Genomic DNA, 57671 nt, shown 5'->3' with positions numbered 1-57671 from the left:
CCGCTCCGGATATTATCCATGAAAGCGCAGGTCATGCACCCATAATAGCCGATGCCGATTATAACAATTACCTGAGCTACTTCGGATCCATAGGAGCAAAAGCAATGTTTTCGGCAAAAGATTTCGAACTTTACGAAGCAATTCGAAAACTTTCCATACTAAAAGAAGCAAACGATGCCGATGAAATGGAAATTGCTAAAGCCGAAAAAAACCTGCGCTACATAAGTGAAAACATGGGAGAACCATCTGAAATGGCACTTCTTGGGCGACTGCACTGGTGGACAGTCGAGTATGGGTTAATTGGTACACTGGAGGATCCTAAAATTTATGGCGCAGGCTTACTTTCTTCAATTGGCGAAAGTGCCACATGTATGCAGAACGACGTCGAAAAATTATGGTATAGTATCAATGCGATAAACCATCAGTACGACATCACAAAACCGCAACCACGGCTTTTTGTTACACCAACATTTCAAAATTTGATTGATGTACTGGAACAATTTGCCGACACCATGGCGTTTCGTCGCGGCGGATCAGAAAGTGTATTAAAAGCCATCGCATGCAAAAACGTTGCAACAGCAGTTTACTCATCTGGATTGCAGGTTTCCGGGATATTTACTGATATAGGCATCGATACCAATGATGAGCTTACCTTCATTAAAACTACTGGTCCATCTGCATTAGCCTTCGAAAACATACAGCTTAATAACCATGGAAAAAATTACCATACTGATGGGTTCTCATCTCCTGTGGGTCAACTTAAAGGATCAGCTAAACTACTAGAAAATTATACTGACGCGGAAATTGCTGCGTTGAAAACGGGCGACAAAACCGGACTGACTTTCGAAAGCGGAATCAAAGTAACCGGAAAAGTCACCAACCTGTTGAGAAAAAATGGAAAGCTTTTATTAATTACATTCGAAGATTGTACAGTTACCGAGAGCAACAACAATATTCTGTTCAGGGCCGAATGGGGTACCTATGATATGGCCGTAGGAAGTAAAATTATATCTGTCTTTAATGGCGCCGCCGATAAAGATGCTTACGAAGAAATAACCCCCGTTAGCACTGAAAAAACGCATCAGCTACAGTATGATGAAAAAACAAAAAATTTGCATAATCTATACACACATGTTCGTGAGATCAGGGAAAATAATGAATCGCTTGATGAATTAAACGATATTTTCGATAAACTGAAACAACAACACCGGCAAGACTGGCTTTGTGCCCTCGAGATTTTAGAACTGATTGCTCAAAAACCCCGGTACGCCAGGCTCGAAAAGGAACTAATGATATACCTCGAAATAAAAGCGGCCAAAGAACCTGATCATCATAAATTAATTCTAGATGGATTACACGTAATCAAACACCCGGTATCACAGTTGCTATCAAATTAAGTACAAGGTTGTGAAATAACTTCAATAACATTCAGAAAAGGTTTAATAACTTTGTGCCATGTTGCTGCTTTAACCGGCAACATGCCAAAAAACCCAGAAATGAACATTATAATTACAGGAGCAAGCAGTGGAATTGGTTTCGAAGCTGCACTAGAATTTAGCTTACAGAAACAAAATAAAATTGTCGCCATAGCACGTACTGCCGATAAATTACGTAAGCTTTTGGAAATTGCGCGAAGCATTAACCCTGAATGCACATTGCTTCCTGTAGAATTCGATATAGTGAATGATGACTATGCCGCATTACTACCATTCCTCAAAGAGCGCTTAGGCAACATTGATATCCTGATCAATAACGCAGGAAGCTTAATCAATAAGCCATTCCTGGAAACAACGGAAGCCGATTTGGGAGAAATGCTGCAAAGCAATGTTATCGCTCACTTCAGGATGATCCAAAATGTTTTACCATTGATGGGAAGCGGTAGCCACATTGTAAATATTGGTAGTATGGGCGGCTTTCAGGGAAGTGTAAAATTCCCGGGTCTATCGGCATATTCCGCCAGCAAAGCTGCCCTGCATACCTTAACAGAGTGCCTGGCATTTGAACTCGCAGAAACAGGTATAAAAGTGAACTGCCTGGCATTGGGATCAGCTCAAACTGAAATGCTGGAAGCTGCTTTTCCTGGATATCAAAGCCCTGTTATGGCATTCGAGATGGGTAAATACATCGCTGATTTTGCAAAAACCGGACACAAATTTTTTAATGGAAAAATTTTACCGGTTGCAGTAACTACACCATAGCTAAATCTTATCAGGTGTGAATAGGATCTCAAACAAAATCTCAACTTGTTTGTTAAAAAAGCGTTTAGTAAACAATACTGAAAACCAAACCTAAAACCTCTTAAAAATCATCTATGGAAACTAATGCTAATTTCAAAACGCAGGGCGACGGAAAAACTGCTGCAATTGTAAGTTATTTTACTATCGTAGGATGGCTGATTGCCTATTTCGCACTCCACAAAGACAACAAAACAGAATTAGGTAGCTATCAGCTTAGGCAAACATTGCTTTTTGCCATTGTGTCAACAGTTCTAGGCTGGGGATTGGCAATCCTGCTCACCGCAGTAATATTAACTACTGGTGTGGGTTCTTTCGGCTTCCTGGGCTCAGCGGTACAACTGGCCTTGTTTGTACTATGGTTAATTGGGCTAATCGGTGCAATACAGGGCGAAAAAAAGCCCATTCCATTAATAGGAGAAAGAGCTCAAACCTTGTTCCCAGGGATTTAACCTCAAAAAGCTTCAGAATATCTGAAGCTTTTTTTTCACTCATTTTCAACATTTTAATTCACTCTGGATATTTTTTATATCTTTGAGATTAACATATGAAGAAAATAATAATCCCGATTTTGTTTTTCATTTTGTCTGCCACGGCAGGAAAAACCCAAACAATCATCCCATCTCAATACCAGGAGTTGATTAAAAACTTAATATCAAACCTTCCGAAAGAAACTAAGGAATTGGTAAAGGAAAATGAAACCAGCTCCGAATCCTTAATTGACTTTGCGAAAAGCATGCTAGGCATACGATATCGTTATGCCACCAGCAATCCAAAATTAGGATTTGATTGTTCAGGATTTGTAAGCTATGTGTTTAGTAATTTCGGATTTAAAGTACCGCGCTCATCAAGAGAGTTTAGCTATACAGGTAAAGAAACTACCCTTGAAGATGCAAAAGTAGGAGACGTACTCATCTTCACAGGAAGCAATTCCAGAGTAAGAAGAATTGGCCATGTTGGTATCGTATACTCAATAGATGTGGATGGAATTAGATTCATTCATGCCTCGTCAGGAAAGGCACACAGTGTAACCATTACGCCACTGAATGGCCACTATAAAACCCGGTTCATGAAAATCGTGAGTATCCTTTAATTATCGCTTGATAAGAAATGTTAAAGTAAAACTATCTTTAACGCAATGTCTACATTTCCCGTTTGAAGAAAGCTTTTTGCAAGCTCATGTAATTCTCTTTCCCGATTGGTAGGGTCACCAATCGTAGCATCCATAATTTCCTTAACTTCAGGGTTCAACATAACCAGGTCAACTTCGTCCTCACTCGGAAGCTGCTCCACATTTCCCAGCATCCCTAAATCATTTCCCGTTAACACTTTCGATAATCTCACCGCTTTAGGCAACTGGTCAACGCCTATGCCTAATCGGGCAAGCGGCTTAGCAACCTTGAACAAATTTTCAGAAGTGACTCTGCAATACCAGTCCCCTCCCAAACGAGCCACCAGATCTATTTTCTTCTGATCAACTTTTCCATCATGATCCAGAATTGCCTCATTAATATGAATCAGTTTTACTTCCGCTAAAACTAAATTTCCGGCACCGTGCACATCTCCAAGAGAAATAACATCATTAACGACGCACTCAAGCTGAACAGGTGCCTCGGCAACCCGTGGCGGAGCTACCGTTTCTGATTTTAACATGGTAAAACCTGCTTTTTCAAATTCGTTCACATCCTTACCATATTCAGTACTGGCCAAACTCATTTGCTGCACCATGTCGTAATTCACAATATTGATTACACACTCCTTCACCTGAAGCACATTCTCAAGCGTATGCTTCGTTGTATTGTCACGTACTCGCCTTGATGGCGAAAACACACAAATCGGTGGTTTTGTACTAAACATATTGAAGAAACTGAACGGACTTAAATTCACATTGCCCGCCTCACCTACTGTGGAAGCAAAACAAATTGGCCGCGGAGCAATGGCATATTGCAGAAAATGCTGCAGTTCAACAGCCGATAATTCTTCAGTCTTTAATGTTAGCATGTGTAGCAGCCTCTTATTTTTTCAGCCCAAGAATTGAAAAATCAGTGTCAGCCCGGGTAATTGTATTTGTCAGTGCACCTAAACCGGTGATCTCCATTTCCACAACATCTCCAGGCTGCAACCATTGTACCTGATAACCTGGATCATTTAATAGTCCCGTACCGTTAAGCTCTAAAAAACAGCCCGTACCTACAGTTCCGGAGCCAATTACATCACCGGGTAAAATGTCTACCCCATATGCGCAGCGCTCAATAATCTCAGCAAATGTCCAGTCCATATCTGCTGCGTTGCCTTTTGATAGCTCTATACCGTTAACCCGGCAGGTCATTTTCAAATGGTAAGCATTTCCGGTATGTCCTTCTTTACAAGGAACCTTATAAGGCTCAAGCTCATCTGGAGTAACTAACCAGGGTCCTATTGTAGTGGCAAAATCTTTACCTTTCGCCGGGCCAAGGTTTAAAAGCATTTCTTCCATCTGCAATGTCCTGGCACTCATGTCGTTCATCACCATATATCCGGCAATATATTCATCCGCTTCACTTGCCCTTATATTTCTACCCTTTTTGCCAACTACAATAGCAAGTTCAAGTTCAAAATCAAGCTTATCAAAATGATCTGGCATACACTCAATTTCTCCGGTACCTTGTATTGCGTTATGATTGGTGAAATAAAATATAGGATATTCATCAAATTCAGGTATCATTTCAACTTTCCGGTTTCTGCGTGCAGCAGCCACGTGTTGCCTGAAAGCATAGCCATCTCTGCAACTGGTTGGATGAGGAACAGGTGCCAGAAGCTCATAGAAAATTTCTTCTTTTGCACCAATTGAACCATTTTTAATCTCTTCATCTACCTTTTTCGCCCTTTCCATCAGCACCTCTCCACCATTCAAAAACTCACGCATGCTATCAGGAAGCAATTTATCACAGCTATTCAGGTTGTAAATGTGGCCATTTATAAAAACGCCAAGGTGGGCGCTATCTTCGGTTTTGTAAGATACTAGTTTCATATAATTTGGTTAGAATACTGTAAAGCTAAATAATTTTAACAACCAGCCAATACGCAACAATGTTATTTTACAACCGTAAATTGCTTTAAGTTGTCCTTAATCATCGGAAAATCTTTAGCCTGTAATGCTTTATATTTTTTCTTCGTCGAAATTACATTTCCAAGAAATGTTCCTGCTGCAATCCCGGCAGGTACCCCCGCAACAATCAGTACCAGAGATTCAGCAATCTTGTCACTCTTCGCGGCAAAAGCAAAGAACGCAACACCTCCGGCAATGGCAAGTGGCGCAACAAAACCTTTACGCTGAATATGAAGTGCAACAATACTGTCTGCGCTTAATTTAACCGTATCCTGCCGGTTCCTGATCAATGTTAAACCATCATCAGAAGCAGCATAGAAATCTCCTCTTGTCATTTTTCCTCCACGATCTTCCACTTTAATTTTGAAGTGTGGCCGCTGCTGCGAATAACCCGCATAACCGATAGTTACACAAAAAATAACTGTTAAAATAAATCTCATCTTGGGAACGATTGTAATTAGTTAAAGGTAAATTAAAATTTCAATTTTCAAATAATATACTTACCTTGTATTAATAAGAACATGATCTTAAAAGCATTACATATCACCTTAGTTAATGATGCCATTGCTGCACGTCGCTACAAAATGCTATCTAAACTGATCATGGCTCAATATTCTCTTTAGTATCCTTACACTTTTCTATTAATCGAAAACGCATTTGCGCTCCGATTGTTCATCAATTGAGATTTTTTTTCTAACCATAATTTCTTTGTTATGCCTGTTTACCACAAATTAGGGCAAATACCCCCTAAACGCCATACGGTTTTCCGCAAACCCGATGGGAATCTCTATGCCGAAGAACTTGTTTCTACAGAAGGCTTTTCCAGCTTATATTCTTTAGTTTACCATTCCTACCCCCCAACAATTGTGAAGCATTTAGGAGAACCCTACAACGTGGAACCAAATGTTGCGCGAGAAAAGCATTTAAAACACACAAGTCTCATCGGCTTTAAAATTAAACCCGAAGATGATTATTTGAAGAGCCGGAAACCCATACTCGTAAACAGCGATTTACACATTGTACTGGCCGCCCCCAGAAAGTCAATGACTGACTACTTTTACAAAAACAGCCAGGCAGATGAGCTGATTTTCGTTCACGAAGGCACCGGAAAACTCAAAACAGGATTCGGTGAAATCAGCTTCGCTTATGGCGATTACCTGATCATTCCAAGAGGAACAATTTATCAGATGGAATTTAACGACGAAAATAACCGCTTATTCATCGTAGAAAGTTTCAGCCCCTTAAGACCACCTAAACGTTACCTTAACCAGTATGGCCAGCTGATGGAACATGCACCGTATTGTGAGCGGGATTTGAGACTTCCTCAAAATCTGCAAACTTACGATGAGCATGGAGATTTCAATGTATTAATCAAAAAACAAGGTTTAATTTACCCTTATACCTATGGAACACATCCATTTGATTATATCGGATGGGATGGCTATCATTATCCTTATGCCTTATCAATTCATGATTTCGAACCCATAACCGGGCGTTTACATCAGCCTCCACCAGTCCATCAGACTTTTGAAGGGCATAACTTTGTGGTTTGTTCTTTTGTCCCCAGAAAATATGACTACCACCCCGAGTCCATTCCGGCACCATACAACCACAGTAATGTAGATAGCGATGAAGTATTATATTATGTAGATGGAGATTTTATGAGCCGGAAAAGTGTTGTAAAAGGACAAATTACCCTTCATCCAGGTGGTATTCCTCATGGACCTCATCCCGGAACCGTAGAAAAATCCATAGGAAAAGAAAAAACAGATGAGCTTGCAGTAATGATTGATCCCTTCAAGCCTTTAATGCTTACACAAGACGCCCTTGATATCGAAGACGAGAATTATTATCAAAGCTGGAAACAGTAAATTGACCATGAAACAATTAAAATAATAAACGCACACCCAATCAATAAAACAACAAATACAATGGAAACATTAACATTTGCAGAAAAGATAGCTAAAGCACAGGATTTCCTGCCTATTAATGGAACAGACTATATCGAATTTTACGTGGGTAATGCCAAACAGTCTGCACACTACTATAAAACAGCATTTGGATTTCAAAGCCTGGCCTATGCAGGTCCCGAAACGGGCGTCAGAGATCGGGCCTCTTACGTATTGCAGCAGGGTAAAATCCGAATTATCCTCACAACAGCGCTGAAATCTGACCACCCCGTCGCCGAACATGTTAAAAATCATGGGGATGGCGTAAAAGTGCTCGCACTATGGGTCGATGATGCCTACAGTGCGTTTGAAGAAACAACAAAGAGAGGCGCAAAACCTTATCTGGAACCAAAAACAATTACAGATGAAGATGGCGAAGTCAGGATGAGTGGCATTTATACCTACGGGGAAACAATTCACATGTTCATCGAACGCAAAAATTACAATGGTACATTCATGCCTGGATACAGGGAATGGATAAGTGACTACAATCCCTCGGATGCAGGCTTGCTTTACATCGACCACTGCGTAGGCAATGTAGGTTGGAACCGCATGAACGAAGCCGTAAAATGGTATGAGGAGGTAATGGGTTTTGTAAATATCCTCTCTTTTGATGATAAACAAATTAACACCGAATACTCCGCATTAATGAGTAAAGTAATGAGTAATGGTAACGGCTATTCAAAATTTCCGATCAATGAACCGGCCGAGGGTAAAAAGAAATCACAAATCGAAGAATACCTTGAATACTATGAGGGAGAAGGCGTTCAACACATCGCAGTAGCAACAAAAGATATTGTGAAAACAGTAAAAGATTTAAAATCCCGGGGGGTTGAATTCCTAAGTGCGCCTCCGGAAGCTTATTATGATATGATGCCACAGCGTGTGGGTCAGATTGATGAAGAAGTCTCACTGTTAGAAAGTTTAGGAATTTTGGTCGACTGCGACGAAGAAGGCTATCTGCTTCAGATTTTCACTAAACCGGTAGAAGATCGTCCAACATTATTCTTCGAAATTATAGAGAGAAAAGGAGCACAAAGTTTTGGAGCCGGTAATTTCAAAGCATTGTTTGAGTCCCTCGAAAGGGAACAGGAACTACGGGGAAACTTATAATTACTAAATTCGTCATTCCCCTCTACAAGGAATGACGAATACGTACGATTCCTTACAAAACCTCTCCCAGGTGCTTGTAGTTCGATTTAATCGTGTCAAAAACTTCACTCATTTTTCCTCCAAGCATGAGTTTAGTCATTGACTCAGTCATACCCTTAATTTGTTTCCATTCTATTTTCGGAGGCATAGCCAATGCATTTGGATTAGTCATAATATTCAACAGCACCGGACCATCTTCACTTAAAGCATGGGCAATAGCAGTTTCAACATCTTCAGGCTTTGAAACGGTCATCCCTTTAAAACCCATCGCTTGCGCAACCAATGCAAAATCCGGATTGATCATGTCTGTTTCGTTATCAGGTAAGCCATCTACCTCCATCTCTAATTTAACCATTCCCAAAGCCCTGTTATTAAATACAATAAGTTTTACAGGTAGGTTATACTGCTTTATAGTGGCAATGTCCCCCAGAAGCATCGACAAACCTCCGTCCCCACACAATGCAATAACCTGCTTTTCAGGATGAGCTAAAGCCGCACCGATAGCCATTGGCATTGCATTCGCCATGGATCCATGATTAAATGATCCGAGCATTTTACGTTTCCCTGTGCCATCAATAAACCTGGCGCCCCAAACACAGCACATACCTGTATCTACAGTAAAAATGGCATCGCTTGATGCAAGCCGGTTGAGTGTGTCTGCAACAAATTCTGGCTGAATCCTGTTTTCTTCCCCTTGATCTTTAATATAAACCTTTTGGTTTTCCTTTACCTTTTCGTAAAATTCCAATTGTGATTTTAAAAAGCCATCATCAGTCTTCTCTTCCAAAAGGGGTAGCAAAGCCGCAATGGAATCGGCAATATTACCACACAACCCCATAGTTAGTTTTGCCCTTCTGCCTAAACGCTCAGGCCGCTCATCAATTTGAACAATCTTATTTTTTACAGGCATGAAATTGACATAAGGGAAGTCTGTACCTAAAAGTAACACAACATCGGCCTCATGCATGGCATGATAACCCGAAGGCTGTCCCAATAACCCAGTCATCCCTACCTCGTAAGGATTATTGTGCTGTATACTCATTTTCCCCCTGAAAGAAAAAGACACGGGGGATTTTAATCGTGACGCAAGTGCAACAACCTCACCATGAGCCTCAGCAGCGCCAATGCCACAATAAAGCGTAATTTTCTTCTCGGAATTTAACAGCAATGCAAGCTCGCCCAATTCTTCCTCGGAAGGACGAACAACTGGCTTATTACTAAAAAACTGCATAGAGGTTATACTTTCGACTGCGTCCATTTGAGAAACGTCGCCTGGTAATCCGAAAACGGCAACACCTTTTTGATGTATGGCATGTTGTAAAGCAGTTTGAAGCATTCTCGGTGCCTGTTCTGGTGTGGTGGCTATCTGATTGTAAAAGCTACAATCGTCAAAAAGTTTTATAGTATTAGTTTCCTGAAAAAAATCCATTCCAAATTCACCGGTTGGTATAGTGGAGGCAATTGCAATCACCGGTACGTGTGAGCGATGGGCGTCATATAAACCATTAATCAGGTGTACATGCCCCGGACCGCAGCTACCTGCACAACAGGCAATACCGTCTAGTTCCGCTTCAGCCGCAGCGGCAAACGCACCCGCCTCTTCATTACGAACATGGATCCACTTGATCTTTCCGTTTTTCCTAACGGCTTCATTAAAATAATTCAGGCTATCTCCCGTAACGGCATAAACTCTTTTTACACCAGCTTCTACCAGCATTTCTACCAGTTGCTCTGCTACATTTTTACTCATGGCTTATCTTTTAACATCCATAATCCCGATGATCACAGATAATTAATAAATAAAAAAAGAAAAATATTGTTTTGAGGATTCAGGCTTAAAATATCAATCTGACTTGAAAAAGACTTTAAGGATTGATTCGTTGATGCAGAATTCAATTTCTTCACCTAAACTTCATAATTGAACCGCACCTTTGAGATAACAAAACACCAGAAGCGATTTCCGTTTTGTTAAATTCTAAAAACTCATAATTAGTTTTTTAGTTTTCCGGTTACCCTTATCTGATACCTCATGTATTGAAAATACATGAGGTTTTTTATTTCAGAAGGTTTTCACACAAGGTAATGAATTGAAACTACTCAGTACTTTCTTTAAGCATGGCATACAAATCTGTTGCTCCGCCATCGAATTTAGTTCCATTAACGTAAAATGAAGGAGTGCCGTTCACACCACTCCTAATGCCGCTTTCAAAGTCAGATTCGACTTTTTCTTTAACACCTTCTGATGATAAATCTGCAGCAAACTGATCAAGATCCAGGCCCAGTGCTTCTGCAAGTTCATCAAAAAGTCCTTCATCTAACCGGTACTGATTTTCATAAATGGCGTCATGCATCTCCCAGAACTTACCCTGCAAGGCTGCAGCTTCGGCAGCCAGAGAAGCAGCATAAGCAAATTCGTGAGCTTCCCGCAATGGAAAGTTCCTGAAAACCAGTTTGACCTGGTCGCCAAAGGTCTCTTCAATCTCCTTTAAAATGGGATAGGCATTTCCGCAATGCGGACACTGGTAATCACCAAACTCTACAATGGTGATTGATGCATCACTACTTCCCTGTACATGATCTTTTGTACCCACTTCTGGTTTTAATATGCTCATATTCCTATCCTTTTTCAAGTTCTTCTAATACATCCAAAATTCCGTCGGCACCAGGATTAACAGCAGTGGGTGATAAATAACTCCAGGCTATTTTCCCTTCTTTATCAATAACAAATAATGCTCTTTTACTTTCCCCCACTTCATCATCATAAACACCATACGCTTTTGATACAGCGCCTTTCGGCTCAAAATCAGCTAATAAAGGAAAATGGAGTTTGCGGTCATTTGAAAATGCCATATGGCACCAGCCACTGTCAACAGAAATCCCGAAAATCTGTGCATCGTGTTTGGTAAAATATTTCAGCATTTCATTGTATAGTGCCATTTGATCACTACACACCGGACTCCAGTCTGCAGGATAAAATGCCAGAATTACATTTTTACCAAGAAAATCTTTAAGTTTTATTTTTTGATCCGGGGTAGCATTCAATTCAAAATCTGGTGCTACAGTACCTTTTTCTAACATATATCCGGGTTTTAAATTCAAATCATTTTTTAAAATTTAACAGCTCAAAGTGCCAGTTGTTTGTCAGTCTAGCCTAACTTTTGCCGCTTAATTAAATAAGCCTGTAAAATAGGGTAAAACCCTTCATTAATGTCCGCATCAATCAGGTCGATCTTATATTGTGCACACTTCAAGGATATCTGCTGCCGGTAAAGGGAAATGGCCGCAGAATAATATTCCTTCACCTGGTTAGCATGCAACTTAATGGTTTCCCCGGTTTCCATATCTACAAATTGGTAAGGTCGGTTTTCGTAATTAAAATTAACCTCCTTTGATTTATCTGCAACACTAAAAACCACTACTTCATGTTTATTAAATTTCAAATGCTGCAATGCGTCAAAAAATGCATCCGTATTTTCATGGCTCATACCAGTGTTGCAAAGATCGCTAAAAATGATAACTAACGACCGCTTATGAATTAGCTCAGAAACCTGATGCAAGGCCTCGCTCAGGTTTGTTTTTGCATTTACCTTTGGCTTCTGCAACAATTCTTCAAGCTGTGTAAATAAATACTTCTGGTGAACGGTGGTGGATTTTGCAGGAGAGCTGAGCAGAACTTCATCTGTAAACAAGCTCAATCCGAAGGCATCACGCTGTCTTTTGAGTAAATACATCAATGATGCCGCCGCCTGAATAGAAAATGTTAATTTGTTGTTTCCGGGCTTCGGAAAGTACATTGAAGAGGAAACATCAATCACAAACTGAGCACGAAGATTCGTCTCTTCTTCAAAACGCTTGCTATACAGTTTATCAGTTTTTGCAAAAAGCTTCCAGTCTATACTTTTAACATTGTCGCCATTATTATACTGCCTGTGCTCTGCAAATTCCACGGAAAACCCATGAAAAGGACTTTTATGCAAACCCGTAATAAAACCCTCAACCACTTGCTGAGCCAAAATTTCCAGATTCCCAAAGCTGGTTTCATTATCATAATTAACAGACTGCATATTGTAAAGCTAAAAAAAAGCCGGTACAAACCGGCCTCTTTTAGCTCGAATATTTATTTGCTGACGCGAAATATCACGTTATTGTTATGCACTGGTAAGAGGTAGCTTAAGGGAATACCTTCCCCACTTATCCGAACCCTTTTTTCCGGGAGCATGATGATATCGTGCACCAATGATCCCTGCCGGATGAAAGGCTTTGCTATTGAAAATTACTGAACTGGAAGAGTGATTACCCACAAACAAAACTGATGCACTAATGATGACCAGACACCCCGCAGGAAAGTCAAATTCAAAATTTTCTCCTGAAGGCCCATCAACATAACTGATAAAATCGTAGGATGAGAGGTCATTGAATGAATGCGTGCCTTTTTCGAGATTAAAGTAATCCACCCTAATATTTAATTGACTATGAGAAAAACCCAATGGATAACGAATATCCTTTATTAAATACTGCGGAACCATGATGCTGAATTTTCGATCCCCCCAGGTAATTGCCGGAAACTTTAATAAGCTATCCTCAAGTAAACTGCCGGCATTAAAGTTAAACCCGTTTAGCCTGTCAAAACTTTGATTGCTAAAAAGAAAGGTACCATCCGCCTGCCGGTGTTGATACAAAATAGTCGAAATCTGACTGTTCATCCGGTTGGCCATCTTTAAATCGTACCACCGATTGTGGATGGGGGTCAAGGCTGTTCTAACTACTCTGGCAAACGGACTGATATACTTTCCAAATATCGCCGCCGCTCGTTTGGTAGCGGCCGTTTGCTTAACCTCTTCCGGCTTTGACCTCACCACAGTAATGTCGCCGACCTGCGAGAACACCATACCGGCTAATGAGCCTTTGATGTTTTTTCCATAAAAAATTGCCATAATATTCCTTTTAAATTAGTTTTCTTTAAAAGGATGCGAAACACAATAGAGGAGATTGATTCAGGATGAAGTGATTTGAAAAGGCATCATTACGTACGCCCTATTAGTTTCCTGCTTATATCCTGTTTCCCATAAAGTTACTTTAAAGATTGATCAAAACCAAACGGTTTCCGCAGTCTATGCGATTTCTGCGGACTTACTGCGCTCAAACCCCGCTCGCGCATCTCATTCGCAACACATAATATATAAAAAAATCCCAAGCTCACAAGTGAGTTTGGGATTAAGTATGCAGCTAAGTTCGTGCTTACTTTTTGGAAATCTTAAACAATTTCCCGTTATCAGTAACTGAAAACAGCGCACCGTCTTTCTCAACCATATCACGGAATCGATCGCCTTTTCCTTCAAGCAATCGCTCTTCACCTACAATCTTATTGTCTTTAATCACCAAACGGATAATATGTGAGCCACCCAATCCTCCAACAAAAAGATTTCCCTTCCACTCCGGTATTGTACTACTGTTATAAAAGGCAATACAGCCTGGCGAAATACTCGGATTCCAGTAATAAACAGGCTGCTCCATTCCCGCTTTCTGTTGAATACCATCCCCTACCTTATTACCACTGTATTCAGTTCCGTAGGTTATAATTGGCCATCCATAGTTCTTACCCGGTTTAATGATGTTAACTTCATCGCCACCTTTCGGACCAAATTCTGCCTCCCATAAATCACCTGTCTGAGGATTGATGGCTAATCCATCTGGATTGCGTAGCCCTGAGGCATATATCTCTGGCCTGGCATCTGCTTTACCTGTAAATGGTCCGCCCGCAACCGCCTTCCCATCTGTTGTTAAATGCAGAATTTTACCTAACGAAGAATTCAAATATTGAGCCTGTATTCTAATGTCACCACCCGAACGCTCTCCCGTACTCACAAACAAATTTCCACTTTTATCGAATACAATACGTGATCCATACTGAAGTTTACCTCCGTAGGCGGGGGTAGCACGGTAAATGATGGTCTGGTTTTCTATTGCCGTTTCACTATCCGCCAGTTTTCCCTTTGCAATAGCCAGTAAAACACCTTTAGTTTGAGGCTCAGAATAAGCCCAGTAAATCATTCTGTTCTTCGCAAAATCCGGATCCAGCGTAACATCCAGCAATCCACCCTGACCTGAATCATCCACTTTAGGCAAGCCATTAATCACCTTGCTCGATTTTCCATCAGCAGTAAGGATAACCATATTGCCACCTTTTTGAGTAATTAAGAATCCACCCGAAGGAAGCACTGAAATAGCCCAGGGCCGGTCAAGTTTTTCATTAAGTATACTTATAGATAATGGCGTAGTAGTTTTTACACCAGAGATACGTGTTTGGCCTTCAAACGCAGGTTTATAATCTGCAGATGGCGGATTAGTTTCCACAGGATTTTGAGCCGAAACACATGCAATATTTGCACAGTTTAAAGCAATACCCGTAAATACTAAACCTAATGTTTTGTTAGTGAATAGGTTCATAGACATGATTAGATTTTAATTAAAGGAACAAAAATATTTCTGCAATAAAAAACCCGGATTCATTAAAGGAACCCGGGTTTTAAATATGTTACAGGACTTGAGTACTTACAGTGATAATCAGCGCCGGAAAACAAAATCCGTGCCTGAAAATTTCAATACTTAATTTCCCTTATCTATGCAATTTGTTTGTTTAGTTTCTCAGCCAATACTGATTTTGGAACTGCACCAACTTGTTTGTCAACAACCTGACCGTCTTTGAAATACAATAAAGCCGGGATGTTACGAATACCAAACTGCATAGAAATTTGAGGGTTATTATCCACGTTTACTTTTCCTACTACTGCTTTTCCATCGTACTCCTTAGCGATTTCTTCAACAACCGGGCCTACCATGCGACATGGGCCACACCATTCTGCCCAAAAATCTACTAATACGGGTTTATCTGACTTTAATACAAGCTCCTCGAAGTTTGCATCTGTGATTTCTAATGCCATAACTATTTTTTTTTATGTTCAAATATATGTATTCAATTGTAATGCCAGTAACTGTGTAATGTCAATTTGACATTACTCTGAGGTAGAGGGTATCGATGTTAAAAATGAAAGATTCTTGAATGCCTGACCATTCTGCCATTTAACCTTCAGCCTTCTGCCTTAGTTAAGCTTGTAATTAACAACATTCAACCCCACCAATTGTTCCAAAAACTTATTATTTGGATTGATCTTTAGGTTCTTTGAAGGCAAATCCAGCATGATCTGTTTTTCACTATCGAAAACCGCAAAGTTAAGTTGGCAGTTCTGCTGTTCAGAGTTTGCCTTATTGTCTGCTAATATCGCTTCAATTTCTCGCATTAATTCTTCATTTACGCGCTCTATTGGAACTTGTATAGTTAGGCTCTTAGCCAGTTTATCCCGCAGTTCCGACATTAAATTAATCGCGGTAATTTTAAACTCCCAATCTCCGGCTTTTCCAAAACGTTCACCTACCCTACCCCTGATTTGAAGGAAATACCCTTCAGTCAAAAAGGATTTAAACTTTAAAAAATCTTCCCCAAACAACGCCATCTCACAAGCGTCATCATAATCCTCAAAAACAAAGGTTCCAAAAGGCTTTCCGGTCTTGGTAATTCTCTGAGATGCTGATACTACTAACCCCCCAACACATAACTCACGATTCTTAAGTTTATCAAACTCGGCTAAAACGTCTTCATTCGAATCACCCATCCTAACTTTATTGATGACGCTGAGTTGCTTAACACTATTGGTGCAAAAGCGATCTAATTCAAGCTTATAGTTGTCCAGAGGGTGCCCGGAAAGAAAAATCCCGATAGCATCCTTTTCATATTTCAATCGGTCCATTAACGCCCATTCTGGTGAAACAGGTAAACTGGGCTCTAAAATCAGGTCTGCTTTTGAACCCCCGAAAAGAGAACCTTGCGAGGTACTTTCATTATTCTGAAAATCATTGGCAAACTTGATGATTTTCTCTATCCCATTCATTTTATCATTGGGGCCGATATAAAAATACTGTGCCCTGTGGCCACCGAACGCATCAAATGCACCACTATATACAAAACTTTCGTATGCTTTTTTGTTAACAATACGGGTATTCGAACGCTTCGCAAAATCATACACTGAAGCATAAGCCCCATTTTCCAGTCGCTCCTCAATAATGCTTTCCACTGCCTTTTCTCCAACACCTTTTACTGCCGACATTCCAAACCGGATCTCCCCTTTTTGATTTACCGAGAACTTAAGGTCTGACTCGTTAACATCAGGTCCAAGGACCGTAACACTCATCTGACGGCATTCCTCCATAAAGAACGCTACCTGCTTAATGTCACTCATGTTATTTGAAAGTACCGCAGCCATATATTCTGCCGGATAGTGAGCCTTTAAATAGGCAGTTTGATAGGCAATCCAGGCATAACAGGTAGAGTGCGACTTATTAAATGCATAAGAGGCAAATGCTTCCCAGTCTTTCCAGATTTTTTCAAGGGTTGTAGCATCGTGACCTTTTTCCGCAGCCTGCTTTACAAACTTAGGCTTCATTTTGTCAAGAACATCTTTTTGCTTCTTACCCATGGCCTTACGCAAAACGTCGGCCTCACCTTTTGTAAACCCTGCAAGCTTCTGCGACAAAAGCATCACCTGCTCCTGGTAAACTGTAATACCGTAAGTTTCTTTCAGATATTCCTCACAGGCATCCAAATCGTACTGAATTTCTTCCTCGCCATTTTTACGCCTAACGAAACTCGGAATATATTCCATCGGACCCGGCCGGTATAATGCATTCATCGCAATTAAGTCGTCAAATACGGTAGGCTTTAATTCCTTCATGTATTTCTGCATACCCGGACTCTCGTATTGGAATATACCAATGGTCTCCCCGCGTTGAAACAGCTCATAAGTCATCACATCATCTATCGGAAAATGATCCGGGTTAAGCAAGATACCATGCCGCTTTTTAACCAGCTTTACAGTATCCTTAATCAGCGTGAGCGTCTTCAACCCCAGAAAGTCCATCTTTAATAACCCGGCACTTTCTACAACCGAGTTATCAAACTGCGTAACATATAAATCAGAATCCTTTGCCGTTGCAACCGGAACAAAGTTGGTAATATCGCTTGGGGTGATAATTACCCCACAGGCGTGAATACCGGTATTCCGAAGAGATCCTTCTAAAACCTGTGCCTGCTGAATGGTCTCAGCACTCAAATCTTTTAAGGATCCCAGGTTCTTCAATTCAACTACCTTCTCATACTCATCCGGACGTAAGGCTTCTTTCAATGCCTTTTCGTCGAGATTGAAAATCTTTGCCAACTTCATATTTGGAATGAGTTTGGCAATTTTATCTGCTTCAAATAAAGGCAAATCCAATACCCGGGCAGTATCCCGGATAGATGACTTAGCCGCCATGGTTCCATAAGTAATAATCTGAGCAACCTGGTTGGCTCCATATTTATTAATTACATAGTCCATTACGCGCCCACGACCCTCATCATCAAAATCGATATCAATATCCGGCATCGAAACCCTGTCCGGATTCAGGAAACGCTCAAAAAGCAGATCGTATTTAATCGGATCAATATTGGTAATCCCTAAACAATAGGCAACAGCCGAACCTGCCGCCGACCCCCTGCCAGGCCCCACTGATACATCAAGGTTGCGGGCCTCTGCAATGAAATCCTGTACAATCAAGAAATAGCCTGGATAACCAGTCTTTTCAATGGTAGCCAGCTCAAAATCCAAACGTTCAGTGATAGCTGAAGTCAAGTCGTGATAGCGTCGCTTTGCACCCTCGTAAGTAAGATGGCGTAAAAACTTGTTTTCACCACGCTTTCCACCATCTGATTCATCTTCCAGGACCAGAAACTGCTCAGGAATGTCGAACTTAGGTAAAAGTACCTCGCGGGCAAGCTTGTAGGTTTCTATCTTATCTATAACCTCTTGTATATTTAAAATCGCATCCGGCAAGTCGGCAAAAAGCGCCTTCATCTCTTCTCCCGATTTAAAATAGTACTCCTGGTTTGGCAAACCATACCGGTAGCCTCTTCCGCGTCCTATAGGAGTGGCCTGTTTCTCCCCGTCTTTTACACAAAGCAAAATATCGTGGGCATTGGCATCTTTTTTACCAATGTAATAAGTATTATTCGTGGCGATTAATTTCACCTCATGCTTTTTAGCAAGTGAAATCAGGGTTTCATTTACGCGGTCTTCGTCCTCCTGATGGTGGCGCATTACCTCAATGTAGAAATCATTACCAAACTGCTCCTTCCACCACACTAATGCCTCTTCAGCCTGATGCTCACCTAAATTCAAAATCTTATTGGAGATTTCTCCTGAAAGATTACCAGACAACACAATAATATCGTCCTTATACTGCTCAATCACCTGCCTGTCTATTCTGGGCACATAATAAAACCCTTTTGTATAGGCAATCGACGACATTTTAGCTAAATTGTGATAACCATTTTTATTTTTTGCCAACAGCACCATCTGATAACCATTATCTTTTGATGTTCTGTCCAGGTGGTTATTACAAACAAAAAATTCTACACCAACAACTGGCGTCATTACCACTTCTGTAGGCCGTTGGCCTGCTTCAATAGCTTCAGCATTTTTGGCTTCTGCGGCCTTGTTATGATTTAGAACTGCATTCACAAAATGAAATGCACCCATCATATTAGCATGGTCGGTCATCGCCACCGCAGGCATTTTATTCGCCGCCGCAGCTTTTACCAATGCCGGAATACTGATGGTACTCTGTAAAACCGAAAACTGCGTATGGTTATGTAAATGAACAAAAGTTGCCGCAGCAAGCTCTTGCTTATTCTCCTCAAGTTCCCTTTTCGAAACACCTCCGTCAGCCTTCTGCAAACGCTTACGAATCTCATCCGAAGCAGACTTTAAGTTCACATGCTGTATACCAAAACTGGGTATTGTTCCCGGATTAACCTCTCTGAACCGCGGAAAATATTCAGCATCTACAAGTAACTCTTCTTTCTTGAAAACCTCTTTCTTTACCAACTCCAGAAAACACCTCGTAGTAGCTTCCACATCGGCAGTCGCATTATGCGCCTCATTAAATGGCACACCAAATAAATAAGAGTGTAATTCTGTTAAGGTGGGCAACTTAAACTTTCCTCCTCTACCGCCAGGAAGCTTCAATAAATCTGCTGTTACCTCAGTACAGGTATCTAGAACTGGCATCTCTGCCATCCTGTTTTCTACACCAAAGCGATGAAATTCACAGCCCATAATGTTTACGTCAAAGCCAACATTCTGGCCGACAATAAACTTCGATCTGGAAAGCACATCATTAAATCTCACCAGAACTTCCTGTAGTGAGATCCCCTGCTCGGCAGCTAAATCTGTAGAAATACCATGAATTCTTTCTGCATCGTAGGGAATATTAAATCCTTCAGGTTTAACCAGATAATCCTGATGTTCAACCAATCTCCCCATTTCATCGTGTAGTTGCCAGGCAATCTGAATGCAACGTGGCCAGTTATCCGTATCGGTAATGGGCGCATTGTAGTTGCGTGGCAAACCCGTGGTTTCAGTATCGAAAATTAAATACATATTGTAAGCTAAAGAATGAACCGTTGCAGAATATTAACGGTTCTTCAAAAATACGGAATTTGAAAACTGAAGTTGTCAGGATTTTATCAACAAAAAACCGGGAACATAAATAATATATGTCAGCTTTAGGTTAGCTTACAAAAATTTATTTATGCCTTAAAGAGTCCACCTGGATAAGGGTATCAACGCTGACCTTTATTCTAAAAATGTTCCTGACTAACCAACTCACTTACATCATAGCCTTTCTCACGGCAGTTCTCAATAATATCAACGAGTAACTCCGCCTCCATTTTTGGTTCACGGGCCATGATAAACAAATATTTTTCATCAGGGTGCCCCACAACAATATAACTGTAGTCATTGGCAATCTCAATAATCCAATATCCAATTTTAAAAGGCCATAGAAATTGAGCCTTCATATCGCCGTCAGGTTTATCCTCACTAAAAAAAAGCTTGGACGTAACCGTATGTTCTTCTGGCTTACCATTTTTATGATAGGTTGTTAAAACATCAAAGTGTTCATCTTCAGCAAGTGTATAAGTTTCCGTAGTTTGTTTCCAGTTCTTATCCATTAATGTAGGAATAGAATACAACGAATACCATTTACCTTCAAATGCCTTATAATCAATATTGCCAAGCGGTTTATTTTCCATGATGTTTTTTCCTCACCATATATAACCAAAAGCTGATTATAAAGTTTAGAAAAGGATTTTTTAACCTTATATTTATTTCTACCTTCGATTAACATTTGATGATAAGCAAACCTTTAAATTGAAAATATATGAAAGTAACGGTTGTTGGCGCAGGCGCTGTTGGAGCTACCTGTGCAGATAATATTGCAAGAAAAGAATTAGCAGATGAGCTGGTGCTATTGGATATTAAAGAAGGATTTGCAGAAGGCAAAGCCATAGATATGATGCAAACTGCAACACTTTTAGGCTTTGATACTAAAATTGTCGGTGTTACAGGCGACTATAGCAAAACTGAAGGATCTGACGTAGTGGTGATTACTTCTGGTTTACCCCGGAAGCCTGGAATGACCCGTGAAGACCTCATTGGTATAAATGCAGGTATCGTAAAGAGCGTAGCCGAAAACACTTTGAAATTTTCACCTCAGGCAATAATCATTGTGATTAGCAATCCAATGGACACCATGACTTATCTGGCGTTGAAATCTTTGGGTTTACCTAAAAACCAGATCATAGGTATGGGGGGGACTTTAGATAGCTCAAGATTTAAATATTATTTATCACAGGTTTTAAAATGTAACCCTAATGATTTACAAGGCTTTGTAATAGGCGGTCACGGCGATACAACAATGATTCCGCTAACACGCCTGGCTACCTATCAAAGCTTGCCAGTAAGTAATCTTTTAGATCAGAGCACATTAGATAAAGTTGCTGCCGATACAATGATTGGGGGTGCAACCTTAACAGGTTTAATAGGAACATCGGCGTGGTATGCCCCGGGCGCTGCAGGTGCAGCACTTGTTGAAGCCATCATCAGGGATGAAAAAAAACTGTTTACCTGCTCCGTTTTACTCGAAGGCGAATACGGCCAAAGCGATATATGTTTAGGCGTACCGGTAATTATTGGCAGAGGTGGTTGTGAAAAAATTATGGACTTTAACCTCACTGACCATGAACAGGTGGCATTTAACAAAAGCGCAGATGCAGTTCGAAATATGAATGCTGTACTCACAGAAATGAATCTGATTTAGGCTTATTAAACAATAAAATGAAATCAGTTTCAATCCCGCTCCAACTCATAAACTTACAAGGCGACGGTTTTCACCTCTTGGTGGAAATTGTTGTTTTTAAACAAAAACATTTTGCCGTGTTAGATACCGGCGCTTCAAGGACGGTATTCGATAAAAAACTGATAGAGCAGAATATCGGTGAGACAGTGAATATTTCTAATGAAATTAATGCTGCCACATTATTCACAACCACTTCTACTATCCAGGCAACAATTCCCGTCTTAAAAATTGGTAAGATAAAGATCAAAGAATACGAAACCGTAGCTTTTGACCTGCAATCTGTAAGCGAAACCTATGAGCAATTTGGACACCCGACTATCATGGGAATTATTGGTGGAGATATCCTGAACGAACATAAAGCTATCATCAATTATGATAAACTGACACTGAAACTTTATAAGTAATACAATTATAATATTGAATGCGTTCACATAGCAATTCAAAATAGGTCACAATAGGATGTCATTTTGATTTGCATTGGTTTCTTTATAAATTTAAATAACTAAACCGATCAGATATGAAATTTTTAAAAATCTTACTGGCAATCATAGTGATACTCGTTATCGTTATTATTGCGGGAAGCTTCTTTCTTCCAAAAACCTATAGCGTAAGCCGTTCGATCAAAATTAATGCCCCCGATAGCACTATCTATAGAAATATTGCCGATTTTAAGGAATTCTACAAATGGAATCCCTGGGCCAAAATGGAGCCTTCAGCCAAGGTTAATTTTTCCGGAACACCCGCAGAACCCGGCCACGTTTACGAATGGATAGGAAAAGAAACCGGTGCTGGCCAGATGAAAATACTCAAAGCAGAAACCAATAAACTAGTAGACATCGATTTATTTTTCAAAGAACCCTTTGAAAGCCACGCCGACACTAGATTTGAAATCCAGCCTGAAGGCCCCGCAAATAAAGTGACCTGGACAATGAGTGGTGAAAATAACATGATCAGCAAGTGGATGTGCCTGATAATGGGTGGAATGGATAAAATGATAGGAAAAGATTTTGAAACTGGTTTGACAGATTTAAAAAAGAAATCAGAAAATACTCAATAGAAATTCGAAAAGCCTCACTACTATGCGAGGCTTTTTTTTGCCCATATTTTCTTTAATACACACAATTATTCACTTACTTCAATAAAAATCATTAAAATTAACCTCTGATTAATTAACTTAATATTGCTATCTCAAAAAACTAATTGTCCTTAATGAATTTATTACTTGTAGAAGATGAGCCTAATGTTGTTTCTGTAATTTCAAGAGGCTTAATGGATGAAGGCTTTACGGTAAGCGTAGCACCCGATGGATTGATTGGCAAGAAAATGGCAATCGAAAACCAGTTCGATATAATCATATTGGATATTATGCTCCCTGGTTTAAATGGTCTGGAGCTTTGTAAAATCATTAAGGAACAGAAGCCCAACTTACCCATAATCATGCTAACGGCCCTTGGAACAACCGAGAATGTAGTGAACGGATTAGATAACGGTGCCGACGATTACCTGATCAAACCTTTCAAATTTGCAGAGCTTTTCGCCAGAATCAGAATGTTAATGAGACGTTATAGCGGTATCTCATCATTGGATCAGGTGGTAACTGTTGCTGATCTGGAGATAAACCTAAGTGCAAAAACGGTCAAAAGAGCTGAACGCGAAATCACGCTTACTGCAACTGAATATCGTCTCCTGGAATACCTCGCTAAAAATAAAGGAAAGATATTATCCCGCATCGATATCCTGGAGAACGTCTGGGACATCGATTTCAACCTGGGCACCAACGTGGTCGATGTATACGTCAATTACCTGCGTAAGAAAATTGATAAAGGCGGCGAACAACAAAAGTTAATACACACTGCTGTCGGATTAGGCTATGTCTTAAAAGGTTAGGTATGCAAATCACCAAGAAGATCACTTTACTATTCGCCATTCTATCTGCGGTGATCATCTCTTTGTTAAGCGGTTTTGTGTGGTACTTTGCTAACGAATTTGCTTTCGAGGACTTTTATAAGCGACTGGAAGCACGTGTAAATATTTCAGCACAAATTAAATTATATGAAGATGTAAACAATACGGCTTATGCAAAAATGCGTAACCAGTATCTGGAACGCTTACCCTCAGAGAAAGCCTTTATTTTTGAAGCCAGCGCTCCAAAATCCAATCACCTCGACCGCGAATTACCAAAGAGCTTTTATAATCGCATCCAAGCCGGATTAATGTCGCGATATCGTGTCGACAATCACTTCTATGCCGGTAAATCATTTAAAATAAGCAACAAAGATTACCTGGTTATCATTTCTGCTAATGATCCTGTTGGCTTCAGAGAGCTTAAAGATCTCCAGCGAATTCTGATAATAGGTTTCTTTTTATCAGTTTTTCTCTCTTTTGTGGTAGGATGGCGCTTTTCAAATTACATGTTGATACCCCTCAGGAAGGTAATCAAGAGCGTTAAAAAAATTAAAGCTGAAAACCTGCACATGCGATTAGACGTAAAACAAGGTAGCGATGAAATGTCACAACTCGCCGAAACCTTTAATAACATGTTAAATCGCCTGGAAACAGCATTCGAAACACAAAACAACTTCATTAGCAATGCCTCACATGAGTTAAGAACACCCTTAACCATTATTAGTGGGGAAGTTGAATTAGCGCTCAAAGGAACCCGTGACGAAATCAAAACATCTGCAGCATTACACAAAATTAAAGATGAGGCCGAAAGGTTAGAGCATATTTTAACTAGCTTACTTGGATTAGCTCAATCGGGATTTAATGGTAAAAATCAGCCATGGGAAGATGTAAGAGTAGACGAATTGCTTTGGGAAATCAGAGGTTCCGTTACTCAGGTACACCCTGAAAGCAAAATTGAGATCGATCTGAACAAACTACCTGATGATGAACGCCGTCTTACCGTGAAAGCCAACAGAAATCTGTTAAAGCTGGCCATTTCAAACATTGTCAGTAACGCCTGCAAATACTCCAACGACAAATTGGTTAATATCGCAATTGAAAGCAGTGACCATATTTTATCTGTTGCCGTTACAGATCAGGGAATAGGTATACCACAAACAGACATACAACATATTTTTGAACCATTCTACAGGGCTTCAAATACAAATGATTATAAGGGCTATGGCGTTGGTCTTCCACTTTCGTTAAATATTATCCGTCTACACCGTGGCAGTATCGCCATTAAATCTCAGGAAGGTATTGGCACCGAAATAAAGATAATGTTGCCTGTTTAGGAATAGCATTGTCCACACTGCTGCCTCCATATACTTCTTTAAAATTGAATTACCCATCTAAATGAAATTCTAATCTCGTTTTAATCTTTTTCTTATCGGGCTGTAATACTGATCGGCTAAACTTGTATAAATCAATTATTAACTAATTCGTTTAAACAATTAGTCGCCATGAAAACAGTATTAGTCCCAACCGATTTCAATTTAGAAAGCACAAAGATTATTGATGCGCTGGTACAGACTCAACCTCACGAGACTTACAATATCATCTTTCTACATGCTTTCAAGCTGTCAGATTCAATAACTGATATGCTGATGCTGAGCAGAAGGAGCCGCGATTACGACAATATAAGCGATGAGTTCTATCAGCAGCTAAATTATTACAAAGCAAAATATTCCGGCATAATTGAAAATATTGGGATTGAATATTTTTACGGAAGTACTGTTGCAGCCTTCAAAAATTTTCTCGATGCCCTTGAAGTAAGCAGTATTGCCTACCCTAAGGGATATAATTTTAAACCAATTAATAAATATAGTATCAATCCAAAGTTCTTAACAGAACGCTCCGGCTGCGATATATTGGAACTTACAATTATGGGAATTCAGAACTCAGAAAATTTAATCGACACTAAAATTCACGAGAAAAGAAGAGAAGTAGTCGGCATTTAGATAATATACATCAAATTTTAGATCATGCTGTTACGAAATAATATTCCACTCACTTATATATTTGGGAAAATAAAGAAAGAACTACTTTTGGTAATTGCCTATTCTGTCGGAATAGTGGTTTTATATCAAAATTTTCATGTTACCCGAATTTCAATTCCAGTAGCGGTCCCAGCCCTGCTGGGAACAATTATTTCTTTGCTATTAGCGTTTCGTTCTAATCAGGCATACGACAGATGGTGGGAAGCCAGAACATTGTGGGGCGCTATGGTGAATGATTCAAGGTCTATCTCCCGTCAAATCTTATCATTTGTAGAAAACCCATATCAATCAAATGAAATAGAAGCATTTAAGGAAAATTTTATTAAAAGGCAAATAGCCTGGTGCTACGCATTAAGCCAATCTTTACGGGGCTTTAACCCACGTAAAGGATTAGAAGAATTCCTAACAGCTGAAGAAATGGCTTTTATTAAAAAAAGAAAAAACGTTACCGCAAGCTTGCTCGAATTACATGGAATGGACCTTAAAAAGGCCTTAAGCGAGGGGTGGATTAACCAATATCAGCAAATTGAAATTGACAAAACCCTAAGTGCGTTGTGCAATCATATGGGTGGCTGTGAGCGAATAAAAAACACGGTATTCCCTGTTACATACAGTAAATACATTAGCATGTCCATTCATCTTTTCATTGTACTATTACCTTTTGGATTAATCGAATATTTCGGATATATGGAGGTGCCTCTGGTAGTTGCGATTGCAGCTTTCTTTTTACTGGTAGAAAAAATGGCCGTGCATTTACAAGATCCCTTTGAAAACAAACCAACCGATACACCAACAACAACCATTTGCAGAACCATCGAAAGAGATCTGCTTCAAATGTTGGATGATAATAAAATATATGTGGATAAACCTCAAACAGAATTAGCGCCGTTTGGCTCTTATTACATTCTGTAGAAAGATCAATTCTTAGTTCTGTTCCTTAGTTTGGAATGGTTAGTTAACGCCATAAGCTTCTCTCCGGATGGAGAGAAGCGAAGGCAAAAAACCCCTCTTAAGCTTGGTGCTCAAAGAGGGGTTTTCAATTATAAGTCGGCACAGCTACTATTGATTAAGCATCAATCTTCGCATATTTTGCATTTCTTTCAATGAACTCTCTACGTGGTGCAACCTCATCGCCCATTAACATGGAGAAGGTGTGGTCACATTCTGCAGCACTTTCAATAGTGGCCTGCAATAATGTACGTGTTTCCGGGTTTAAGGTAGTTTCCCATAACTGATCAGCATTCATTTCACCTAAACCTTTATAACGCTGGATATGTACGCTATCTTCTTTACCTGCACCTTTTAATCTTTGTACCGCAGCATCACGTTCCACATCAGTCCAGCAGTATTCGAATTCCTTACCTTTTTTAACCTGATAAAGTGGTGGAGAGGCGATATAAACATAACCAGCTTCGATCAATGCCCTCATGTAACGATAAAAGAATGTTAAAATTAAAGTGGTAATGTGTGACCCATCAATATCAGCATCGGTCATAATTACGATTTTATGGTAGCGCAACTTGGTCAAGTTTAAAGCCTTATTATCCTCAGGAGTACCTATACTTACACCGATAGCAGTAAACATATTTTTAATCTCATCATTTTCGTAGATTTTATGTTCCATCGCTTTTTCAACATTCAAAATCTTTCCCTTCAATGGTAAAATAGCCTGAATGTTCCGGTCACGCCCCTGCTTTGCAGTACCACCCGCTGAATCACCCTCTACCAGGTAAATCTCGCACCTTTCTGGATCACTGTCCGAACAATCTGCCAGTTTACCAGGCAAGCCCGAACCGCCCATCACACTCTTACGTTGAACCATTTCACGGGCCTTACGGGCCGCAGCGCGCGCAGTAGCCGCCAAAATCACCTTGTTGATGATCATTTTCGCTTCTTTAGGATTTTCTTCAAGGTAATTCCCCAAAGCTTCACCAACAGCAATATCTACAGATCCCATAACCTCACTATTTCCAAGTTTGGTTTTAGTTTGTCCTTCGAATTGCGGCTCCTGCACTTTAACAGAAACTACCGCAGTCAAACCTTCTCTAAAGTCATCACCGGTAATTTCCATCTTCACATTCTTTAACAAACCTTCCTTATCAGCATAGTTTTTTAAAGTACGGGTTAAACCTCTACGGAAACCCGCAATATGTGTTCCCCCTTCGTGAGTGTTTATGTTATTTACGTAGGAGTGAACGTTTTCAGAATAACTATCATTATACTGAAATGCCAGCTCAACAGGAATACCGTTTTTAATCCCTTCAATATAGATAGGTTCAGCCAGAATTGAAGTACGTGTACCATCCAGAAAAGCTACAAACTCCTTTAAGCCTCCTTCAGAAAGGAAAGTTTCGGATAGAAAAGATCCATTTTCAAGTGTTTCTCGCTCATCAGTCAAGGTAAGCTTTATTCCCTTATTTAAAAAAGACAATTCACGCAAGCGCCCTGCTAATGTATCGTATTTATATTCGGTAGTTTGCGTAAAAATGGTAGCATCCGGACTAAATGTTACAATAGTTCCACGCTTATCAGTAATACCTGTCTCTTTAACATCATACAATGGCTTACCGATGTTATACTCCTGCATCCAGATCTTACCCTCACGATGAACCTCTGCTTTAAGGTGAGTTGACAGCGCATTAACACAACTTACACCTACACCGTGTAAACCACCTGAAACCTTATAAGTATCCTTATCAAATTTACCACCCGCGTGCAAAACCGTCATCACGATCTCAAGGGCCGATTTGTTCTCTTTTGTGTTGATGCCAGTAGGAATACCACGGCCATTATCTTCAACACGTATAGAATTTCCTTCCAGAATCCTGACGTCAATGGTATCTGCATGGCCAGCTAAAGCCTCGTCGATAGAGTTATCCACTACCTCGTAAACCAAGTGGTGTAAGCCTTTTACACCAGTATCACCTATATACATTGAAGGGCGCTTACGCACCGCTTCCAAACCTTCTAAAACCTGTATATTATCTGCCGAATAATTTGACTTTAAATCTTGTTCTTCGCTCATATTTTAAATAAAAACTATAAGTATCAAAAATACGGAAATTCCGGCACTTAAACTAATATGTGGATAAGTTTTAGGCTTTTAAAACCCGCCATAAACACGCTCAAGGTGAATTATTTGAACATTTAAACGGCAATTTCCGCTATGAAATCTGATATGCTTTCAAGGGCAAATTCTTCCGCTAAAGTTTTTCGAAGGAGGAATAATTAAATGATCTCAGAAAAGGCAAACTTATTTTTCAACGCTCAAAACAGGCATAAAAAACTCTTAAATTGGATATCAAAACTAATTTATATAAGTTTGCTGAAATTTATTAAACAATAATGGAAAGAAGAACCTTTAAAACCTTTGGTTTATTTGCTACTGCTGCTTTAATTTCAGCTTTTTCTGCATGTCAAAACAAAGACGCTAAAACAACTGAAACTAAAAAAACAGATAGTACATCTGCAGCAGTATCTAAAAGCGAGCAAATTGTATTTGTTAATCAAGATTCTTTATTAAGCAAATACGAGTATTATAAAGACCTGAAAGTTAAATTCGAAGGTAAGTCTAAAAACGCCCAGGCGGATATGCAGGCGAAAGGACAGGCATTTCAAAGAGAAGTGGCACAATACCAGCAAAGTGCTCAAACGCTTTCTGCCGATCAACGCAAAGCAACAGAAGAGCGTTTAGGCCGTAAGCAGCAGGAGCTTCAAACTTATCAGCAAAATGCTGGTGGTGCATTGCAAAATGAGCAAGCTGTTGAAACAGAAAAACTTTATGATAAGGTTGCAGGTTATTTAAAAACTTATGCAAAAGAAAAAGGCTATAAATTAGTTCTCTCTTATACTAAAGGCAGTACAATTTTATTTGCTGATGAAAGTTTAGATGTTACTTCTGATGTAATCAAAGGTTTAAATGCTGAATACAGTAAAAAATAATTAGCTAAAATTGTCAATGAGAAATGCTCCGTTTTACGGGGCATTTTTTTTGGACTAAATTAAACACTACTATCTGCCTAACTGTTTAAACAATATGGAAAACAAAATGAATCACGAAGATTTTATGCGCATGGCCATTGAACTATCGCTCAAGAATGTGAACGAAAGTTTAGGCGGTCCATTCGGCGCAGTAATTGTAAAAGATGGAATTTTTATTGCAGGTTCGGCAAATAAAGTAACAGCCACCAACGATCCCACTGCACATGCTGAAGTTTCAGCAATCAGGTTGGCTTGCGAAAAATTAAACACATTTGATTTAAGTGGATGTGTAGTTTACACCAGTTGTGAACCTTGCCCAATGTGTTTAGGTGCAATTTACTGGGCTAGAATCGAAACCATTTATTTTGCAAACACAAAAGCAGACGCCGAATCTATCGGCTTTAGCGATAAGTTCATTTACGATGAGCTGGATAAACCAATGCATAGTCGTACTTTACCGGTTGTACAATTAATGCGAAATGAAGCACTCCAGGCTTTCGAACTTTGGGAAACCTCGCCAATAAGAATAAATTACTAGTAAATAGATCTTGGCATTTAACCCTCTTTTTTTAATAGATTATTCTCATTTTGGTCGGTTAATTTACGGAATAATTATTGTTAAAAAGAGGTATGACCTATGAACAAAAAATTACCAGTGATCTGGAATTCTGGAAGTTTAAGATTTTGCAAAAGCCCTCTTTTTTAAGTCAGGCGACAGACAATATACAAAAGAAGATTAATACCTATATCCCGGATAGCGTACACCAGGCAATTACTACTACGATTAAACAGATGGTTAAAACAGTATTGTTTGGATCAGCATACACAACAGCCAAAGCAATAACTGACCTAACTTTAATGCACCGCGAGGCATTGGTAAAAGATAAAATCGAAAATTACAAGAAAACCGGAGCAGCCGAAGGTGGAATTACAGGTGCCGGAGGTTTCCTGATGAGCCTTGCTGACTTCCCTTTGCTATTGGGAATTAAAATGAAGATGCTTTTTGGTATTGCAGCACTGTACGGCTATGACGTTAAAGATTACAGGGAACGCTTGTTTATTCTTCACATTTTTCAGCTGGCATTCTCCAGCAAAAATGAAAGTCAAAAAATATTTCATAAAATAGAGAATTGGGATGACCAGGCCCATCGCCTCCCAAACAGTATTGATGAGTTTGACTGGCTTACCTTTCAACAGCAATACCGGGATTATATTGACTTAGCTAAACTTGCCCAGTTATTGCCTTTCATAGGCGCAGCTGTCGGGGCAATTGCAAATTATAAACTTATCGATAAGCTGGGAAAAACTGCCATGATGGCTTACAGAATGCGCTATGTTAATATTCAAACAATAGGTGAACAAACTGCGACATCCATAGTGAGTAAAAATTAGCTGCTGTGTGTTACTTATTGAAGGTGTAGATAAACCAATGCAATCATTAGTGCATAGCACGATAGATCACATCCATAATTTTTGATCTTGTATTCAGTGTATTTAAAGCTTTATTTTTATCATCAGGATATACCCTGTTTGATAAAAAAACATATACAAGATCATGCTTTGGATCAACCCAAATCGCGGTACCAGTATAACCAGTGTGCCCAAATACTTCATTTGATGCCAAGGTTGATGGATAACCTTTGGCCGGATCCGGATCCTTGCGGTCAAATCCGTAACCTCTTCTACTTACCTGAGACTGGCTGGATGTAAAGCGTTCCAAGGTCTCAGCCTTAATATAATTCCAACCGCCGTAAGAACCTTTGTTCAGCCACATTTGACCTAGAATTGCCATATCATTTGCGCTGGCAAAAAATCCAGCGTGGCCGCTCACCCCGCCAAGCATTGCTGCCCCAGGATCATTTACAAACCCTTGCACAGGCATAGAACGCAACCATCCATCGTTTTCTGTTGTAGGAACGATATTATCTTTCTCAAACCTTTGGCGAGGTAAAAAACCTGCCCGTTGCATACCTAATGGTTTATAAAAATGATCTGCCGCAAAAACATTTAATGGCGTTAATGAAACCTTTTCTACTACTTCTTTCATGTAGTACATACTCAAATCGCTGTAAACGTATTTTCCCCTGGTTAAAAGTTGATCATTAAGCATTGCAGGCCACATGGTATCTTCAAAGTAATTCTTCCTCAAAAAATAACCGTCAGCCAGTTGGGTTGGATATTCTTTCGAATATAAAGTGTCAGTATCTTTAGGCTTTAGATACTCGTAAAATTTAATGTATGGAAAAAAGCCGGCCTGATGCAATAGAATCTCCTTTATCTTTAAATCTTTTTTTTCAGGCATTCCACGTGTTCTGGCAATATATTTCGTAACAACACTATCAACAGAAAGCTTACCATCATCAACAAGTTTCATGGTTGTGTTGGTTGTCGCAGCTAACTTCGTTATCGACGCCATGTCATAAATATCATCAGCTTTTGTTGTTCTTACACGATCATATTTATGTGATCCAAATGCTTTATGATAAATCACATTTCCATTTTTTACGATAAGCACAACTGCTCCCGGAGTACCTTTCGCATCGATCGCATCTTTCATAATTGCTGCAATAGTATCTAATTTATCAGCATTCATACCAACTGATTCAGGCACTGTATAGTTTAACCGAACAGCCTTGCCATTAACAGCTATCCCGCCAAAAATTTCTTTGGCAGCACAGGCAGCACTTAATTCATCATTCAGATCGGTAGCAATCACGGATGATTTAAAGTCTGTACTAATGCCGCCAGAATAGCCTTTCTGAACGATAATTACTTTCTTATTTTTTTCAATTTCCTTGATAAAGGAGATAAGCAATTTACTGAGATTGCCATCAGTTTTCAAAATAACGTAGTTATACAGTTTGAGACGATCGTTTAAATCATTCAAACTCGATATATTGTTTGAATCATAAATCTTACTCAGGGTATCCACTTTTGTATACTTATTAACTAAGCTATCAAAAACGCTGTTATACTTAAATCCAAAATTCACACTTATCATATTAAGATCTTGCAAACCAAATACCGGTAATTGTTTATTGCCATCATGCACCTTTAAATGGTTAATCGCTGTCTTTTCTGCTAGAACTAAGCTGATGTTAGTTTTATGTTGCTGAGCATAAGAATTAGTGATCCAAAGCAGGATAAAAATAAAAATGTAAATTCTACGATTCATGTTCTGTTCAACGTTTATAGAAAGAGCAACATTTTTCAATGTTGCTCTTAGGTTTATTATATAGCCGGATCGGCAGGAGTGTTTGGATTAGTAATCCTTTCCTGATCGGGATAGGGATAAAAGTTACGGTTCCTTTCAGATGTATCAGTTGGCGGCGCTGGCCTTCCAAATCGTCTGCTATCTTCAAGTCTTTGTCCCGTTAAGAAAAGTTCTGCGCACCGCTGCTTATAAACCTCCAGTAATAAGGCATCCTTAGATAGGGTGCCCGCATAAGCAGGGAGCCCCCCATACACACCAAAAACATCTCCTGTAGTTTGAGTTCTTACTTCGTTTATCAACGAAAGCGCGTCATTGATCATTCCGTTGCTTCTTAAAATTGATTCAGCACGTATTAACTTCATTTCATCAGGGATATAAACAGGTATCTCTGCAGTTTGGTTAGTAGCAAATGCGTTGAGCTTCCTCACTGTCGTTGTTACCGTGCCTGTAGTTGTAGTAGTCGTAGATATGTAGAAAGCTTCTCTCCTGTCTCCTGCCTCAAATAATGTTGTTGATAGGCCAAGATTTGCCTGAGGTGTATAGTATTGCAAATTAACAGCAGTATTCCAAAGTGGATTAACCGACGCTGTGGAATAGGTAAATACGTTTTTACTGCTCAAATCCACCGCAGAGGCGTTCGTAGCTGCAGCGGCATAATTACCAGCCATTAAATTATAACGGGCATTAAAAACATACAGTGCATTCTTCAAATTGAAATTAGTACCCGCAACATTTGCTGTGAAATCAGTTGTTACTGGATTAGCATTAATCTGACTAATAGCGTCATTCAGTAACCTGATAGCTTCAGTCAATACTGCCTGGCGAGGATAAAACACTGCCTTACCAGTTTTGTCTGTGTTGATGTTACTTTGTTCAAATGAAGTTGCTAAACTACCCAGGGCAATAGCTTTATATAGTTTTGCATGAGCCAAAACTCCGGAAAGTGTTCCACCAGATATAGTACTGATATTGCTTGCATTGTTAATTACATCCTCACTCATACTCATCAACTTCTGCAAACTAGACCACAAAGTCAGCAGATTCCCGTTAGCTGTGGGTAGTGCTACTCCTCCCGCTTCAAGCTCCAAGGTATTCGTGAAAGTTGCTGTCCCTTTAAGTTCCCTTGCCGTAACTGCAGGATAGAAGTATGAAGCTGCTATAACATTAGTCGAGTAGTATTGCCTTAATCCAACGCTTAAACCAAAAATTCCTGCACGCGTTGTAAGCACATCAGTTTCTGTAGGGGCATTAGGATTTGAAATATCTGTTTTACAGCTATTCGCAAAAAGCGCAAACACCAGTAACAAGCCTAATTTAATTTTAAATATCTTTTTCATTTTAAATTCTTTAATGGTTAAAAGGTCATATTCAATCCAACAATAATCTGTCTGGGGATCGGAACCTCAACAAAATCAAATCCTCGAACCGCTGTGCTTTGTCCTGCAGAATTTATTTCAGGATCGTAGCCACTATAATTATCAATGGAGAATAAATTTCTCCCTGCAACGCTGAAACGCATACTACCATTTTTTAGAAATTTTGGTTTGAAATCATAAGACGCGGAGACCTCTCTTAATTTGACATAAGATCCGTCTTCAATCCAGTTTTCGAAAATCGAGAATAATGCGGCAGATGTTCCCTTTGGCACCTCACCCCTCAACTCAGCTTCATAACCTTTTAAACCGCCATATAAATCGCGATCCCCTACACGTTTGGTGAAATTAAAAACATCCGCACCAATTGATGCATCTACCTGCGCTCGGAAAGAAAAGTGCTTACCAACGTTTACCTCATTGATTAATGATCCTGTCCAATCCGGATTGGGATCACCAATAACCTTCCTCAGGGTGCTGCCATTAGCGGCTTTAGCAGTTTGAGGCAAGCCATTTAATAAGGCAAGTGATCCATCAGCATTGCGCGCAAAATAAGTTGAATAGAAGGCACCGATTGGATATCCATTTACTGCTGCGACCTGACTAAAACCGCCTGGAAAGGTCAGTAAACCTCCTGGAATATTATCAACGACGTTCTTATTACGAGAATAAATTGCTACAACATTCCATTTAACTTTTTCATTTAGAATAGGCACTCCTCTTAACATGATCTCAAGTCCACGGTTAGTCATTGTACCGATGTTAACGAATTCAGTTGTAAAACCTGTACTGGGTGTTAAGTTTATTAGGTTAAGTAGATCGGTGACATTTTTGCGATAGTAGGAAAATTCAAATCCAATACGTTCTTTAAAGAAACTAATGTCTGTTCCTATCTCAAATTCTTCCTGACGTTCCGGCTTGATTGAGCTGTTACCGAGCAGAGTGGAGGAGTATACACTTGGCAATCCACCAGAATTTACAGGAACATAGTTAGTGTACTGGTCGAAGGCTCCTAAAGCTGTTAAATTACCTGACTCTCCATAAGATGCCCTTAACTTCAAACTTGATATGATGTTCCTTATTTTTGAATCTTGCCAGAATTTCTCATTGGAAAGCACATAACTCCCACTAAATTTCTTATAAAATTGTGAACGATCATCTCTTCCAAATACCGAAGACACATCATTTCTTAAAGCAGCAGTAAGGTATACTTTGTCCCACAGTCCGAACGTTTGCTGAACATACGCTCCCATCACATTAACAGTCGAGCGCAGTTCAGTTCCTACAACTACTCCATTGTTTACCGTTTGCCCAACCAATCCCAACTGAGTTGCCGATAATCCAGTTTGATAACGTTTTTCATTCTGAGCTGTTGCACCAATTCCAGATGTAGATTCCAGCCAATCAGTAATCTTAGTCTGATATGAAGCTGTAAAATCGTTATTTACCATAAATGTTGTCAGGTCCGCACGTTTCGAAAATCCGGTATTATAAGTAGGTGTTGTATTTCCCACGGGAATATAGCCAGTTCCGATTTGCGTAGCGTTATCATAGCCAAGTACATAATTCAATGTTAAACCTTTAACTGGAGTGGCTGTTGCCTGGAAATTACCAATAAAACGACTTGTCCGTTGTTGAAAATCAAATCTGTTAATCGCCTCCAAAGGGTTAGTTCTCGGTGCAACACTGGGAGAAGTAGAAGGATATACGCCATTTACTGGTTCAGGATTAATATAGTTATTAGCAAAAATAAAACCGGTTAACGCTCCATAAGCTTCATTGAGGCCGCCATTAGGAATTTCATGACTTGAACTGATTGAGTAATTAGCGCCTGCAGAAATTTTAAGCCAATTAGTAATAGTCTGATCCAACCTTACTTTTGCACCGCCACGACTAAAATCAGAGTTATCAATTATTCCTTGATTGTACAAATAGTTTCCACTTACATAGTATTGTGTACCATTGCTTCCTCCAGATACTGAAACATTATTTTCATTACCATATGCCATTCTGAAAATATCATCCTGATAGTCGTACCGCTGTACTGCAGTTTGGCTTAAATCAGTTAGTGTTGTTGTATTATAGCGGAAAGGATAAGTATTTATATCCAGTGTTTTTCTCACTTCGCTTATTTTGAAATTAGTTGAGACATTAACCACTGGTTTTCCTTCCTTACCCTTTTTTGTGAAAATCTGCACAACACCATTACTGGCCCTGGATCCGTAAATTGCAGCGGCAGCAGCACCTTTTATAATTTCAATACGATCAATATCATTTGGGTTAATATCTACCAGCCTATTTTGGGCATAACCACCAAGATCAAGCAATTCTGTAGAATTGTTATTAACAATCACCCCATCAATAATATATAACGGATCGCCAGTTCCGACAATCGTACTACTCCCCCTTAGCCTTACACTAATACCTCCTGCCGGATTCCCAGAGTTTTGTGATATCTGAGCGCCAGCTACTTTACCACTTAAGGCCTGATCGATCGAAGTTGCATTACTGTTCTCAAGATCTTTTGAACTCACAGTAGAAATAGCGTTACCTAATGTTTTGCGGCTGGTTGCTACAGATGTACCAGTTACCACGACTTCATTCAGGCGAACTAGATCTTCGTCGATATTTGCATTTAAGGTAATTGTCTTTTCCGATCCTAACTCAATACTTTGTGTCTTAGGAGAATACCCCAAAAAACTAAAAGTAATTTGATATTTACCTCCACTAAGCCCTGCGGTAAATTCATAAGCACCGTTTCCATTAGTGGAGCCCCCTATTGTTGTGTTTCCTACTTTGACACTTACGCCAGGCAAGGGTTGTCCCGTTCGTGCATCTTTAACAAACCCTTTAATTACATATGCTCCTCCCTGGGCAGAGACCTTTCCATAAAAAAGAAAGAAAAAAATAAGCAATAACAGGCTGCCTCTCGCAGTCCTCCCGAGTAAATTTTCGTTCATAATATTTATTTTGTGTTAAGTGTTGGTTCTCTTAAAATGGCAAACTTACTTTACCCATCGCCACAGCCGGCATTTCGGGCCTGCTAGTATAGCTGAAGCTTTCTGCCGCTAAACATTCGTTAGCCAGCAATGCAAACAATACAGCCTCCTTCGCATCAGGATTTATTCCTAAATCCGCCGTATTTTTCAACTTACAATTCAAATATTTGGCTAACCTATCCTTCAATAAAGGATTGTGCATCCCTCCACCACTTAAATAAATCACAAATGGAGTTTCAGCAGGTATTGACTTCCGGATCGCATCAGCTATAACTCTGGCGGTAAATTCTGAAAGTGTAGCCAAAACATCTACCCGGCTTATTTCATTTTCATTCGATTTGATGGCGCGATCTAAATAATCAAGATTGAAGAGTTCAGGGCCTGTTGTTTTAGGAAATGGAAGACCAAAGAAGGGATCAGCTAACAGTCGTTTTAGCAATCCCCCATCTACCCTACCCGATAATGCCAGTTCAGCATCTTTATCGAAGAACATTCCCTCAAAATGTTGCTGTACATACTGATCCAGGATCGTATTACCCGGACCGACATCCGTAGAAAATATCTGATCGAAATTAAAGCCAGCAGGTAAATAAGTAAAATTTGCAATACCACCAATATTAAGTAAGATACGATTTTCAATTTCATCAGAAAAGATCAGGTAGTCCCCATAAACAGCTAAAGGGGCACCTTCACCACCGGCAGCGATATGTTTTTGCCTAAAATCACTTAGCGTAATAATGCCTGTTTTTACAGCAATATGATCTCCATCACCTATCTGGAGTGTCGCATTAGGATAGTTTGGTAGTTTGTGAATAGATTGCGGAGCATGATAAATGGTTTGTCCGTGACTGGCAATGATATCAACCTCACTTGCAGAAAATCCCCAACTTTCCAATGCCTCCAATATTAAATCAGCATAATAATTCCCAATAAACGCATTTAATACCGTTACCTGTTGAAGGTCGACTATCCTTTTGGATGAAACTGATCTTAATTCATTTTTGAATTCCGGCGAAAAGTCCGTTGTAGTAAAATGAAGCAAGTTTACAGATGTATCTGCACCTGAGCCGGAGAATTTACAAAGCGCAATATCCAAACCATCAAGTGATGTTCCTGACATTAATCCGACGATGATTCTGGAAGTAGCTTGTGAAATATCAACTAGTTTTTGTAGAGATTTATTCATTCGATGTTGTTAAGGGTAATCGAAAACACGCAAAAAAATGCATGACACACAAAATCCACTATCACTTTTGTAAATATATAGATTTTAAAAAAGGATTTTATGCATACTATGAAATAAAAACCGCAATAACACGCAGAATTATGCTGTCTTTAAATTCGGAAGAAGTGATTGTAATAAAATGCGATAGGAAATAATTGCTATTTCTCGTCCTCGAACATCCCATCAAGCAATTCATCCGTCTCTCTTCTGTCTTTTTTTGTTGGACGACCCGCCCCGCGATCCCTTTTCAGCCCCGGCGCGTGGAATACGGATTTGAAAGCATGCGTTTCCTCAACTGGAGTTAAGTCTTTATATTTAGTTAATGCCGTAGGAGAATCTGTTCTGTTGTAAGAGAAATCTATAACTTCGATTATTTTTTTTTCAATCCCTTTTGATACCTGATAAACATCACCGATTTTCACAATTGCTGAAGGTTTGATATTCTGCCCCTTCAACTTCACCCTTCCCGCCTTACATGCATCAGTCGCCAGACTTCTGGTTTTAAATAACCTTATCGCCCACAAATATTTGTCTACTCTAAGTTTTTCTACTTCTCCCATACAAAGTCAAAAATACTAAAACAATCAGGCACAAGGCAAACAATTTAAACAATTAGCCCTTTAATAAACAAAAATTGATTTATTTTGCGTAAAATTTAAAAACATCATGTATTCAGATTTAAAGAAATTAATTGAAGCCGCCTGGGACGACAGAACTCTTCTACAGTACAGTAACTATTGCGAAGCTATTGAAACCGTAATTCAGGGATTAGATAAGGGAGAAATTCGTGTTGCTGAACCAGTTTTAAATTCATGGGGCATTAATGAGTGGGTAAAAAAAGCGGTTATTTTATACTTCCCGATTCGCGAGATGAAAGAAATCAAAAGTGGTCCTTTCGTTTACCACGATAAAATGGAATTAAAGACTGATTATAAAACAACCGGTGTACGTGTAGTACCAATGGCGAGTGCCCGTTATGGCGCGTATTTAGCTAAAGGTGTAATCATGATGCCTTCTTATGTTAATATTGGGGCCTATGTGGATGAAGGTACAATGGTTGATACCTGGGCTACTGTTGGCTCATGTGCTCAAATCGGTAAACGTGTTCACTTGAGTGGAGGTGTTGGTATTGGAGGCGTTTTAGAGCCGGTTCAGGCAGCTCCTGTAATTATCGAGGATGATGCATTTCTAGGTTCAAGAGCAATTGTTGTAGAAGGTGTTAAAGTCGAAAAAGAAGCAGTTTTAGGTGCTAATGTTGTGTTAACGGCATCAACGAAAATTATTGATGTAACCGGACCTACACCTGTTGAATACAAAGGTATTGTTCCTGCACGTTCAGTAGTTATCCCTGGAAGCTACACTAAAAAATTTCCGTCCGGTGATTATCAGGTACCATGTGCATTAATCATTGGAAAACGTAAAGAGAGTACAGATAAAAAAACCTCTCTTAACGATGCGTTGAGAGAAAATAATGTAGCTGTTTAAGCATGAAGCCATAAGGTGAAAAGTGAAAACAAAATACAAAGCATTAAAGCCGAAAGCACAGCGCTTGAACCATCAAGTATTGAGCCTTCGGCTTTAAACATTGAACTCAGAATCGGATATGATGGCAAACGCGCTGCCAACAATCTAACGGGTTTAGGCAATTATAGCCGATCTCTGATTGAGGCCATAGCCAACCAGTTTCCGTCCGGTCAATACCTGGTTTACACACCTAAAGCCAAAAAGGCTAAGCAAATTGATACATTCTTCGGGAATAAAAATATTCAACTGAAACTTCCAAGAAATGGAACCTTCCTTTGGAGGACACTGAACATTCTTAAAGATTTGTTTCAGGATAACGTACAAATCTATCATGGTTTGAGTCATGAGATTCCTTATGGGATTCACCATACCCCTATAAAATCTGTTGTAACCATACACGATCTTATCTTCCTCCGTTTTCCGCATTACTATAAGTTTATCGACCGTAAATTATACGAATGGAAGAGCAAGGCAGCCTGTAAAAATGCGAACAGAATTATTGCCATAAGTGAGAAAACAAAAAGTGATATAGTCGAGCTTTACCAAATCAATCCCGATAAAATAGATGTGATTTATCAGAGTTGCGACGACAGCTTTAAAACTGCATTTGATGGACAGAGGCTTTATGAAGTCAAAAACAATTATAAATTGCCAGATCGTTTCATCCTGAATGTTGGCACTATAGAAAGTCGCAAAAACCTAAAATTATTGATTCAGGCGCTTCCAGTAATCAGGAAAGAATATATGCTGGTTGTAATTGGGAAACCAACCTCCTATTTAGAGGAAGTTAAACAGGAGATAGAATCCCTTGGATTGAAAGAAAGAGTCATGTTTCTTCAGGATATTCCTTTTGCCGATTTACCTGGAATATATCAGCTTGCTGATTTGTTCGTCTATCCATCTTTTTATGAAGGCTTTGGAATACCGATCATAGAGGCTTTGTATTCTCAAACACCGGTAGTAGCTGCTACTGGTTCCTGTTTAGAAGAGGCAGGGGGCCCTCACAGCTTGTATATTGATCCGACTAATGCTGGAGCCCTTGCAGATGCTGTGAACGGCATACTGGATTCCAATGAGCTACAAAATCTAATGAAAGCAAAAGGGCTGGAATTTGTTAAAAAATTCAACAGCCCTTTAGTTACGCAGCAATTAATGGATTGCTATCTAAATCTTATCCGCTAATATTATTTAGCAGCAATTGCAGTTGGCGGGTATTGTGCCAATATTTCTTTAACACCTGTTTGCAATCGCTCTTCCCTTTTACTGAAGCTATCCAGATTGAAACCAGTTCCCTGTCCATGCCAGAATAATATTTTCTTTGCCGGGTCAAGGAAATCAATAATAATTGTTCCTTCCATATATTGATTAACATAGTTAGGACCGCCCCAGCCGCCCCAACCACCGAAACCTCCACGCCAGCCCCAGCCACCGCCCCAACCCCAGCCACCGTAATATGCTGGTCCGTAAACGTCAGTTTTTTCTCTGGCTACCACCACTAAATTCACAAGCATATCAGGCTTATCTGCCTTTACAAATCCTTTAGAATTCATTTCAGCTTCTACTGCAGCCATTAAGCGGCGTTTATCGAGATTATTTAACTTCACCCGGGCAACGCCTTTATCATAAAAGTTATAAGTTTTATAACTGTTCAAATCTGCAGTTTTATCATAATCTGAAGCTGTACGAAGTGTAGAACAGCCTGCCAATGCCAATACAACTGTAAAAAGCATCAATAATTTTTGTGTTGTTTTCATTTGCTTTGTTTATTTAAATAACCTGTAATAAATATAACCATTTTGAAACCTAAAAAGTTATATCTGATACAAATTTTACAAATTCTTTTATTTTACTGTTAACGACAGAAAATCGCATTTTGTTTTGCTTTATACACTCATTATAAATATTTTACAAATCAAATATATTATGTTCAGTTAAGAAAATAAAAGTTAGATAACTCAAACTGAATGGTCAATTCCAGATCGCACATCTGTTAATAAAACTAAAAATAATGTCGGTTAAATTTTAAGCATTAACATTATTTAACTTATCATTTATAAATACCTTTGTGTTATGCTTAAAGATGAAATTAACAAAGCCCTGGAAGTATTAAAAGCAGGTGGTGTAATTCTTTATCCAACTGATACAATATGGGGATTAGGTTGTGATGCAACAAATGCCCAGGCAGTTGAGAAAATACTCAAAATAAAGAATCGGCCCGCTGAAAAAAGCATGATTGTGCTGCTTGATGTAGACAGTAAATTGCAAAGTTACGTAACTGAAATTCCAGAGGTGGCCTATGATCTGATTGAATATGCTGAAAATCCCCTCACTATTATATTTTCAGGGGCAAAAAACCTTGCCGAAAATGTGATCAACCAGGATGGTAGCGTGGGTATCAGAATTGTAAAGCACGATTTTTGTACCCCGCTAATTAATAGATTCAGAAAACCTATAGTTTCTACTTCCGCAAATATCAGTGGCCAGCCGTCTCCAAAATTTTTCGATGACATCAATCAGGATTTAATTGATCAGGTTGATTACGTGGTTAATTTTGAACAGGAAAATCGCAATGTGCGAAAACCTTCCACAATCATGAAACTTTCACCCGGTGGGCAGTTTGAATTTATTCGCAAGTAAAATTACTATTTTTGTAATTCTTATAGTCAAACAAAGTAACCAGCAAGTGGTATAATTGTATCTTAAAAGCCTGCTGTTATGAACGACAAGTACCATACAACAAATGCAACAATACCTAAAACATCCGATTTTTAACACCCTGTCGTCAATTGCCGATAAACACCAAACCGAAGCTTATGTAATCGGAGGATTTGTGCGAGACTTATTTTTAAACCGTAATTCGAAAGATATCGACGTGGTTGTTGTTGGAAGTGGGATTGCCTATGCCGAAGCTGTAGGCAAAAAATTAGGAACCAAAGTTGCTGTATTTAAAAACTTCGGAACGGCAAACATTAAAGTACAGGATCTGGAAGTGGAATTTGTAGGAGCCAGGAAAGAATCATACCGCGCAGATTCCAGAAAACCTATTGTAGAGGACGGTACGTTAGCCGATGATCAATTACGCAGGGATTTCACGATCAATGCTTTGGCCATAAACCTCAATGCCGGTCATTTCGGAGAATTGCTTGATCCCTTCGAAGGAGTAAAGGATTTAGAAGAAAAGCTCATCAGAACCCCGCTCGATCCGGAGATTACGTTTTCTGATGATCCATTACGTATGTTGAGGGCGATAAGATTTGCCTCACAGTTGAATTTCAATATTGATTATGCAGCCTTAGAAGCAATAAAGAGTCAGAAACAGCGAATTTCAATTGTTTCAAAGGAGCGCATAACCGATGAAATGAATAAAATTATATTATCTCCTAAGCCATCTATAGGATTTATACATCTTTATAATACTGGGTTGCTTCATCTGATTTTCCCTCAAATGGCAGAGCTTCATGGCGTGGAGTTCATTAAAGGAAAAGGGCATAAAGATAATTTTTACCATACGCTGGAAGTACTCGATAACATCAGCGAAACTACGGACGATTTATGGTTACGCTGGGCAGCAATCCTTCACGATATTGCCAAGCCAGCCACGAAACGTTTTGAAGAAGGTCATGGCTGGACTTTTCACGGACATGAAGACCGCGGCGCAAGGATGGTTCCTAAGATTTTCGCACAACTTAAATTACCCCTTAATGAAAAAATGAAGTATGTACAAAAACTTGTTCAGCTTCACCTCCGCCCGATCGTTTTAGCCCAGGAAACTGTTACGGACTCTGCAGTTAGACGATTACTTTTCGATGCAGGAGAAGAGATCGAAAGTTTGATGCTGTTGTGCAATGCAGATGTAACTACCAAAAATGAATACAAAAAAACCAAATACAGAAACAATTTTGAGCTGGTAAAGCAGAAACTTAAAGATGTTGAGGAGCGTGACAAAATAAGAAACTGGCAACCCCCAATTACAGGTATGGATATTATGGAAACTTTTGGTTTGCAGGCAGGGAAAGAAGTAGGCCTCATCAAAAATGCAATCAGAGAGGCAATACTGGAAGGGGAAATTAAAAATGACTACGAAGAAGCCTTTAATTTTATGCTAAATCAGGCAAAACAAATGGGTTTAAATCCTGTTAATAAATAATTTAATCACAAGATATACTCCCTGAATCCACTAAAATAAAGCTTTTGGAGTTTGTGGTAAGATAAATTAACTTTATTTTTACGGTTCGAAAATACAATAAATGGCTATTTATAAATTTAAAATTACGTTCGAAGATTTTGACGATGTGGTTAGGGAAATTGACATCAAATCAAACCAAACCTTCGAAGATTTGCATAAGGCAATTCATAAATCGACAGGTTATAACGCCGAAAAACCATCGTCTTTTTATGTGAGTACCGACAATTGGTTAAAAGGCGATGAAATTGCGTATTTACCAAGCGAACGTAAAAAAGACCGGGTTGTTTTAATGGAAAAGTCGAAACTTAGCGGTTTCATAGAAGATCCTCATCAAAAATTTTACTACACCTACAATTTCGATCGCCCCTATGATTTCCATGTAGAGCTGATTAAAATCACTTTAGATGCTGACCCAAGTATTGAATATCCTTTCCTGGCGAAAAGCACAGGGGAGGCACCAAAAATCATGGAACAGAATAGTCCGACTGCGGTTGATCCCCGTGGTGCCACTGCAACTGCAAGCGAATTCGACTTTTTAAATGAGATGAATTTTGTACCCGAAGATACTGACGAACTGGAAGCTATGGGTGAAATGGGTATCAATGAAGAGGAGAAAGACGAAAACGATGAAGGCGAAAGTGATGATGAATTCGGAGACGAATTCTCTGATAATGACAATTACGACGATGATAGTCATAAAGACGACTATTAACCTCAATTTAATGAACAACATTGAAAGCTGTCGGTATTCAAACCGACAGCTTTTATTTTTTAACTAATGTCCAGATGTCTTTAAAAACTTTAATTTCTATTGTCGGACCTACTGCTATAGGGAAAACTGCTCTTGCTATAGAGTTAGCCCAGCATTTTGGCACAGAGATTCTCTCTGCCGATTCGCGTCAGTTTTTCAGTGAAATGGAAATTGGTACGGCAAAGCCAAATGAACTGGAACTCGCAGCAGTAAAACATCATTTCATAAACTCCCATAGTGTTGAACACTTATTTAGCACAGGAGACTTTGAAATTCAGGCACTGGCTGTTTTAAAGGAGATATTCGAAAAGAATGACATTGCCGTTTTGGTTGGAGGTTCTGGACTTTACGTCAATGCCTTGCTAAACGGATTGGACGAAATGCCTGAAATTGATCTATCTATTCGTGATAAATTAAACAAGCAGTTTGTAATGGAGGGAATCAATGTTATTCAAAAACAATTGGCCGAATGCGATCCGGAATATTTTGCAAAGGTCGATCAGAATAATCCCCAGAGAATGATTAGGGGATTGGAGGTTTTTCTGTCTACAGGCCGAAAATTATCATCCATGTTATCTTCAACTAAAAAAGAAAGGCCTTTTGAAGTAATTAAAATTGGTTTAAACACCGATAGGGCTATTCTATATAACAGGATAAACCAGCGGGTAGATCAAATGATTAATTTAGGACTCGTTGAAGAAGTGAAAGGATTGATGCAGTTCAAAAATCACAATGCGCTGAATACAGTCGGTTATAGCGAAATTTTCGACTATCTCGACCATAAGATTTCCTTGAATGAGGCTGTTATGGCCATCAAGCAAAATACTAGGAGATTTGCCAAAAGGCAGTTGACCTGGTTCAGGAGAGATGAAGAAATAAACTGGTTTGAGCCGGGGAATACAAATAAGGTAATAGCGCTTATTGGAGAATTGATAATAAAAAAGGGTTGAAGCTTGTCAACCCTTTTTTATTATCAGCCAAATCGTGTTAATTAGGAAACTTAACCGCTCTATACTGAGTAATATCGATAGTCGGAATGGCCGATCCGTAAGTAGAATTGATAGCATCTATAAATACGTTACCAATTACTGCATTTCCGCGGGGAGTTAAATGAATACCATCTAATGAGAATGCACCACCGGTAATAAACGCAGAGTTAATGCCTATACCCTGTATAGTTACGCCTGCTTTAACAAGATTAAGATAACTATATGTATCAGCAACAGCTAAGCCTTTGCTACTTGCAAGAGATTTAATACTGCTGTTATAACTATTAACATAGTCCTTAACTTTAATAACCTCATCTTTATCCAACACCCAGTTGTTGGCAATTGGATTTAACGGGTGTAATCCATAAGGAAGACCGGCAGCGTTAGCTACACCAAATAATCCCGCTGATTGAAAAGGCAAACGAATCAAATCATCAGCTGTAGCGGGCCTTACCGTATTTGTTCCGGTTTGAATGTAAATTGCTGCAGCAGCTGGGTTAATGGCCTTGGCAGCATTTAACAAAGCAGCAACAGTAACCGTATTAAAGTATGGAACTGCAGTAACATCAGGAATTGTCCCAACTACACCTTTTTGGCCTCCTGCTGTTAAAGCATTAACCAGGTTAGAATATAAAAGTGCAAATGTCGATTTATCAGTTAAAACATTAGTTGCATCTGCAGTTACACCCCCATTAGTAGCCCAGCCAAGTGCATCATTATTACCTAACCATATTGAGAAAAAGGTATGATTTCTTCCCTGAATAAACTGGAAATATGTTGTGGAACCCACCTGTGTATCGGTTAACAAACGCTCAAGATAGGGATTAGCTGCACCGTAGGCGCCTGCAAATGCAAGGTCTACACGCATACCCGGAATACCTAAATTCTGAACCTCTCCGGTATATTTTGTAAGTTTTGAATTAGTTGGACTATCTCTCCAGGCACTACCAACTACTTGTGTGATTGTCGGTGTCCCGTTTACCAAAGCAGATAAAGTTAAATATCCTGATCCGTTTGCCTGAGCATCAGTAAAGAAAGGTGAAGTAAAACTTCCACCACCTACTGAGGCCATTTTCGCTGCAATCAAATTAGGATAGGCAACCTTTTGCCCTTCAATATATAAACCACCATCGGCAAAGCCCGATGTTAATGAATTACCAACTGCAATATATTTACTGAAATTAGCAGAACCAGCACTTGTTCCTGCCGGCGTTTCTATCTCAGGTTTACACGAAGCTGCAAATAATATGGTAGCAGCAACAAAACTATTTAATATAATTTTTTTCATATCAATATCTCCTACCATTTATAAGTTAATGAAAGACCTGGAGCATAAACCAATGTTTTAAAGGTTCCATCCAATCCTGTTTCAATATTTTTCTGTTTTCTTTCTTTAACATCTTCGAAAAAGAAGGAAGCATTTACTTCAAAATGTCTCGTAGGGGTATAACCTAAACCTGCACTTAAAATATAACGGTCTGCATCTGGTGCTTCAGGTGTTACATAACCATCCTGTACAGGAGAAAAAGCGTAGCCAACACCAGCTCTCAAAGCAAGCTTCTCAGAAGCCTGATGATTAATACCTAGTTTAAATGATGATCCATCACGATATTTACGAGCTGATTTGGTATCTGCCAAAGCAGAGGTATTGGTAGCATAGTCAAATGCCAACTCCTGATAAATATGCCATTGAACCCAACTGGCATCAAATGCCAAAGTTGTACTTTTAGATAGCGGGATGCCAATACCTAACGTAGTAGTTGCAGGTAAAGGTAATTCAGCATTAAAAGTATTTCCTGCTGGGAATGAGCTCCTAAGAGAATTAGGCACATCAAATTCTGCGGTTCCACCGTCTAGCTTGGTGATTACTTTCGATTTGTGTACAACTGCGAATGAAATATTACTTAAGGTTTTGATGTATAAACCTGCATTCCAGCCATAACCTTTACCAGTACCCTCTAAAGTAGCATGGCCAGACCGGCCATCAGGGAAATTAACAGGAAGCGCACGTTGAAGGTTTACCTCACCATGATTGTAAACAAAACCAGCACCTATACCAATACGATCTGTAATCTTCACACTTAAGGTAGGCTGAAAATAAATAGCTTTGAGGTTTAATGAAGTAAGGGCATAACGGCCGGACCAGTCATTACCCCAATCTACCATTCCGCCAAAAGGGGTATAAACACCTAAGCCCAGCTTCCATTTGTTAGATTTAGGCCCCCATACCGCATAAGCTTCGAATGGCGGGGCAATTTTATTTTTTACTTCTTCTGTTAAGTTTGATCCACTTAATCTGAAAGCCGATTTAAAAAGTAAAGGGTTAACGCCTGCTGAAATGGAGTTGTTTTCTAAGAAACTTACTGCTCCAGGATTGTAGAATACAGAAGCTTCATCTAATGGTAAAGCCGAACCTGCGCCCGCCATACCAATTTGTTTTTGTCCCTGTAAATTAACCTGAAAACCCTGCCCCAAAACCCAAAGTGGAGCAGACAGTAATACGCTCAATAAAATTTTTTTCATTTATATATGGTTATGACACAAATGTATACTATGCTAACATAGCATGCAAACATTTGTTTAAAAGAATTTAAAAAGGACTATGCCTGTGCTGTAGGACCTCCGAAACCCATTGGAAAAGGAGGTTCCTCCTGTGTTTTAATCCTGCCGTTAACGGCTTCAAATTTCTGAATGTTATCATCAAGTGCATTCAAAAGGCGTTTTGCATGCTCAGGGGTAAGTATGATTCTCGATTTCACTTTTGCCTTTGGAATCCCTGGCATTACACGTATAAAATCCAGTACAAATTCAGTATTCGAATGTGTAATGATGGCTAAATTGGAAAAAATACCTTCTGCAATCTCTTCTGAAAGTTCAATATTTAACTGGTTTTCGTTCTGTTTTTCATCCATGGTATTGATTATAGTATAATGTTAATAATGATTTAAAGGTACTGTTTAAAGGCTATCCATTAAAATAATATCAATAAAAAAGGGTTGTTCCAATAATAATGGAACAACCCTTCAAACTTAAATTAATTTATATTAAGCTTCTACTTCTTCTTGTTTCGAAGCCAATAATTTATCGTATTCTTCTTGCGAACCAACGATGATTCGTTCGTATCCACGAACACCTGTTCCTGAAGGAATTAAGTGACCAACGATCACGTTTTCTTTCAATCCCAACATGTTATCGCGTTTACCTGCAATCGCAGCCTCATTTAATACTTTCGTTGTTTCCTGGAACGAAGCCGCAGATATGAACGATTTAGTACCTAATGATGCACGGGTAATACCTTGCAAGATAGAACTTGCTGTAGCTGGTCTTGCATCTCTCACCGTGATCTGTTTTAAATCTTTACGTTTCAATTGAGAATTTTCATCTCTTAATCTACGTAATGAAACAATCTGACCTGGTTTTAAGTCGCTTGAATCACCTGCATCTTCCACAACTTTTTTGTCGTACATGGCATCATTCTCTTCTGCAAAATCCCAACGGTCAACCGCGTTATTTTCCAGGAAAATGGTATCGCCAGGATCCTCGATGTGAACTTTCTGCATCATCTGGTGAACAATTACCTCGAAGTGCTTATCGTTGATTTTTACACCTTGTAAACGGTAAACTTCCTGAATACCGTTAACCAGGTATTCCTGAACCGCTGCAGGGCCTTTAATCGATAAGATATCCGCAGGAGAAATTGAACCATCTGATAATGGCATACCAGCTTTCACAAAGTCGTTATCCTGTACAAGAATGTGTTTAGACAATGGAACAAGGTATTTTTTAACTTCACCATCTTTAGATTCGATTGTGATCTCACGATTACCACGTTTAACACCACCTAAAGTTACCACACCATCAATCTCAGTTACTACTGCAGGGTTTGAAGGATTACGTGCCTCAAATAACTCTGTTACGCGAGGTAAACCACCTGTAATATCCCGGGTCTTTCCTGTTGCTCGAGGAATCTTAGCGATAATCTGACCAGTTTGGATTGCTTCACCTTCATCTACTGAAACGTGAGCACCTACCGGAATGTTATAACCTTTAATGAACTCTCCTTTTTTGTCCACAATCTGAACAGAAGGGTTTTTAGTTTTATCACGGGTATCGATAATTACTTTTTCACGGTGACCAGTTTGCTCATCTGATTCTTCACGGAAAGTTACACCTTCGATGATCGCATCGAATTGTGCCTTACCTGCAAACTCAGAGATGATAACCGCGTTATATGGATCCCATGAACAAATCTTATCACCTTTAGCTACTTTGTCTCCTTCTTTAACGAACAAGAAAGCACCGTATGGAATGTTGTTGGTAACGATAACTCTACCGCTTCCTGGTTCAACAATTCTAAACTCACCTGAACGGCCTAATACAACCTGTACTTTACCATCTTCAGTTTGAGTATCAACGGTACGGATATTCTCAAACTCGATAACACCATCAAACTTAGCTACGATGTTTGATTCTGCAGCAATGTTCGATGCAGTACCACCCACGTGGAAGGTACGAAGCGTTAACTGTGTACCCGGCTCACCGATTGATTGTGCTGCAATTACACCAACTGCTTCACCTCTTTGAACGCGTTTACCTGAAGCCAGGTTACGTCCGTAACATAATGCACAAACACCACGTTTAGCTTCACAAGTCAATACCGAACGAATTTCGATTCCTTCTAACGGAGATTCATCAATTAATTTGGCAACATCTTCGTTGATATCTTCACCGGCACCAATTAATAATGTATTATCCAAAGGATTATAAACATCATGTAATGAAGTTCGGCCTAAAATCCTGTCATATAATGGCTCAACAATATCCTCATTATCTTTAAGTGCCGTAGTGTACATACCTCTTAAAGTACCACAATCCACATCGTTAACGATCATATCCTGCGCAACATCATGTAAACGACGGGTTAAGTAACCCGCATCCGCCGTTTTTAACGCCGTATCCGCCAAACCTTTACGCGCACCGTGCGTAGAGATAAAGTACTCTAATACAGATAAACCTTCTTTAAAGTTTGATAAGATCGGGTTTTCGATGATATCCCCACCTGAACCTGATTTCTGAGGTTTTGCCATCAATCCCCTCATTCCGCAAAGCTGACGAATCTGCTCTTTAGAACCACGGGCTCCTGAATCAAGCATCATATAAACAGAGTTGAAACCCTGGTTATCGCTGGATAACTGATTCATTACGAATGTAGTTAACCTGTTGTTGATACGGGTCCAAATATCGATGATCTGGTTGTAACGCTCGTTGTTTGTAATGAAACCCATGTTATAGTTGTTTCTTACTTCTTCAACTTCGTTAGCAGCCTGCTCTAATAAAGTATGTTTTTCTACCGGAATGTTTACGTCCTGTAAGTTGAACGATAAACCTCCCTGGAATGCCATGCGGAAACCTAATTCTTTAATATCATCTAAGAACTGAGATGAACGGGCCATACCTGTCATTTTAACTACCTCACCGATAATATCTCTCAGCGATTTTTTAGTTAATAATTCATTGATGTAACCAACTTCATCAGGAACCATCTGGTTGAATAATACTCTACCTACAGTGGTTTCAGTTAACTTATTAACGATAGAACCATCGGCTTGCTTCACATTTACCCTTACTTTGATAAATGCGTGTAAGTCTAATTCTTTTTCGTTATAAGCGATAATAACTTCTTCCGGAGAGTAGAAATTAGAATCCTGACCTTTTACAACTCTGCTATCATCAGTTCTACGGCCTTTAGTAATATAATAAAGACCCAAAACCATATCCTGAGAAGGTACTGTAATTGGCGTACCGTTTGCAGGGTTTAAGATGTTGTGTGCTGCAAGCATTAATACCTGGGCTTCCAAAATTGCTGCGTTACCTAACGGTAAGTGGACAGCCATCTGGTCACCATCAAAATCGGCGTTGAATGCAGTACACACTAGTGGGTGTAACTGGATTGCTTTTCCTTCAATTAATTTTGGCTGGAATGCCTGAATACCTAGTCTGTGTAGCGTAGGTGCACGGTTTAGTAATACCGGGTGACCTTTTAACACATTTTCTAAGATATCCCAAACCAATGGATCTTTTCTATCAACGATTTTCTTGGCAGATTTAACTGTTTTTACTACACCACGCTCAATCATCTTACGAATAATGAACGGTTTGTAAAGCTCAGCAGCCATATCTTTAGGAATACCGCACTCGTGTAATTTAAGGCTAGGCCCTACAACAATTACAGAACGAGCTGAATAATCCACACGTTTACCTAATAAATTCTGACGGAAACGACCCTGTTTACCTTTCAGAATATCTGAAAGTGATTTTAAGGCACGGTTACCTTCAGTTTTAACCGCATTAACCTTACGAGAGTTATCGAATAACGAATCCACAGCTTCCTGTAACATACGCTTTTCGTTACGTAAAATTACCTCTGGTGCTTTAATCTCGATCAAACGTTTTAAACGGTTGTTACGGATAATTACACGACGGTATAAGTCATTTAAATCGGAAGTAGCGAAACGGCCACCTTCTAATGGAACTAAAGGACGTAATTCTGGTGGAATAACCGGAACGATTTTAACAATCATCCATTCAGGACGATTCTCAATACGTGTATTAGCACCACGGAAAGCTTCAACAACCTGAAGACGTTTTAAAGCCTCGTTTTTACGTTGCTGAGAAGTTTCGTTAGCAGCCTGGTGACGTAGGTCATAAGATAAAGTATCTAAATCAATACGTTTTAATAAATCTTCTAATGCTTCAGCACCCATTTTGGCGATGAATTTATTAGGATCTTTATCATCCAGGTATTGGTTTTCCTTAGGTAATTTATCTAAGATATCTAAATATTCTTCTTCTGTAAGGAAGTCCATATAGTTGATACCTTCTTCAGCCATTAAGCCTGACTGAATAACTACGTAACGCTCGTAATAGATAATTAAATCTAATTTTTTAGTAGGTAAACCTAATAAATAACCGATTTTATTAGGTAACGAACGGAAGTACCAGATATGTGCTACAGGAACCACCAAAGCGATGTGCCCCATACGCTCACGACGTACTTTCTTTTCAGTTACCTCAACACCGCAACGATCACAAACAATACCTTTATAACGGATACGTTTGTATTTACCGCAATGACATTCGTAATCTTTTACCGGACCGAAAATACGCTCGCAAAACAAACCATCACGCTCAGGTTTGTAAGTACGGTAGTTAATGGTTTCCGGTTTCAACACCTCACCGCTTGAACGTTCCAGAATAATTTCAGGAGACGATAAGCTAATCGTGATAGATGTGAAATTGCTTTTTAATTTATTATCCTTTTTGTAAGACATATCTCTTGTATAAGGTTAAAGGCTGAGGGTAGAAAAGTGGAAGGTTTGGGCGTTTAAACCCTCAACCTTCTACCTTTTTACCTTCTACCTTAGTTAATCTAACGTAATATCTAAACCTAAACCGCGTAACTCATGTACCAATACGTTGAACGATTCTGGTACACCAGGAGTTGGCAGGTTCTCACCTTTAACAATGGCTTCGTAGGTTTTAGCTCTTCCGATTACATCATCCGATTTAACGGTTAAGATCTCCTGAAGAATATTAGCAGCACCGAATGCCTCTAATGCCCAAACCTCCATCTCACCAAAACGCTGACCACCAAATTGGGCTTTACCACCCAATGGTTGCTGTGTAATTAATGAGTATGGTCCGATTGAACGGGCGTGCATCTTATCGTCAACCATGTGACCTAATTTCAGCATGTACATAATACCTACTGTTGTAGTCTGATCGAAACGCTCACCAGTTAAACCATTATACAGGTAGGTTTTTCCTGAAGCAGGAACGCCTGCTTTAGCAATCCACTCTTCTACCTCATCATGAGTAGCACCATCAAAAATCGGAGTAGCAAATTTAACACCCAATTCCTGACCAGCCCAAGCCAGAATAGTTTCATAAATCTGACCAAGGTTCATACGTGAAGGTACACCCAGCGGGTTCAACACGATATCAACCGGAGTACCATCAGCTAAGAAAGGCATATCTTCATCACGTACAATACGTGCAACGATACCTTTATTACCGTGGCGACCCGCCATTTTATCACCTACTTTTAATTTACGTTTTTTAGCAACATAAACTTTTGCCATTTGTACGATTCCCGATGGAAGCTCATCACCTACACTGATCGCGAATTTATCGCGTTTGTAAGCTCCAAGTTCTTCGTTAACACGGATACCGTAATTGTGAAGCAACAGTTTAATCATCTCGTTTTTATCATCATCAGTAGTCCATTTGTTTGGGCTGATGTGATTATAGTCGATGTCTGTTAAAATTTTCTGAGTAAATTTAGCGCCTTTAGCAACCAATAGTTCTTTGTAGATATTGAAAACACCCTGAGATGTTTTGCCATTTACAATAGTGAACAATTTATCAACCAATTCATTTTTCAATTTATCAGTTGCGTTGTTATAGTTTTTATCTAACTTCTCAATAGCTGATTTTTCTTCAGCTTTTGTCGTTTTCTTTGCACGGCTGAATAACTTGGTATCAATTACCACACCCTGGATTGAAGGAGGTGTTTTTAAAGACGCATCTTTAACGTCACCTGCTTTATCACCAAAGATAGCACGTAGTAATTTTTCTTCAGGTGAAGGATCAGATTCGCCTTTCGGTGTAATCTTACCAATTAAAATATCACCTTCTTTTACATCAGCACCAACACGGATAATACCGTTTTCATCCAGGTCTTTTGTAGCCTCTTCAGAAACGTTCGGGATATCTGGTGTTAATTCCTCTTCTCCACGTTTAGTATCACGTACTTCTAACTCAAACTCTTCAATATGCAATGAAGTGAAAACGTCATCACGAACGATACGCTCATTGATTACAATCGCATCCTCAAAGTTGAAACCTTGCCAAGGCATGAATGCCACTTTCAAGTTCCTACCCAATGCCAACTCACCATTTTCAGTTGCATAACCTTCGCACAGAACTTGTCCTTTAGTAACTTTCTGACCTTTTTTAACAATAGGTTTCAAGTTAATACAAGTATTCTGATTGGTTTTTTTGAATTTGATTAAACGGTAAGTTTTGCTATCACCTTCAAATGAAACTAAACGATCATTCTCATCGCGTTCATATTTAATGGTAATTTCATTAGCATCTACATATTCTACAACTCCATCACCTTCAGCGTTGATCAAAGTTCTCGAGTCACGTGCAACGCGACCTTCCAAACCTGTACCAACAATCGGCGCTTCAGGACGCAACAAAGGTACAGCCTGACGTTGCATGTTTGATCCCATCAACGCCCTGTTCGCATCATCATGTTCCAGGAACGGAATTAGCGAAGCAGCAATTGAAGTAATCTGGTTAGGTGCAACGTCCATTAAGTCTAATTTCTCAGGCTCAATAATCGGGAAGTCACCCTCATAACGTGCCTTGACACGTGGAGTTGTAAACACACCACTGTCATCATACTCTGCATTGGCCTGAGCGATAGTTTTACCATCCTCATCTTCTGCAGATAAATAAATAACGTCTGAATCAACAACAACTTTACCATCTTCAACACGTTTGTAAGGTGTTTCGATAAAACCTAAGTTATTGATTTTAGCATGCACACAAAGTGATGAAATCAAACCAATATTTGGTCCCTCTGGTGTTTCGATTGTACATAAACGACCGTAGTGCGTATAGTGAACGTCACGTACCTCGAAACCAGCTCTCTCCCGTGATAAACCACCTGGACCTAAAGCTGATAAACGGCGTTTGTGCGTAATCTCTGCCAATGGATTCGTTTGGTCCATGAACTGAGATAACTGATTTGTACCAAAGAAAGAGTTGATTACCGATGACAACGTACGTGCGTTAATCAAATCCGTTGGGGTAAACACCTCGTTATCGCGGATGTTCATACGCTCACGGATAGTTCTGGCCATACGGGCTAAACCAACACCGAACTGCGCATATAACTGCTCACCTACCGTACGTACACGACGGTTAGATAAGTGGTCAATATCATCCACCTCTTCTTTTGAGTTGATCAGTTTGATTAAGTATTTAACAATTGCAATAATATCTGCTTTCGTTAAAACTTTAACCTCATCAGGGGTATTCATTTTCAATTTACGGTTGATGCGGTAACGACCAACATCTCCTAAATCGTAACGTTTATCTGAGAAGAATAAACGGTCAATGATACCACGGGCAGTTTCCTCATCAGGTGGTTCTGCGTTACGCAAAGCACGATAGATGTTTTCAACTGCTTCTTTCTCTGAGTTAGAGGTATCTTTTTGTAATGTATTATAAATAATGGTATAATCTGCCTGACTTGCGCCATCTTCTTTAGATAAGATGATGCTTTTCACGCCAGCCTCGATAACCATATCAATGTGTTCGTCTTCTAGAACGGTTTCTCTTTCAAGAATCACTTCATTACGGTCGATAGAAACTACCTCACCTGTATCTTCATCTACAAAATCTTCAACCCATTTCTTTAGAACCCTTGCTGCCAGTTTACGACCGATATATTTCTTTAAACCTGATTTACTAACTTTTACTTCGTCAGCAAGATCGAAAAGTTCAAGGATATCCTTATCAGAATCGTAACCGATAGCACGTAATAAAGTGGTAACCGGGAATTTTTTCTTACGATCGATGTATGCGTACATTACGTTATTAACGTCAGTAGCAAACTCGATCCATGATCCTTTGAAAGGAATAACACGTGCAGAGTACAATTTTGTTCCATTGGTGTGACGGCTTTGGCCGAAGAACACACCTGGAGAACGGTGTAACTGAGAAACGATAACACGTTCCGCACCGTTGATTACAAACGTACCTTTTGGTGTCATATAAGGAATTGTACCTAAGTACACATCCTGAATGATGGTTTCAAAGTCCTCATGCTCTACGTCATTACAAGAAAGCTTTAGCTTTGCCTTTAATGGAACATTGTAGGTTAATCCACGCTCAATACACTCATGTATATCGTAACGTGGCGGATCAACAAAATAATCAAGAAACTCTAATACGAAGATATTTCTTGAATCTGTTATTGGAAAGTTTTCAGCAAACACTTTGAACAAACCCTCGCTAGAGCGATCGTCTGAAGTGGTATCTATCTGGAAAAATTCTCTGAATGATTGCAATTGCACATCCAGAAAATCCGGATAATCTATAATGTGCTTACTAGTTGCAAAATTTACTCTTTGTTCGACTGTCTTTGCCAATGGACTAAAAGATTTTAGTTTAAGAATAAACTATTTGTTTGGTTTGGGTTTTAAACAATCTCATTAACCAAACAAAATGAGATGTTTATAAACAGGTAAAGACACCAACATTTTCAGTCGGTGTCTAATACATTTTTAGCTTAGCTAAATTAAGTGATTACTTAATTTCAACTACTGCTCCAGCTTCTTCTAATTGTTTTTTAAGAGCTTCTGCTTCGTCTTTAGCAACACCAGCTTTTAATTCTTTTGGTGCACCGTCAACTAAGTCTTTAGCTTCTTTCAAACCTAAACCAGTTAAGTCTTTAACAAGTTTTACAACTGCTAATTTCTGACCACCAGCTTCTTTTAATATTACATCAAATGATGTTTTTTCTGCAGCAGCAGCAGGTGCATCACCACCAGCAGCAGGACCAGCAACTACAGCAGCAGCTGCAGGCTCAATACCATACTCGTCTTTTAAGATTTGAGCTAATTCATTAACTTCTTTAACTGTTAAGTTTACCAATTGCTCAGCAAACGCTTTTAAATCTGCCATTTTATTAAG

47 protein-coding genes (1 of these 47 running past the window's edge) are annotated in these 57671 nt (G+C 39.4%); 22 read left to right on the top strand and 25 right to left on the bottom strand.

The genetic code is table 11. The annotated features are described in order from the left end of the window. The 4 genes from AC570I_RS02030 to AC570I_RS02015 form a co-directional block, all read left to right on the top strand. Positions 1 to 1397: the 3' portion of an aromatic amino acid hydroxylase gene (locus AC570I_RS02030; RefSeq protein ID WP_497403973.1), read on the top strand. The gene continues 376 nt to the left of window position 1, outside the view; 1397 of the gene's 1773 nt are visible here — the last part of the coding sequence; the start codon falls outside the window, past its left edge; its stop codon occupies positions 1395 to 1397. Positions 1398 to 1496: 99 nt separating this feature from the next. After that, entirely contained in the window at positions 1497 to 2198 is a 702-nt protein-coding gene (locus tag AC570I_RS02025; RefSeq protein ID WP_047797726.1) for an SDR family NAD(P)-dependent oxidoreductase, read from the top strand. Between the two features lie 113 nt (positions 2199 to 2311). Continuing rightward, positions 2312 to 2686 (top strand): DUF4870 domain-containing protein, encoded by a 375-nt coding sequence (locus AC570I_RS02020; RefSeq protein WP_047797625.1) that lies wholly within the window; start codon positions 2312 to 2314, stop codon positions 2684 to 2686. A 95-nt stretch (positions 2687 to 2781) separates the two neighbouring features. Next, positions 2782 to 3327 (top strand): C40 family peptidase, encoded by a 546-nt coding sequence (locus AC570I_RS02015; protein WP_497403970.1) that lies wholly within the window; start codon positions 2782 to 2784, stop codon positions 3325 to 3327. Between the two features lie 20 nt (positions 3328 to 3347). Here the strand turns inward: AC570I_RS02015 and AC570I_RS02010 are convergent, their stop codons facing one another. From AC570I_RS02010 to AC570I_RS02000, 3 genes are all read right to left on the bottom strand, one after another. Then, positions 3348 to 4235 carry a flavin reductase family protein gene (locus AC570I_RS02010; RefSeq protein ID WP_497403968.1) on the bottom strand — a complete coding sequence of 296 codons (888 nt, stop codon included), beginning with the start codon at positions 4233 to 4235 and terminating at the stop codon, positions 3348 to 3350. Between the two features lie 13 nt (positions 4236 to 4248). Then, entirely contained in the window at positions 4249 to 5244 is a 996-nt protein-coding gene (locus tag AC570I_RS02005; RefSeq protein ID WP_497403966.1) for a fumarylacetoacetate hydrolase family protein, read from the bottom strand. Between the two features lie 62 nt (positions 5245 to 5306). Continuing rightward, positions 5307 to 5762 (bottom strand): hypothetical protein, encoded by a 456-nt coding sequence (locus AC570I_RS02000; protein WP_047797629.1) that lies wholly within the window; start codon positions 5760 to 5762, stop codon positions 5307 to 5309. Between the two features lie 273 nt (positions 5763 to 6035). On the opposite strand from AC570I_RS02000, the gene AC570I_RS01995 reads away from it, so the two are divergent. Then, positions 6036 to 7193: a homogentisate 1,2-dioxygenase gene (locus AC570I_RS01995; protein ID WP_497403963.1), complete on the top strand. Its 1158-nt coding sequence runs from the start codon at positions 6036 to 6038 to the stop codon at positions 7191 to 7193. Positions 7194 to 7253: 60 nt separating this feature from the next. Next, positions 7254 to 8384, top strand: coding sequence for a 4-hydroxyphenylpyruvate dioxygenase (hppD, locus tag AC570I_RS01990; protein WP_497403961.1), 1131 nt, complete (start codon positions 7254 to 7256; stop codon positions 8382 to 8384). A 52-nt stretch (positions 8385 to 8436) separates the two neighbouring features. On the opposite strand, the gene AC570I_RS01985 is transcribed toward hppD, so the two are convergent. The 9 genes from AC570I_RS01985 to AC570I_RS01945 all read right to left on the bottom strand — a co-directional run bounded on the left by AC570I_RS01985 (position 8437) and on the right by AC570I_RS01945 (position 20607). Then, entirely contained in the window at positions 8437 to 10173 is a 1737-nt protein-coding gene (locus AC570I_RS01985) for a thiamine pyrophosphate-dependent enzyme (protein ID WP_497403959.1), read from the bottom strand. A gap of 343 nt (positions 10174 to 10516) precedes the next feature. Beyond that, on the bottom strand, positions 10517 to 11035 hold the full coding sequence (locus AC570I_RS01980) for a DsbA family protein (RefSeq protein WP_497403957.1): 519 nt from the start codon (positions 11033 to 11035) through the stop codon (positions 10517 to 10519). A 4-nt stretch (positions 11036 to 11039) separates the two neighbouring features. Beyond that, positions 11040 to 11501, bottom strand: a complete 462-nt coding sequence (locus AC570I_RS01975) for a redoxin domain-containing protein (RefSeq protein ID WP_497403955.1) — start codon at positions 11499 to 11501, stop codon at positions 11040 to 11042. 68 nt (positions 11502 to 11569) lie between these two features. Continuing rightward, positions 11570 to 12487, bottom strand: a complete 918-nt coding sequence (locus tag AC570I_RS01970; protein ID WP_497403953.1) for a DUF58 domain-containing protein — start codon at positions 12485 to 12487, stop codon at positions 11570 to 11572. An 84-nt stretch (positions 12488 to 12571) separates the two neighbouring features. After that, on the bottom strand, positions 12572 to 13357 hold the full coding sequence (locus AC570I_RS01965; RefSeq protein WP_497403952.1) for a hypothetical protein: 786 nt from the start codon (positions 13355 to 13357) through the stop codon (positions 12572 to 12574). Positions 13358 to 13661: 304 nt separating this feature from the next. Then, a complete protein-coding gene (locus AC570I_RS01960) occupies positions 13662 to 14876 on the bottom strand; it encodes a PQQ-dependent sugar dehydrogenase (protein ID WP_497403950.1) in 1215 nt (404 codons plus the stop codon). Between the two features lie 167 nt (positions 14877 to 15043). Next, positions 15044 to 15364 (bottom strand): thioredoxin, encoded by a 321-nt coding sequence (gene trxA / locus AC570I_RS01955; protein ID WP_047797638.1) that lies wholly within the window; start codon positions 15362 to 15364, stop codon positions 15044 to 15046. Positions 15365 to 15523: 159 nt separating this feature from the next. After that, positions 15524 to 19954: a DNA polymerase III subunit alpha gene (dnaE, locus tag AC570I_RS01950; RefSeq protein ID WP_497403948.1), complete on the bottom strand. Its 4431-nt coding sequence runs from the start codon at positions 19952 to 19954 to the stop codon at positions 15524 to 15526. Positions 19955 to 20154: 200 nt separating this feature from the next. After that, complete coding sequence (locus AC570I_RS01945) at positions 20155 to 20607, bottom strand: lipocalin family protein (protein ID WP_497403946.1); 453 nt, start codon at positions 20605 to 20607, stop codon at positions 20155 to 20157. A 128-nt stretch (positions 20608 to 20735) separates the two neighbouring features. Between AC570I_RS01945 and AC570I_RS01940 the strand changes: the two genes are divergently transcribed. The 7 genes from AC570I_RS01940 to AC570I_RS01910 all read left to right on the top strand — a co-directional run bounded on the left by AC570I_RS01940 (position 20736) and on the right by AC570I_RS01910 (position 26569). After that, positions 20736 to 21674: a malate dehydrogenase gene (locus AC570I_RS01940; RefSeq protein ID WP_497403944.1), complete on the top strand. Its 939-nt coding sequence runs from the start codon at positions 20736 to 20738 to the stop codon at positions 21672 to 21674. A 17-nt stretch (positions 21675 to 21691) separates the two neighbouring features. After that, positions 21692 to 22117 (top strand): aspartyl protease family protein, encoded by a 426-nt coding sequence (locus AC570I_RS01935; RefSeq protein ID WP_497403942.1) that lies wholly within the window; start codon positions 21692 to 21694, stop codon positions 22115 to 22117. A gap of 113 nt (positions 22118 to 22230) precedes the next feature. Then, a complete protein-coding gene (locus AC570I_RS01930) occupies positions 22231 to 22770 on the top strand; it encodes an SRPBCC family protein (protein ID WP_497403940.1) in 540 nt (179 codons plus the stop codon). Positions 22771 to 22922: 152 nt separating this feature from the next. After that, complete coding sequence (locus tag AC570I_RS01925; RefSeq protein ID WP_497403938.1) at positions 22923 to 23600, top strand: response regulator transcription factor; 678 nt, start codon at positions 22923 to 22925, stop codon at positions 23598 to 23600. Between the two features lie 2 nt (positions 23601 to 23602). Further along, positions 23603 to 24952, top strand: coding sequence for a sensor histidine kinase (locus AC570I_RS01920; protein ID WP_497403936.1), 1350 nt, complete (start codon positions 23603 to 23605; stop codon positions 24950 to 24952). Between the two features lie 168 nt (positions 24953 to 25120). Then, on the top strand, positions 25121 to 25618 hold the full coding sequence (locus AC570I_RS01915) for a hypothetical protein (protein WP_497403934.1): 498 nt from the start codon (positions 25121 to 25123) through the stop codon (positions 25616 to 25618). A 24-nt stretch (positions 25619 to 25642) separates the two neighbouring features. Next, the gene (locus AC570I_RS01910; protein ID WP_497403932.1) at positions 25643 to 26569 is read left to right on the top strand and encodes a bestrophin family protein; all 927 of its coding nucleotides are present in this window, start codon (positions 25643 to 25645) and stop codon (positions 26567 to 26569) included. A 154-nt stretch (positions 26570 to 26723) separates the two neighbouring features. On the opposite strand, the gene gyrB is transcribed toward AC570I_RS01910, so the two are convergent. Next, a complete protein-coding gene (gene gyrB / locus AC570I_RS01905) occupies positions 26724 to 28682 on the bottom strand; it encodes a DNA topoisomerase (ATP-hydrolyzing) subunit B (RefSeq protein WP_497403930.1) in 1959 nt (652 codons plus the stop codon). 320 nt (positions 28683 to 29002) lie between these two features. On the opposite strand from gyrB, the gene AC570I_RS01900 reads away from it, so the two are divergent. The 3 genes from AC570I_RS01900 (at position 29003) to AC570I_RS01890 (ending at position 31030) form a co-directional block, all read left to right on the top strand. Continuing rightward, a complete protein-coding gene (locus AC570I_RS01900; protein ID WP_497403927.1) occupies positions 29003 to 29599 on the top strand; it encodes an OmpH/Skp family outer membrane protein in 597 nt (198 codons plus the stop codon). Positions 29600 to 29693: 94 nt separating this feature from the next. Continuing rightward, complete coding sequence (locus AC570I_RS01895) at positions 29694 to 30176, top strand: nucleoside deaminase (protein ID WP_497403925.1); 483 nt, start codon at positions 29694 to 29696, stop codon at positions 30174 to 30176. A gap of 92 nt (positions 30177 to 30268) precedes the next feature. Continuing rightward, a complete protein-coding gene (locus AC570I_RS01890; protein ID WP_497403923.1) occupies positions 30269 to 31030 on the top strand; it encodes an EcsC family protein in 762 nt (253 codons plus the stop codon). Between the two features lie 46 nt (positions 31031 to 31076). On the opposite strand, the gene AC570I_RS01885 is transcribed toward AC570I_RS01890, so the two are convergent. The 5 genes from AC570I_RS01885 to AC570I_RS01865 form a co-directional block, all read right to left on the bottom strand. Next, positions 31077 to 32813 carry a serine hydrolase domain-containing protein gene (locus AC570I_RS01885; protein ID WP_497403921.1) on the bottom strand — a complete coding sequence of 579 codons (1737 nt, stop codon included), beginning with the start codon at positions 32811 to 32813 and terminating at the stop codon, positions 31077 to 31079. Positions 32814 to 32869: 56 nt separating this feature from the next. Beyond that, positions 32870 to 34189 (bottom strand): RagB/SusD family nutrient uptake outer membrane protein, encoded by a 1320-nt coding sequence (locus tag AC570I_RS01880; RefSeq protein ID WP_497403919.1) that lies wholly within the window; start codon positions 34187 to 34189, stop codon positions 32870 to 32872. A 17-nt stretch (positions 34190 to 34206) separates the two neighbouring features. Further along, a complete protein-coding gene (locus AC570I_RS01875; RefSeq protein WP_497403917.1) occupies positions 34207 to 37185 on the bottom strand; it encodes a SusC/RagA family TonB-linked outer membrane protein in 2979 nt (992 codons plus the stop codon). Positions 37186 to 37216: 31 nt separating this feature from the next. Further along, positions 37217 to 38410: an anhydro-N-acetylmuramic acid kinase gene (locus tag AC570I_RS01870; RefSeq protein WP_497403915.1), complete on the bottom strand. Its 1194-nt coding sequence runs from the start codon at positions 38408 to 38410 to the stop codon at positions 37217 to 37219. A gap of 197 nt (positions 38411 to 38607) precedes the next feature. Beyond that, entirely contained in the window at positions 38608 to 39009 is a 402-nt protein-coding gene (locus AC570I_RS01865; protein ID WP_497403913.1) for an RNA-binding S4 domain-containing protein, read from the bottom strand. A 106-nt stretch (positions 39010 to 39115) separates the two neighbouring features. On the opposite strand from AC570I_RS01865, the gene AC570I_RS01860 reads away from it, so the two are divergent. After that, positions 39116 to 39934: a 2,3,4,5-tetrahydropyridine-2,6-dicarboxylate N-succinyltransferase gene (locus AC570I_RS01860; RefSeq protein ID WP_047797657.1), complete on the top strand. Its 819-nt coding sequence runs from the start codon at positions 39116 to 39118 to the stop codon at positions 39932 to 39934. A 15-nt stretch (positions 39935 to 39949) separates the two neighbouring features. Beyond that, positions 39950 to 41155, top strand: coding sequence for a glycosyltransferase family 4 protein (locus AC570I_RS01855; RefSeq protein WP_497403910.1), 1206 nt, complete (start codon positions 39950 to 39952; stop codon positions 41153 to 41155). Between the two features lie 2 nt (positions 41156 to 41157). Here AC570I_RS01855 and AC570I_RS01850 read toward each other — a convergent pair whose 3' ends face one another. Beyond that, the gene (locus tag AC570I_RS01850) at positions 41158 to 41727 is read right to left on the bottom strand and encodes a DUF4136 domain-containing protein (RefSeq protein ID WP_497403908.1); all 570 of its coding nucleotides are present in this window, start codon (positions 41725 to 41727) and stop codon (positions 41158 to 41160) included. Between the two features lie 316 nt (positions 41728 to 42043). Here AC570I_RS01850 and AC570I_RS01845 point away from each other — a divergent pair, with 316 nt between their 5' ends. The 4 genes from AC570I_RS01845 (at position 42044) to miaA (ending at position 45860) form a co-directional block, all read left to right on the top strand. Next, positions 42044 to 42610 carry an L-threonylcarbamoyladenylate synthase gene (locus AC570I_RS01845; protein WP_497403906.1) on the top strand — a complete coding sequence of 189 codons (567 nt, stop codon included), beginning with the start codon at positions 42044 to 42046 and terminating at the stop codon, positions 42608 to 42610. Between the two features lie 103 nt (positions 42611 to 42713). Continuing rightward, complete coding sequence (locus AC570I_RS01840) at positions 42714 to 44120, top strand: CCA tRNA nucleotidyltransferase (protein ID WP_047798106.1); 1407 nt, start codon at positions 42714 to 42716, stop codon at positions 44118 to 44120. Positions 44121 to 44220: 100 nt separating this feature from the next. After that, positions 44221 to 44871 carry an IS1096 element passenger TnpR family protein gene (locus AC570I_RS01835; RefSeq protein WP_047798107.1) on the top strand — a complete coding sequence of 217 codons (651 nt, stop codon included), beginning with the start codon at positions 44221 to 44223 and terminating at the stop codon, positions 44869 to 44871. Positions 44872 to 44945: 74 nt separating this feature from the next. Next, positions 44946 to 45860 (top strand): tRNA (adenosine(37)-N6)-dimethylallyltransferase MiaA, encoded by a 915-nt coding sequence (gene miaA / locus AC570I_RS01830; RefSeq protein ID WP_497403903.1) that lies wholly within the window; start codon positions 44946 to 44948, stop codon positions 45858 to 45860. Positions 45861 to 45897: 37 nt separating this feature from the next. Here the strand turns inward: miaA and AC570I_RS01825 are convergent, their stop codons facing one another. The 6 genes from AC570I_RS01825 to rplL all read right to left on the bottom strand — a co-directional run bounded on the left by AC570I_RS01825 (position 45898) and on the right by rplL (position 57662). Continuing rightward, on the bottom strand, positions 45898 to 47187 hold the full coding sequence (locus AC570I_RS01825) for an SGNH/GDSL hydrolase family protein (RefSeq protein WP_497403901.1): 1290 nt from the start codon (positions 47185 to 47187) through the stop codon (positions 45898 to 45900). Between the two features lie 11 nt (positions 47188 to 47198). After that, positions 47199 to 48422 carry an OmpP1/FadL family transporter gene (locus tag AC570I_RS01820; protein WP_497403899.1) on the bottom strand — a complete coding sequence of 408 codons (1224 nt, stop codon included), beginning with the start codon at positions 48420 to 48422 and terminating at the stop codon, positions 47199 to 47201. 77 nt (positions 48423 to 48499) lie between these two features. Further along, the gene (locus tag AC570I_RS01815) at positions 48500 to 48811 is read right to left on the bottom strand and encodes a DUF3467 domain-containing protein (RefSeq protein ID WP_047798110.1); all 312 of its coding nucleotides are present in this window, start codon (positions 48809 to 48811) and stop codon (positions 48500 to 48502) included. 132 nt (positions 48812 to 48943) lie between these two features. Next, positions 48944 to 53230, bottom strand: coding sequence for a DNA-directed RNA polymerase subunit beta' (rpoC, locus tag AC570I_RS01810; protein WP_497403897.1), 4287 nt, complete (start codon positions 53228 to 53230; stop codon positions 48944 to 48946). Positions 53231 to 53323: 93 nt separating this feature from the next. Beyond that, positions 53324 to 57127 carry a DNA-directed RNA polymerase subunit beta gene (gene rpoB / locus AC570I_RS01805; protein WP_497403895.1) on the bottom strand — a complete coding sequence of 1268 codons (3804 nt, stop codon included), beginning with the start codon at positions 57125 to 57127 and terminating at the stop codon, positions 53324 to 53326. A gap of 157 nt (positions 57128 to 57284) precedes the next feature. Next, complete coding sequence (gene rplL, locus AC570I_RS01800) at positions 57285 to 57662, bottom strand: 50S ribosomal protein L7/L12 (protein ID WP_010601097.1); 378 nt, start codon at positions 57660 to 57662, stop codon at positions 57285 to 57287. Between the last annotated feature and the right edge of the window lie 9 nt (positions 57663 to 57671).

Source organism: Pedobacter sp. A2324 (genome assembly GCF_059693705.1).
Note: the sequence above shows the minus strand (reverse complement) of the source record. Positions and strands in the feature narration are given on the sequence as shown.

Excerpts from the sequence above, each read along its gene's own strand:
- AC570I_RS02000 (WP_047797629.1), bottom strand. The coding sequence starts at position 5,762 with ATGAGATTTATTTTAACAGTTATTTTTTGTGTAACTATCGGTTATGCG.
- AC570I_RS01925 (WP_497403938.1), top strand. The coding sequence starts at position 22,923 with ATGAATTTATTACTTGTAGAAGATGAGCCTAATGTTGTTTCTGTAATT.
- gyrB (WP_497403930.1), bottom strand. The coding sequence starts at position 28,682 with ATGAGCGAAGAACAAGATTTAAAGTCAAATTATTCGGCAGATAATATA.
- AC570I_RS01825 (WP_497403901.1), bottom strand. The coding sequence starts at position 47,187 with ATGAAAAAAATTATATTAAATAGTTTTGTTGCTGCTACCATATTATTT.
- AC570I_RS01865 (WP_497403913.1), bottom strand. The coding sequence starts at position 39,009 with ATGGGAGAAGTAGAAAAACTTAGAGTAGACAAATATTTGTGGGCGATA.
- AC570I_RS01890 (WP_497403923.1), top strand. The coding sequence starts at position 30,269 with ATGACCTATGAACAAAAAATTACCAGTGATCTGGAATTCTGGAAGTTT.
- AC570I_RS01885 (WP_497403921.1), bottom strand. The coding sequence starts at position 32,813 with ATGAATCGTAGAATTTACATTTTTATTTTTATCCTGCTTTGGATCACT.
- miaA (WP_497403903.1), top strand. The coding sequence starts at position 44,946 with ATGTCTTTAAAAACTTTAATTTCTATTGTCGGACCTACTGCTATAGGG.
- AC570I_RS01915 (WP_497403934.1), top strand. The coding sequence starts at position 25,121 with ATGAAAACAGTATTAGTCCCAACCGATTTCAATTTAGAAAGCACAAAG.
- AC570I_RS01995 (WP_497403963.1), top strand. The coding sequence starts at position 6,036 with ATGCCTGTTTACCACAAATTAGGGCAAATACCCCCTAAACGCCATACG.
- AC570I_RS01935 (WP_497403942.1), top strand. The coding sequence starts at position 21,692 with ATGAAATCAGTTTCAATCCCGCTCCAACTCATAAACTTACAAGGCGAC.
- AC570I_RS01820 (WP_497403899.1), bottom strand. The coding sequence starts at position 48,422 with ATGAAAAAAATTTTATTGAGCGTATTACTGTCTGCTCCACTTTGGGTT.
- AC570I_RS01880 (WP_497403919.1), bottom strand. The coding sequence starts at position 34,189 with ATGAAAAAGATATTTAAAATTAAATTAGGCTTGTTACTGGTGTTTGCG.
- AC570I_RS01875 (WP_497403917.1), bottom strand. The coding sequence starts at position 37,185 with ATGAACGAAAATTTACTCGGGAGGACTGCGAGAGGCAGCCTGTTATTG.
- AC570I_RS02025 (WP_047797726.1), top strand. The coding sequence starts at position 1,497 with ATGAACATTATAATTACAGGAGCAAGCAGTGGAATTGGTTTCGAAGCT.
- AC570I_RS02010 (WP_497403968.1), bottom strand. The coding sequence starts at position 4,235 with ATGCTAACATTAAAGACTGAAGAATTATCGGCTGTTGAACTGCAGCAT.
- AC570I_RS01860 (WP_047797657.1), top strand. The coding sequence starts at position 39,116 with ATGTATTCAGATTTAAAGAAATTAATTGAAGCCGCCTGGGACGACAGA.
- AC570I_RS01975 (WP_497403955.1), bottom strand. The coding sequence starts at position 11,501 with ATGTTAGAAAAAGGTACTGTAGCACCAGATTTTGAATTGAATGCTACC.
- trxA (WP_047797638.1), bottom strand. The coding sequence starts at position 15,364 with ATGGCATTAGAAATCACAGATGCAAACTTCGAGGAGCTTGTATTAAAG.
- AC570I_RS01930 (WP_497403940.1), top strand. The coding sequence starts at position 22,231 with ATGAAATTTTTAAAAATCTTACTGGCAATCATAGTGATACTCGTTATC.
- AC570I_RS01965 (WP_497403952.1), bottom strand. The coding sequence starts at position 13,357 with ATGGCAATTTTTTATGGAAAAAACATCAAAGGCTCATTAGCCGGTATG.
- AC570I_RS01920 (WP_497403936.1), top strand. The coding sequence starts at position 23,603 with ATGCAAATCACCAAGAAGATCACTTTACTATTCGCCATTCTATCTGCG.
- rplL (WP_010601097.1), bottom strand. The coding sequence starts at position 57,662 with ATGGCAGATTTAAAAGCGTTTGCTGAGCAATTGGTAAACTTAACAGTT.
- AC570I_RS01835 (WP_047798107.1), top strand. The coding sequence starts at position 44,221 with ATGGCTATTTATAAATTTAAAATTACGTTCGAAGATTTTGACGATGTG.
- AC570I_RS01970 (WP_497403953.1), bottom strand. The coding sequence starts at position 12,487 with ATGCAGTCTGTTAATTATGATAATGAAACCAGCTTTGGGAATCTGGAA.
- dnaE (WP_497403948.1), bottom strand. The coding sequence starts at position 19,954 with ATGTATTTAATTTTCGATACTGAAACCACGGGTTTGCCACGCAACTAC.
- AC570I_RS01840 (WP_047798106.1), top strand. The coding sequence starts at position 42,714 with ATGCAACAATACCTAAAACATCCGATTTTTAACACCCTGTCGTCAATT.
- AC570I_RS01870 (WP_497403915.1), bottom strand. The coding sequence starts at position 38,410 with ATGAATAAATCTCTACAAAAACTAGTTGATATTTCACAAGCTACTTCC.
- AC570I_RS02015 (WP_497403970.1), top strand. The coding sequence starts at position 2,782 with ATGAAGAAAATAATAATCCCGATTTTGTTTTTCATTTTGTCTGCCACG.
- AC570I_RS01845 (WP_497403906.1), top strand. The coding sequence starts at position 42,044 with ATGCTTAAAGATGAAATTAACAAAGCCCTGGAAGTATTAAAAGCAGGT.
- AC570I_RS02020 (WP_047797625.1), top strand. The coding sequence starts at position 2,312 with ATGGAAACTAATGCTAATTTCAAAACGCAGGGCGACGGAAAAACTGCT.
- rpoC (WP_497403897.1), bottom strand. The coding sequence starts at position 53,230 with ATGTCTTACAAAAAGGATAATAAATTAAAAAGCAATTTCACATCTATC.
- AC570I_RS01850 (WP_497403908.1), bottom strand. The coding sequence starts at position 41,727 with ATGAAAACAACACAAAAATTATTGATGCTTTTTACAGTTGTATTGGCA.
- AC570I_RS01895 (WP_497403925.1), top strand. The coding sequence starts at position 29,694 with ATGGAAAACAAAATGAATCACGAAGATTTTATGCGCATGGCCATTGAA.
- AC570I_RS01960 (WP_497403950.1), bottom strand. The coding sequence starts at position 14,876 with ATGTCTATGAACCTATTCACTAACAAAACATTAGGTTTAGTATTTACG.
- AC570I_RS01910 (WP_497403932.1), top strand. The coding sequence starts at position 25,643 with ATGCTGTTACGAAATAATATTCCACTCACTTATATATTTGGGAAAATA.
- AC570I_RS01940 (WP_497403944.1), top strand. The coding sequence starts at position 20,736 with ATGAAAGTAACGGTTGTTGGCGCAGGCGCTGTTGGAGCTACCTGTGCA.
- AC570I_RS01985 (WP_497403959.1), bottom strand. The coding sequence starts at position 10,173 with ATGAGTAAAAATGTAGCAGAGCAACTGGTAGAAATGCTGGTAGAAGCT.
- AC570I_RS01900 (WP_497403927.1), top strand. The coding sequence starts at position 29,003 with ATGGAAAGAAGAACCTTTAAAACCTTTGGTTTATTTGCTACTGCTGCT.
- hppD (WP_497403961.1), top strand. The coding sequence starts at position 7,254 with ATGGAAACATTAACATTTGCAGAAAAGATAGCTAAAGCACAGGATTTC.
- AC570I_RS01945 (WP_497403946.1), bottom strand. The coding sequence starts at position 20,607 with ATGGAAAATAAACCGCTTGGCAATATTGATTATAAGGCATTTGAAGGT.
- AC570I_RS02005 (WP_497403966.1), bottom strand. The coding sequence starts at position 5,244 with ATGAAACTAGTATCTTACAAAACCGAAGATAGCGCCCACCTTGGCGTT.
- AC570I_RS01980 (WP_497403957.1), bottom strand. The coding sequence starts at position 11,035 with ATGAGCATATTAAAACCAGAAGTGGGTACAAAAGATCATGTACAGGGA.
- AC570I_RS01815 (WP_047798110.1), bottom strand. The coding sequence starts at position 48,811 with ATGGATGAAAAACAGAACGAAAACCAGTTAAATATTGAACTTTCAGAA.